The organism is Paraburkholderia sediminicola, assembly GCF_902859805.1.
In the GTDB taxonomy this organism is placed as follows: Bacteria; Pseudomonadota; Gammaproteobacteria; order Burkholderiales; family Burkholderiaceae; genus Paraburkholderia; species Paraburkholderia sediminicola.
Window position 1 is genome coordinate 111352 of record NZ_CADIKC010000013.1, and the last position, 54798, is coordinate 166149.

Below are 54798 nucleotides of genomic sequence, written 5' to 3' on the forward strand. Positions count from 1 at the left end.
CGCTGCTCTGGAACGGCGACTTTCAGAACGCCCGCCAATTGCTGCAAGCCGTCACGCGCCGGCTGGAGCGCAAGCCGCGCAAGCACGGCGAAACGCCGATCGACGCGTTCAACCTGCATCGCCAGGCACAGTCGCAACGCGCCCGCACGCTCGGCATGATCCTGATTCCGCTCGACGCCGCATACGCAATTCCGCTGCGTCGCGCGCCTGAAGTGCAACAGGCCTGTATCGAAACCTACGGGCCGTCTACCGACGAGCCCTCAGTTGTGTCGCTGCGCGAATTGCTCGGTCTGATCGGCGCGCACGAGTGGCGCAAGAAGGGCGTGGAAATTCCCGCGCTGGGTGAGCGCATCCATCCGCACTACGGCGTGTTTTCGCCGGTGCGCGGCGAATATGTGGATCTGGTCGCGCACACGCCGTTGCCGTCGTTGAACAAGGCGTTCGATATCGGCACCGGTACGGGCGTACTGGCTGCGCTGCTCGCCAAACGCGGCGTGAAAAAAATCGTCGCGACCGATCAGGATCCGCGAGCGCTGGCCTGTGCGCGCGAAAACCTCACGCGTCTTGGTTACGATCAGCAAGTCGACGTCGTGCGAGCCGATCTGTTTCCGGAGGGTCGTGCGCCGCTGGTGATCTGCAATCCGCCGTGGGTGCCGGCGCGGCCCGCCTCACCGATTGAATATGCGATCTACGATTCGGAAAGCCGCATGCTGCTCGGGTTTCTGGACGGACTGGCGGAACACTTGTCTCCAGGCGGGGAAGGCTGGCTGATCATGTCGGACTTCGCCGAGCATCTCGGATTACGTACGCGCGAGTGGTTGCTTGCCGCCATTGAAAAGGCGGGGCTGACGGTGGTGGGTCGCGAGGATATTCGTCCGCGGCACCCGAAGTCGACCGATGAAAACGACGCGCTGCATACGGCGCGCAAGGCTGAAATGACGTCGCTCTGGCGTCTGAAGGCGCGCTAAACGGTAGTGCTCGAGGGCGCGCGATGATGCGTCATGAGATGCAGCCAAAGAACGGCGTGTCAGACTGGCACGCCGCGCGCCTTGAGATACGCTAGTGCGCCACGTCCGGCTGCCAGCCCGCTGGCGAAGCAGGCGGTGAGCAGATAACCGCCGGTCGGCGCTTCCCAGTCGAGCATTTCACCCGCGCAGAACGCGCCGGGCAGATGTTCGATCATCAAATGTTGATCAAGCGCTTCGAAGGGGATGCCGCCTGCGGTGCTGATCGCCTCGGCGATAGGCCGCGCGCGCGTAAGCCGCACCGGCAGTGCTTTGATCGCATGCGCCAGGACATTCGCGTCGGCGAAGGCTTCCTTCGACAGAATCTCGTGCAACAAAGCCAGTTTTACGCCTCCAATGCCGACTCTGCCATGCAGGTGAGTCGACATGGAGCGTGAACCACGCGGTCGCGTGACTTCGGCCACGACACGCTCCAACGTCAAGCCTGGCGCCAGGTCCAGCGCGATCGTGACGTCGCCGTCGGCGAGAATCCGCTCCCGGATGGCTGCCGACAGCGCGTAAATCAGACTCCCTTCGAGGCCGGTTTCGGTCAGAAGTATTTCACCTTGTCGATTGTGGACTTTATTGTCTACGTCGGTGAGCGTGATGGCCACGGATTTCACCGGCTGACCGGCGAAGCGCTCGCGCAGATAAGGGCTCCAGTCCGCATCGAAGCCGCAGTTCGCGGGCCGCAACGGCGTCACCGGCACCTCGCGTGCGCTCAGGAGCGGCACCCAGGCGGCGTCCGATCCAAGCCTTGGCCAGCTTGCGCCGCCGAGTGCGAACACCACGGCATCGCAGCTCACGCGTTGCTCGCCGTCGGGTGTTTCGAAGCGCAACGTGTGAGCCTCGGTGGCGCCGTCTTCGTTGTTCCAGCCGGTCCATTTGTGGCGCATGTGAAAGCGCACACCCGCTTCTCTCAACCGATGCAACCACGCACGCAGCATCGGCGCCGCTTTCATATCGGTCGGAAAAACCCGCCCCGAACTGCCGACGAAGGTTTCGACGCCAAGCCCATGCAGCCAGGCCCGCAAGGCGTCGGGACCGAACAGGTCGAGTAGGGGCGCGATCTGTTTGCGGCGCGCGCCATAGCGGCCAAGAAACGGCTCGAGCGGTTCCGAATGCGTGATGTTCATGCCGCCTTTGCCCGCCATCAGGAATTTGCGGCCAACGGATGGCATCGCGTCGTAGACGTCGACTTGCACGCCGTGCTGGGCAAGCGCCTCGGCGGCCATCAAGCCGGCCGGGCCGCCGCCGATCACGGCGACGCGGGCGGAATCGAAGGAGGATGACATGCGGTCCTGCAGATGAGCGGAGGGCGGCGCGTTGGCCTGATCTGACAATCGGCAGCGCGAAGGGCGCTATTTTCACACCGCCGGCAACGCAGGGCAAACGGCGCGCGGCGAACGGCCAACGAGTCAACCGACCAGCCCGAGCTAGCGGCCGAAAAGAGCTGGGTTCGGGCGTGTCGCAAACCCCTGCGCCCACGTTCGTCCCTTTGCTATTCACTCGCGCGACCTATACTTTTCAAACACCTTCCACCGGACGCAGTCCGCTTATTCCCCGCGTCACACTATCCCATCGCTCTCATTTCACCCGACGCGGCCAATGCAGCCGCGTCGCGGCCGGCGACGTGGCCTGCGCGCCCGCTGTTTGTCTGGATGTTTCGACGTTTAATCAGGAGATTGCCATGACTCGCAAATACATCGACTGCCGCGAGTTTCCGAGCGAAATGAATTGCACGGTTGCCCTATCCGCCGACAGCGAGAGCGAATTGCTCGACGCCGCCGTGCAGCATGCCGTCACGGTGCACAAACATACGGACTCGCCGGAACTGCGCTCGCAGCTCAAGACGCTCTTTCATGACGGCACGCCGCCGGTCGAGGGGCCGCGCGCGTAATTCGTTGTTCTTCTTTGAGCATGAAGGCCGGTTGACCCGCACGAACGGCGGCGCGCCGTTCGCGCTGGTCGCGGCGTTGTGTGGGCGTGCTAGCCGGGATATGCCTCATCCACCTTCAGTCCGGCCAGCTTGAAAATGACCCGCAGCGTTTGCGGTTTGATGTCGCGGCGCGAAGCGAGCGTTGTCATCACGAAGTCGAGTACTTTCGCGTACTTCAGCATCGTCAGGCACGTCTCCATGTCGACGCTGCCATCGCGCATGACCTCGGCCAGCCGCAGCATTTCGGTGGAGATGTCGCGTGCCATTTCCAGTTCGAGCTGCTGCTTTTCCGACCACGCAGGGGCGGCGGTGAGCTTCGCCAGCATTTCCTGAAACTTCTGTTCGACGTTTCCGTTGGGTACCGTGTCCATCGCTGCCTCTTCTATTTTCCAGGCGCGCGTCCGTTTGAGATCGCGGCGCGCTGCTGGTTACGTAACGTTCGGCCCGTGTTCCGGGACCGTCCTCCCCACATGCATTCGGTTCGCGTGATCGAAGCCACGGCCGGCAGCTTGTTGTTATGCGCGACACGGCTTACGCCATCGAGTGAGCCGGCCCGCAAGATGCTTTCAAGCCACGTCGGAATACGTCCCGCATAGTGCGTTTTGAGCAGGAAGTGTTCCAGGTTTATGGCATTTCTCGCATGGTCGACGCGGCTCCTTAGGTGAGCGGCCTGCGCTTTGGGTAAACTGGCAGCAACTTTTCCTTTTTTCCGTCATCTGTCGCACGTTCGCGTTGCAATCGATGGCGGTCCCCCACGATGTCCAGCAAAACCCACGAAATCCGTCCGAACCAGTCCGTCGAGTTGTTGAAGGAACTCCATATCCTCACGCGCGACGGCAAGATGAACCAGGACAGCCGTCGCAAGCTGAAGCAGGTCTACCACCTGTTCCAGTTCATCGAGCCGCTGCTGAAAGACCTCAAGGAGCAGCAGGGCGCGGTGACGCTCGTCGACCATGGCGCGGGCAAGTCATACCTAGGTTTTATCCTGTATGACCTTTTCTTCAAGGAGTTTCAGGACGCCGCTGGTGGGGCGTCGCACATTTACGGCATCGAAACGCGCGAGGATCTCGTGACGAAATCCGAGGAGCTGGCCGGGCGGCTGGGCTTCAAGGGGATGTCGTTTCTGAATTTATCGGTGGCGGAGTCGATTACGTCAGACCGATTGCCGGCGCAGATCGATATCGTGACCGCGCTGCATGCGTGCAATACCGCGACTGACGACGCGCTCCGGTTCGCTCTGGAAAAGCGTGCGAAATACATCGTGGTGGTGCCGTGTTGCCAGGCCGAGGTGGCGGGGGTTTTACGGCAGAACAAGGGTAAATCGCTGGGGAATGCGCTGACCGAAATCTGGCGGCATCCGTTACATACCCGGGAATTCGGCAGCCAGATTACCAATGTGCTGCGCTGCCTGCAGCTGGAAGCGCATGGATATCAGGTGAGTGTGACCGAGCTGGTCGGGTGGGAACATTCCATGAAGAATGAACTGATTATTGCCCAGTTCAAGGACCTGCCGAGACGACGGCCAACCGAGCGGCTGAATGAAGTGATGGAGACGCTCGGGATCGAGGAGCTGAAAGAGCGGTTCTTTGTCTCGGCCTGATCCGTCCTGCGGCGGCGGCTTTTTCATAGCCGCCGCGCGAATTACTTTTTCATCAATTCATTCCAGCCTTTAAGACCAATTCGCCGAAGCGTCTCCTGATTCCGCTCATAAATAGCTTCTGCATCGGGAAAAGCCTGAACCGCCCGTTCGATACTGTCTTCGCGAAGCAAATGCAAAATCGGATAGGGTGCGCGATTCGTATAGTTCTCGATATCGTCGGGCTCGCTGTCTTCAAACTGATAATGCGGGTGAAAACTGGCAATCTGAATAATGCCTTCCAGCCGAAGTTGCTTGACCATTCTCTCGGCGAAAAACAGGCAATCGTTATAGTCGAGAAAATCGCTGAGCGCGTTCGGTATAACCAGAAGCGTGGTATCCACCGCCTCAGGATTCGCTGCGACGAGTGCCTGAATCTCGGTTTCGAGATCGGCTAACACCCCTTCCATATCCACGGCGTCGCTCACGGCGTACCGAATCTGCCCTTTCACATGCACGGCTTTGGCAAAGGGGCACAAATTGAGCCCGATCACGGCTTCCGTCTGCCAATGACGGGTGGCGGCGATAACGGCATCATGAGATTCGGCGGGCGACGACATGGCAAGCAGCGAAAGAGGAAAGTGCCATTCTAACGGCGCGCAACGGTACCGATCCGCACCCTGCCGCAACAGGACGACTCAAACCTCAGCCCTCAACCCGCTTGGGTCCCGCTGCACGCCGCAGCGATCAACTGCGCCGCTACCTTCGGTGCGGCAAGAATTGGTCCGCAGCCCGGGCCGTAGGTTTGGCTGGCCGCGTACACGCCTTCGATCATCAAGCCCAGTCCGTTGGCCAAGGCCACCGGATCGTCGGCGCCTGCCGCAGTTGTCAGTTCCAGAAGCCGCGCCATCAATCGTTCCTTGTTGCGAAACACGAATTGCCGCGCCGGGTGCGTGGTGTCGGAAAACTCCACCGACACATTCACGAAAGGACAGCCGCGGTAATCGTCGACCGATGCGCGCACCGCCAGGTCGTCGAAATATTGTTGAAGCTGCCTGGCCGGCTCACCTGGATGCTTCGCAAAGCTCTTCTCCACGTAGCCGAAAAACTGCTCGTCCTTGCGCTCCAGATACGCCATTACCAATTCATCTTTCGACGAGAACTGCCGGTATAAGCTCATCTTGTTCACACCCGCGCGCTCGACCACCGCGTCGACACCGACTGTTCGCACACCCTCGCGGTAGAACAGTTCGTCCGCGGCGCGCAGTAGATGCTGTTGCGCCTCCGGACCGGCCGTCTGCGTGCTGCGTGCTCGCCGTGCGCCGGTTGGCTTGAGGGTTTCGCTATCGGACATGGATGCCACCTGAATTGAATTGATGCCTTGACATGTTACCGACCAGTAACTAACATCGCAACACCATTGTGACAGATCTGTCACAAGTCCTTTACCGAAGTCGTAACAATGCGAGCGGCGCGGCCTGCGGGGCAGGCGTCGATTGGAGAACCGATGAACTGGGCAGCGAGACTGATTGGCGGACGTTTCCACTACGGCTGGTTGACCGTGGCGGTGGTGTTTCTGGTGCTGCTGGCGGCGGCGGGCACACGCGCCACGCCGAGCGTGATGATGGTGCCGCTGGAGCATCAATTCGGCTGGAGCCGTGCGACGATTTCGCTCGCCATCTCCGTGAACATTGCGCTCTACGGACTGATGGGGCCGTTTGCGGCCGCGGCGATGCAGCGCTTCGGTGTGCGTCCTACTCTGCTGATCGCGCTCGGCACGATGGCGGCGGGGGTGGCGTTGTCTTCGCTGATGACGCATCCGTGGCAGATGGTTCTGATCTGGGGCGTGATGGTCGGCGGCTCGACCGGCGTGGCGGCGCTGTCTTTGTCCGCGACGGTGGTGACGCGCTGGTTCACCACTCATCGCGGTCTCGTGATGGGGATTCTCACGGCCAGTTCGGCGACCGGCCAACTGGTGTTCCTGCCGATGCTTGCGGCCATCGCCGAGCATTACGGTTGGCGTCAGGTGGTGTGGGTCGTCGCGGGCGCGGCGGCGGTTGTCTTGCCGCTCGTCGCGTTCCTGTTGCCGGAGCGGCCCGCGGATATGAAGTTGCGCCCGTTCGGCGAACCGGCCGACTCGCCGATTTCCAATTCCGTGACGAAGCAGAATCCGCTGGCCATCGCTTTCGGCACGCTCGCCATGGCGAGCAAGACGCGTGATTTCTGGCTGCTGTTCTTCAGCTTCTTTATTTGTGGCGCGAGCACCAACGGTTACGTCGGCACGCACCTGATCGCAATGTGTGGCGATTACGGCATGACCGAAGTGCAGGGCGCTTCCCTGCTTGCTGCAATGGGCATCTTCGATCTGTTCGGCACGACGCTGTCGGGCTGGCTGTCGGACCGCTTCAATAGCCGCGTGCTGCTGTTCTGGTATTACGGTCTGCGCGGTTTGTCGCTGATGTATCTGCCGCACGCCTTCGGCATCGATTTCTTCGGGCTGCCGTTGTTCGCGGTGTTCTACGGACTCGACTGGATCGCCACCGTGCCGCCCACCGTGCGTCTCGTAACCGATGTGTACGGAAAGGAAGCGGCGCCGGTCGTGTTCGGCTGGGTGGTCGCCGGCCACCAGCTCGGTGCGGCCTTCGCGGCGCTCGGTGCGGGCATGCTGCGCGCGAGCCTCGGCACGTACACGGTGGCGTCGATGATTTCCGGCGGACTGTGTCTGATTGCCGCCGTGATCGTGCTGCGGATCAACCGGCCGGCCAAGGTGCCGGAGCCGCAAACGGCGTAAAGCGGCGACCCTGCGCGCGACGAACAAGGCGCACCTGAGCAAACGGCCTCATACGAGGCCGTTTGCCATTGCAGTTGAGGTGAAAACTAAGTGTGTACTTGTTGGAGCGCGAGTGGCCCAGCCCGGTTATGCTATGAAGCCCCGGGCAGCCGCCCGTCGTTCATGAATTTCGACCGAGAGAAGCGCATGACCAACAAACCCGCCCCTACCGCAGTTGCCATTCACGAGCTGATTGCAGGTCGCTGGAGCCCGCGCGCGTATTCGAGCGAGCCGGTGAGCCGCGAGGATCTGCATTCGGTGCTCGAAGCGGCACGCTGGGCGCCGTCTTCGTATAACGCGCAGCCGTGGCGTTTCCTCGTATTCGACCGTAGCGTCGATGAAGTCTCGTTCAAGCAGGCTTTCGCCACGCTGGTGCCGTTCAACCAGGGCTGGAATGCGCCGGCGCCGGTGCTGATCGCGGTGACCACGCACACGCTCACCAACAAGGGCGAAGTGAACCGTTGCGCGCCGTACGACGCGGGCGCCGCGGCGATGGCGCTGGTGCTGCAGGCGCATGCGCTCGGTCTCGCCGCGCATCAGATGAGCGGCTTCGATCCGAACGCGTTCCGCACGGCGTTCAAACTGCCGCACGACGTCGACGTGATCGCCATCATTTCGCTGGGCCACTACGGCGATGTCGACAAACTCGATCCGGTGCTGCGTGAGCGCGAGAAGTCGGTGCGTCAGCGTTTGCCGCTTGCTGAAATCGCTTATGGCGGCGGCTGGAAGAAGGCGTTCTGAGTTCCTTCGCAACCTTGGTGGTGATAAAAACGCGCGGCGCTGACCGCGCGTTTTTTTGTTCTGCAATGGTCGCGATGCTTTAAGGGGTGTGGTTCATTCCTCGCCGTCCGCGACGCTCGAAAGCGGCGTGGCGACGTTCTCAAGCGACTTGCGCTCCGCATCCACGCCCCAGATCGCGGCGATCACCGCGGCGGCGAGCATCAGCCCCGAGCCGACCAGATAGCCCACAAACACTTCACTACGCTGATGCGTATCGATCAGCCGGCCGAAGAACGCCGGCCCGATGATGCCACCCAGCGCCGTGCCGAACGCGTAGAACACCGCGATCGCCAACGCGCGGATTTCGAGCGGAAACGATTCGCTGACGGTCAGATACGCCGAACTCGCCGCCGCCGAAGCGAAGAAGAAGACCACCATCCACGCGATCGTCTGCGTCACGACGGTGAGCATGTGCTGCTCGAACAGATAGCCGCTCAGCGTCAGCAGGAGGCCGGACAGCGCGTAGGTCGTGGCGATCATCTTGCGTCGCCCGATGACGTCGAAGAGCCGGCCGAGCACCAGCGGTCCAAGGAAGTTGCCGAGCGCGAACGGCAACAGATACCAGCCAATATGGTCGCCGGGCACCTGATAGAACTCGGTCAGCACCAGCGCATAGGTGAAAAAGATCGCGTTGTAGAAGAACGCCTGCGCTGTCATCAACGATAAGCCGACCAGCGCGCGCCGTCGGTGCAGGTTGAATAGCGTGTGAAACACCTCGCGCAGCGGCGTATGTCCGCGCGCCCGCAGTCTTAGCCGGGTGAGGTCGTCGTCGGCTAGTGCATGGCCTTCACTGCGAAAGCGCGTTTCTATGCCGTCGACGATCGAGCGTGCATCGTGTTCGCCGCCATGCGTCAGTAGCCAGCGCGGACTTTCGGGTACCCAGATGCGCATCGGCAGAATCCCCAGCGCCAATACCGCGCCGATGAAGAAACAGGCGCGCCAGCCCCAGTCGCCCGGCAGCAGATTCGGGTCGAGCAGGATCAGGGAACCCGCCGCGCCAAGCCCCGCGCCGACCCAGAAGGTGCCGTTGATGCCGAGGTCGGTCCAGCCGCGCACTCGCGCGGGCGTGAATTCCTGGATCGTCGAATTGATCGCCGTATATTCGCCGCCAATGCCTGCGCCGGTGAGAAACCGGAACAGCAGAAAACTGGCGAGATTCCAGGAAAAAGCGGTCGCCGCCGTAGCGGCCAGATACAGCGCAAGCGTGATGAAAAACAGCTTGCGACGGCCGAGCCGGTCGGTCAGCCAGCCGAAGCCGAGCGCACCGAGCACGGCGCCGGCAATGTAGGCGCTGCCGGCGAGGCCTACGTCGGCGTTGGTAAATTGCAACGATGGGCTAGACTTCAACGCACTCGCGACAGCGCCTGCGAGCGTCACCTCGAGACCGTCGAGCAGCCACGTCACGCCCAGCGCCACGACGATCAGCGAGTGAAAGCGTCCCCACGGCAAGCGGTCGAGCCGCGAGGGCAGGTCGGTTTCAATGACGGCGGCGTTTTTCTCGTGGACAGCGGCGGTAGGCGGCGCGCTCATTGCTACAAGTCTCCTGATTATCGAAATTTGGCGGCGTATCCTGTCGAATTCAGCAATTTTTGTTCCGTCGAGCGGACCTTGGTCAGCATTGCGGGCGTCCCGGAAAGCGTCAGTTGATGCTGATTGGGCTTTCGTGATACAAAGCCGCTCCCCTTTCTGTCCGCGCCAGCCGTGAGCGGCGATTCCTGCCATGAACTATTGCGCGATTGACTTCGGTACTTCCAATTCGGCCGTGGCCGTCCCAGACGGCGCTGCGCTTAGACTTGCGCCGGTCGAGGGCGCCTATACGACGCTGCCGACCTCCGTCTTTTTCAACACCGACGAGAACACCCGCGAATTCGGGCGTGCGGCGTTGGCAGCGTATATCGACGGATTCGACGGCCGTCTGATGCGTTCGATGAAAAGTATTCTCGGCTCGCCGCTCGCCGAGAATTCGACCGATCTCGGCGACGGTTCGGCGATCAAGTACACGGACATCATCGCGATTTTCGTCGACCATCTGAAGCGCTCGGCCGAGAAGAGCACGGGCGGCCCGATCAGCCGCGCGGTACTGGGCCGCCCGGTGTTCTTCGTCGACGACGATCCTCGCGCGGACCAGATGGCGCAGCAGCAGCTCGAAGCGGCGGCGCGTTCAGTCGGTTTGCGGGAGATTCACTTTCAGTATGAGCCGATCGCGGCCGCGTTCGACTACGAATCGCATCTGACTGAAGAAGGGCTCGTGCTGGTGGCCGACATCGGCGGCGGTACGTCGGACTTTTCGCTGGTGCGGGTGGGGCCGGAGCGGGTGAAGCGCGTGGAGCGCAAAGACGACGTGCTGGCCCACCACGGTGTGCACGTTGCGGGCACGGACTTCGACCGCCGTGTCGAACTGGTGACGATCCTGCGCGAACTCGGCTATCAGACGCTCGACCCCGAAGGCCGTGAGATTCCGAACCGCATCTATTTCGATCTGGCCACCTGGCACCTGATCAATACCGTCTATGCCCCGAAGCGCGTCAGCGAGCTCGCGCTCATGCGGCATCTGTTCCTCCAGACCAAACATCACGACCGCCTGATGCGCGTTGTGGACCGCCGGCTTGGGCATGCGCTGGCTGCTCACGCGGAAGAAGCGAAGATCGGCGTGGCGGCGGGTGGGGAGACGGTGATCGACCTCGACGAGGTGGAAGACGACCTGCGCCTCGCATTCGACGAAGCGCAGCTCATCAAGGCCGGTCAGGACGAGACGCAGCGCATCGTGCAGGCGGCTCGCGATACGGTGCAGGCAGCCGGTGTGGCCCCGCGCGACGTCAACGCGATTTACTTCACGGGCGGCTCGACCGGATTGGCGTTTCTATCGGGCGCATTGGCCGCGGCATTTCCGGATGCCAAAGCGGTATTCGGCGACCGTCTCGCCAGCGTCGCGACAGGTCTCGGTATTCACGCACGGCGTTTGTTCGGATAACCGAATTGCTCAAATTCATACTGCAAAGATAATCATCGAATGCAGTTACGACGAATATAAAAAAACCCCGCCGAGGCGGGGTTTTTTTGCGTCCAGAAGGAAGCGTGCTTGCTTACACCGGCTTGATGTTAGCAGCTTGCTTGCCCTTCGGGCCCGTCTTCACTTCAAACGTAACCTTTTGGTTTTCTTGCAGCGTCTTGAAGCCTTCCGTGCGGATTTCCGAGAAATGCGCGAACAGATCTTCGCCGCCGCCGTCCGGCGTGATGAAGCCAAAGCCCTTTGCGTCATTGAACCACTTGACGGTACCGGTTTCCATATTACTTGTTCCTAAAGATGGTAAATAAGGCCGAAGCCCAATGGGTGCGCATGAAAATCAAGGAAGGGGGTAATGGGACCAACCGGAGTACCGTTGATGGGCGAACTACGAAAGACCAATTCACTCGCCGCTTGAAATCCTGCCCGAACGTTATACGGCGATTTCGGGCGAAGGTCAACACTCTTGTCCCAACTTTACAAGATTTCGGCGGATTGGCGTAGAAATTGCTTACAAAGCTTGCTATTCGTCGGAGAATTTTGCTAGGGAGAACCCTTAGTTTCGCTGCAACGGCCGGGTGCAACCGTTAAACTACGCGCCGCGCGTCGGTTGCACCTGATTCTGGTCCGTCGCGCACGCATGCGCGTCACCCGTCCGCAACGCCACAAGCGATGTGACGCGGTGCCGACATGGTTCTGATGCAATCTGCACGGGACCGGAGCCAGTGCTTTGCATGGAGCCTGAGTAAGCGTTAAAGCGCCAACTCCGGCCGATCGCCAAAGCGCTAACTCTGGTCGACACAGGAGAAGATGTGAAAAGTTCTATACAACGGAACATCGGACCGGTCGCGTTACTGCTGACCGGCTTGGGTTCGATCATCGGATCGGGCTGGCTGTTCGGCGCGTGGAAGGCTGCAAAAATTGCCGGGCCGGCTGCCATTTGTGCATGGGTCATTGGCGCGGTGGTGATTCTCGCGATTGCCTTGACCTACGCAGAACTCGGCGCAATGTTCCCGGAGTCCGGCGGCATGGTGCGTTACGCGCGCTATTCGCACGGCGCGCTGGTTGGGTTCATCAGTGCATGGGCCAACTGGATCGCCATTGTCTCGGTGATTCCAATCGAGGCTGAAGCATCCATTCAATATATGAGTACCTGGCCGTATCCATGGGCGCATGCGCTATTCGTGGATGGGTCATTAACGACTAATGGGCTATTGCTGTCCGCGGCCCTCGTGATCATTTACTTCCTGCTGAATTACTGGGGCGTCAAGCTGTTCGCTCGCGCCAATTCGGCGATCACGGTCTTCAAGTTCCTGATTCCGGGCGCGACGATCGCCGGTCTGATGCTGACGGGCTTCCACAAGGAAAACTTCGGCGAAGTGAGCACCTTTGCGCCGTACGGCTGGTCGGCTGTGCTGACCGCAGTGTCGACGAGCGGCATCGTGTTCGCCTTCAACGGCTTCCAGAGCCCGATCAACCTCGCCGGTGAGGCGCGCAATCCGGCGAAGAGCGTGCCGTTCGCGGTGATCGGCTCGATCCTGCTGGCGCTGGTGATCTACGTGCTGCTGCAGATCGCGTACATCGGCGCGGTGAACCCGGCCGACGTCATGAAGGGCTGGAGCCACTTCAACTTCGCTTCGCCGTTTGCGGAACTGGCGATCGCGCTGAACCTGAACTGGCTGGCTATCCTGCTGTACGTCGACGCGTTCGTCAGCCCGAGCGGTACCGGCACGACTTACATGGCGACCACCACCCGCATGATCTACGCGATGGAGCGCAACAACACGATGCCGAAGATGTTCGGCAACGTGCACCCGTTCTACGGCGTGCCGCGTCAGGCGATGTGGTTCAACCTGCTGGTGTCGTTTATTTTCCTGTTCTTCTTCCGCGGCTGGAGTTCGTTGGCAGCGGTGATCTCGGTCGCGACCGTGATCTCGTACCTGACTGGCCCGATCAGCCTGATGGCGCTGCGCCGCGCGGCAACGGATCTCGAGCGCCCGCTGCACATTCCGGGCATGAAGTTCATTGCGCCGTTCGCTTTCGTATGCGCGTCGCTGATCCTGTATTGGGCGAAGTGGCCGCTGACCGGCGAAATCATTCTCTTGATGGTCGTCGCGCTGCCGGTCTACTTCTACTTCCAGGCGAAGTCGGGTTTTGGCGGCTGGGGGCGTGACCTGAAGGCTGCATGGTGGCTCGTGGCCTACCTGCCGGTGATGGCGATTCTGTCGCTGATCGGCAGCAAGGAGTTTGGCGGCCACGGCGTCCTGCCGTACGGCTGGGACATGCTGGTGGTGGCCGTCTTCTCGCTGGTGTTCTACTACTGGGGCGTGCATAGCGGCTACCGTTCGGAATACCTCGAAGAACGTCAGACGCACGACGAAGTGCTTGAGGGCATGGGCGCACACTAAGTTGCTGCGCTGAGCCTTCCGCCGGATCGTCATGATTCGGCACAGTACAAAAAAGCCCGCCTGAGTTGCTCAGGCGGGCTTTTTTCTTGGCGGCGCTTTGGCCTTGGTTCGGCGTTTCGCTAGCGTCGAGTCAGGCGGTGCCGAATACGTAATTCGTCATGGCGAGCGAGCGCTGATAAGTGCCGAGCGACTGAATCGCCAGCGAATAATCGTCGTCCGCCGCACCTAGGGCCGCGAACACGGGTAACAAGTGCTCGTCGGTCGGATGCATCAGCACCGCGTGCGGCGCCTGGCGGCGGTAGTCGAGCAACGCATCGATGTCGTGCGCGGCAAGCTTGGCCTCGAACCAGTCGGTGAACTCGGCCACACGCGGATCGGCATCGCCCGGACGTGCGGAAAAATCCGCTGCGCGCAGGTTGTGTGTGATCTGGCCCGAGCCGATCACCATCACGCCGTCTTCTTTCAGCGAGCGTAGCGCGCGGCCCACCCGGAAATGATGGGCGGCATCCATATGCGGCTGGATCGACAGTTGCGCGACTGGGATGTCGGCTTCCGGGAACATCAACAGCATCGGCACCCACGCGCCGTGGTCGAGCCCGTGCGGCTGGGCGTCGGTGAGGATGCCGTGTTCGCCGAGCAGCACCGCGGCACGGCGCGCCACATCGGGCGCGCCGGGAGCCGGGTACTGAATCTCATACAACTGACGCGGGAAGCCGTAGAAATCGTGAATGGTCTCAGGCGCCGTGGACGTGCTCACCACCGGTTGCGCCGTGCCCCAATGGGCTGACAGCATCAGCACGCTCTCAGGGCGGGGCAATTGCGCCGACAGTGCGCCGAATTCGGCGGACGGCAAGGAAGGGTCGATCGGCAGCGTAGGTGCGCCGTGGGAGAGGTAGAGCGACGGTAAGCGATTCATGGTAGCAACGCCGCCGCGGGAACGCGGCGCGGAAGTAGGGTTGCTATCAATATAGGTCCGTACCTGCGTTTGATAAACGGGTGAAAACGGAATTGATTGTGTCGCCGGTATTGTTAATGACGCTGGAGCGGTTGTGGCGCGCCGCTCGTTAGGTCGTGGCAATGCATGGGGCCTGCCTGCGTGCGCGTTAAGCGCGGCGGCGGTAGGTGGTCCTGCGAACTATTCCTGCGCGTCGCGCAAACCTTGCCACGCCGGCGACAAGGCCGGTCCCAACGCGAATAGATCCAGCACGCGTGCCACCGTGTGATCGACCATTTCGTCGATCGTCGTCGGTTGGTTATAGAAAGCGGGCAAGGGCGGAAAGATCACGCCGCCCATTTCGGTGACGGCCGTCATATTGCGCAGATGCGCGAGGTTTAACGGCGTTTCACGCACGAGCAGCACGAGCCGGCGGCGCTCTTTGAGCGTGACATCGGCGGCGCGGGTGATCAGGTTGTCGGAAAGACCGTGTGCGACGCTTGCCAGCGTCTTCATCGAGCACGGCGCGACCACCATGCCATCGGTTGCAAACGAGCCGGACGCGATACTTGCGCCGACGTCGCGCACCGAATGGACGACATCCGCGAGCGGATGCACGTCTTCTTTGCTTAGCTGGAGTTCGTGCTGGATATTGAGCCAGCCGGCGCTCGAAATCAGCAGATGGCTCTCGACGCCGCCCACCCGGCGCAACGTCTCGAGCAACCGGATGCCGTAAATGGCGCCGGTCGCGCCGGTAATCGCGACGATCAGCCGGCGCGGCGTCGCAGCACGTGTTTCCATGGCTCGCGGCGCCTTATCGGAGGACAACAAAGGTTCGGACAGCGGCTCTTTAAGCCGCGGCGAACAGTTGCTGCAGTTCGCCCGATTCGTACATTTCCATCATGATGTCCGAGCCGCCGACGAATTCGCCCTTCACGTACAGCTGCGGAATGGTCGGCCAGTTCGAGAACTGCTTGATGCCCTGGCGGACTTCGTCGTCTTCGAGCACGTTGACGGTTTTGATTTCGCCGACGCCGCATGCCTTCAGGATCTGGATGGCGCGGCCGGAAAAGCCGCACATCGGGAACTGGGCGGTGCCCTTCATGAAGAGCACGACGTTGTTTTCGTCGACGATTTGCTTGATGCGTTGTTGCGTATCCATGACTGACCTTGCGGTTCCGTTATGTGTAGGGAATAGGCTGAAATGATAGCGGATTTCGGTAACACCGGCCGAGGGCCGCTTTGCCACTTCGGCGATTAGGGCCATTCATCGAGGTAAGCCGGGCCAGCGTCCGCCGCTGATTCGCTCGATGCCGGCGAGATCCTGCTCCGAGCGGACTTGCGTAAAACCCTCTGCCGTCAGCAGGTCGCGCACGGCTTCCGCCTGATCGTACCCGTGTTCGATCCACAATACGCCATTGGCGGCCAGGCGTGTGGGCGCGCCCGCGACGATCTTGCGGATCGCGCTGAGTCCATCGGCTTCGTCGGTGAGCGCGCCGCGCGGCTCGAAGCGCAGATCGCCTTCCAACAGATGCGGATCGCCGCTCGCGATGTACGGCGGGTTGCTGACGATCACGTCAAAGCGCAATGCTGCGTCTAGCGAGCCGTACCAGTCGCTTTGCTGCAGGTCCACGAGTCCGCCGGGGCGTTTGGCATCCAGCAGACGCGCGGCGTTGCGCGTGGCTACCGCCAGTGCTTCAGCGGAACGATCCAGCGCCCAGACCTGCGCATCGGGCCGCATCGACGCGATGGCCACGGCGATTGCTCCGGTGCCGGTGCCCAGATCGAGTACGCGCGGGCGCGAGATGTTTTCCATCGCGGCCAGCGCCGTTTCGACCAGCAGTTCGGTTTCGGGACGCGGAATCAGCACGTCCGGTGTCACTTCGAAATCAAGCCCGAAAAATTCGCGCGCGCCGACCAGTTGCGCCACCGGCTCGCCGGCGACACGCCGCCCTTCCAGGGCCCGGTATCGTTCGACTATTGAGCCGTCGAGCGTCTCATCGCTGCGCGTAATCAATTGCGTATGCCGCCAGCCCAGCACGTGCGTGAGCAGAATCCGCGCTTCGAGCGACGGCAGTGGCGAGGCGCGCAATAGCGCTGCTGGCGTGACCGGAGCCATCCGCGCTTAGTCCGCGTCGCCCAGCGATGCCAGCAACTCGGCCTGATGCTCGCTGACGAGCGCCGCGATCAGTTCGTCGAGATCGCCATCCATGATCGCGTCGAGGCGATATAGCGTCAGATTGATCCGATGGTCCGTCAGACGCCCTTGCGGGAAGTTGTAGGTGCGAATCCGCTCCGAGCGGTCGCCAGAACCGATCAGGCTCTTGCGGGTTGCGGCTTCCTTCGCCTGCTGCTCGTGCGACTGCTTGTCCTTGATGCGTGCCGCCAACACCTTCAGCGCACGATCCTTGTTCTTGTGCTGCGACCGGTCGTCCTGACATTCGACGACGATGCCCGTTGGCAAGTGCGTCACCCGCACGGCCGAATCGGTCTTGTTGATGTGCTGCCCGCCCGCGCCGGACGCGCGGAACGTGTCGATGCGCAGATCGGCCGGATTGATTTCGACTTCGCCGATTTCGTCCGCTTCCGGCATCACCGCGACCGTGCACGCCGACGTGTGAATGCGGCCCTGCGTTTCGGTGGCCGGCACGCGTTGCACGCGATGGCCGCCCGACTCGAACTTGAGCTTGGAATAGGCCGCTTCGCCAGCGATTCGTACGATCACTTCCTTGTAGCCGCCAAGGTCCGATTCGCTCGCCGACATCATTTCCACTTGCCAGCGATTACGCTCGGCAAAGCGCAGGTACATGCGCAGCAAATCGCCCGCGAACAGCGCGGATTCGTCGCCGCCGGTACCGGCGCGGATTTCGAGGAAGATGTTGCGATCGTCGTTCGGGTCTTTCGGCAACAGCATTTTTTGCAATTCCGCGCCGAGTTTTTCCATCCGCTCGCGCGCCGCGCGAATTTCCTCTTCCGCGAAGTCGCGCATCGACGTGTCCGCCAGCAGTTCCTGCGCGGTCGCCGCGTCGTTCATCGCCAGGCGCCACAGCGCGTAATGCTCCACAACCGGCCCGAGCTCGGCGTGTTCACGCGTGAGCTTGCGGTATTGGTCGAGATTCGAGGTGATGTCCTCGCGGCTCAACAGGTCGTTCAGTTCGGCCAGCCGGGTAGTGAGCTGGTCGAGCTTGCGTTGCATGCTCGTTTTCATCGGACGGGTATCGGAGCGGACTCCGGCAAAGACGACGACTAGGGGAGTGGGCAGATGCCCTGGTCAGAAGCATGTCGCGGGCCACTCAGTGTGGCGCGGACGGTGCGGCGGTGGCTGCGCCGCTAACGCTCCGTAGAACCGGAGTGTTTGTAGAAACCGCTCATCAATTCGATAAGCGTGTCACGGTTCTCGCTGCTCGCGCGATTGAGCGCGTGCGTGGGGCCGTGGATCAATTTGTTGGTGAGCGATTGCGACAACGCTTCGAGCACCGCTGCCGGGTCCTCGCCGCGTGCGAGCATTTTCTGCGCGCGTTCGACTTCGGCGCGACGCAGCACGTCGGCCTGTGTATGCATGTGACGGATCACCGGCACGATGCTGCGTGCGTCGAGCCATTGCATGAAGTTCTGCACACGCGTTTCGATGATCGCCTCGGCCTGCGCGACCGCGGCTTGCCGCGACGCATTGCCTTCGCGCACGATCGCGCCGAGATCGTCGACGGTGTACAGGAAAACGTCTTCGAGCTTGCCGACTTCGGGTTCGATATCGCGCGGCACGGCCAGATCGACCATGAAAATCGGCCGGTGACGGCGCGCTTTCACAGCCCGCTCGACGGCGCCCAGCCCGATGATCGGCAAGGTGGACGCGGTGCACGACACGATGATGTCGAACTCATGCATGCGGGTGGGCAGTTCCGAGAGCGGAATGGCCCGGCCGTTGAAGCGTTCGGCGAGGCGGGTGCCGCGCTCGGCCGTGCGATTGGCCACGACGAGTTCGCGTGGCTGCTGCGCTGCGAAGTGCGTAGCGCACAACTCGATCATTTCGCCCGCGCCGATGAACAGCAAGCGCTGGTTTGAAATCTTGTCGAAAATCCGCTGGGCGAGCCGCACGGCGGCTGCCGCCATGGAAACCGACTGCGCGCCGATTTCCGTTGTACTGCGCACTTCCTTCGCCACGGCGAAGGTGCGCTGGAACAACTGGTTCAGATAGGTGCCGAGCGCGCCGGCCTCAGATGCGGTGCGCACCGCGTCCTTCATTTGTCCGACGATTTGCGTTTCGCCCAGCACCATCGAGTCGAGCCCCGAGGCGACGCGGAACGCGTGGCGCACGGCTTCCGACTGCGGCAGCGCGTAGACATGCGGCGCGAGTTCGTCGACGGGCAGGTTGTGGTACTTCGAGAACCACTGGATCGCGGCTTCACGCGCGGCCTGGTCGTCGGTCGCGCAGTAGAGTTCGGTACGGTTACAGGTGGACAGAATTGCCGCTTCCGGCGCCGTGCGGGCGGTGCGGCCGAGCCAGACGCTCTTGAAGGTGTCCAGTGCAGGCTTGATCTGTTCGAGCGGAAACGCCACGCGTTCGCGCAAGGCGACAGGCGCAGTGTGGTGATTGATTCCGATCGTTAGAAGCTGCATATGGGGAGCTATGGTTTAGCCCAATATTATAGCGTTTCCACGATTCTTTCATTCTGCGCGCGTCATCCGGCCTCCACAATGGCTTCCGGCGGGATCGCGTCGAGTTGATAGCCGTAGCCGTAGAGCGGTGTCAGGCAATACCCGAGTTCCGGGCGCAACTGCAATTTGGTCCGAACCCGCGACGCGTGGGTGTCGACGGTGCGCGACTTTACGTCGCGACGGCGAGTCCAGACGGTTTCGAGAATATGCGCGCGCGACACCGGCCGAGACAGATTGGAAAACAGCAGCAGCGCAAAGCGGAATTCCTTTGGCGTCAGGGCGACCGTCTGATTACGAAAGGTAACGACGAATTGCGCTGCGTCGAACGCATAGCCGCCGATCGTATCGCGCCGCCGGTTGGGCGGCCGCCGCAAGGTCGCGCGCCGCAGCAGCGCGTCCACCCGGGCCAGCATTTCCGGGCCGCGGACCGGTTTGGTCAGGCAGTCGTCGGCGCCGGCATGGAGCGCGGCGACAATCTGGCTTTCGCGTGGCTCCGACAGCAGCACGATCACCGGCAAATTCGGCAGGATCGAGCGGGCGCGCGGAATCAGGTCTTCGGCGCAATGGTCGCCGGCCCAGTTTTCGGTGATGAGAAGATCGAAGAATTCGTCGGCGGCGCGATGCAGGAACGGTGTGCTCGCTGTGAAGTGCTGGCACGCATGGCCGCCGGCAAAAATTAGCCGGCCGACCAGGGTGGCGTGCCGTAAATCCGGCTCGATAAGGGCGATTCGCATGGCGCGCTTTCAGCTTGGCAATTACCCGGGCTAGGTTTCTCCGTAAGGCTTGCAGCTTGCCTAACATCACCCCGACCCCTAAACTCAACCGCTATGCGGAAAGCGCCGTGCTGAACCTCTATAGTTAATGAGACAAAAATGCTATCTGTGTTGGCTCCTTGCGCCCATGAGACGAATCTGAAACTGCGCGAGACCTGCCGCTAATGGGGTGGCCCGGAATCCTGGTGCTGGGCGCCGTGATCGGCCTGGCGGGCTGGTGGTTGCATCCGCTGCGCCGTTCGAGCCGTGCCCCGTGGTGGGTGGCGCTCCTGACGGGCGTGCTGGGCGCGGGTGTCGCCCGCATGGCCGGCAACGTGGTGGGTCTTTTTCATGATGGCGATACGCTCGAATGGCCGGTATGTACCGCCATCGCGCTGGTCGCCGTTGCCGTGACGGTCGGCTTGCTTTCCCGTCGATGAATATTTGCAGGTGACTCCGATGAATGCCCGACTTCCTGAAACTTCCTCCATTCCCGAACGGCTCGCGACATTGCGCAACGCGATGGCGCGCGAAGGTGTAGCCGCCTATCTGGTGCCGTCCGCAGATCCGCATCTTTCCGAATATCTGCCTGGGCGCTGGCAAGGCCGGCAGTGGTTGTCGGGCTTTACCGGCTCGGCCGGCACGCTCGTCGTGACCGCTGATTTCGCCGGCGTGTGGACCGACAGCCGCTATTGGGAACAGGCCAACGCGCAACTGGCCGGCACTGGCGTTCAGTTGATGAAGATGACTGGCGGCCAGCAGACCGCGCCGCATTTTGAATGGCTTGCGCAGAACGTCGCGACCGGCAGCACGGTCGGTGTCGACGGCGCCGTGCTCGGCGTGTCGGCAGCACGTGCGTTGAGCCAGGCGCTGACTGCGCACGGCGTGAAGCTGCGCACCGACGTCGATCTGTTCGACGCGATCTGGCCGCAGCGCCCATCGCTGCCCGCCGCCGCTGTGTTCGAGCATGCCGCGCCGCACGCGAGCGTCGCCCGTTCCGAGAAGCTCGCACAGATTCGCCGGGCGATGGCGGAGAAGGGCGCGCAGTGGCACTTCATTTCCACGCTCGACGACCTCGCATGGCTTCTGAATCTGCGCGGTGCGGACGTCAGCTATAACCCGGTGTTCGTGGCGCACGCGCTGATCGGTCCGGAAAGCGCGTCGCTCTTCGTCGCCGACGGCAAGGTGCCGCAAGCGCTGGCCGACGCGCTCGCACGCGACAACATCAGCGTCGAGCCCTACGCGAAGGCCGCAGATGCGCTGGCCGCGCTGCCGGCCGGCTGCACGCTGCTGATCGACCCGCGCCGCATTACCTATGGCTCGCTGCAATCGGTGCCGTCCACGGTGAACGTCGTCGAGGCGGTCAATCCGTCCACGTTCTTCAAGTCGCGCAAGACCGAGGCGGAAGCGGAGCACGTGCGCGAGACGATGGAACAGGACGGCGCGGCGCTCGCCGAATTCTTCGCGTGGTTCGAAGGCGCGCTAGGCCGCGAAACGATCACCGAACTGACGATCGACGAGCGGCTGACGGCAGCCCGCGCACGCCGTCCGGGTTTCGTGTCGCTGAGCTTTGCAACGATCGCCGGCTTCAACGCGAACGGCGCGATGCCTCACTACCGCGCAACCGATGAAGCGCATTCGGTGATCGAGGGCAACGGCCTGTTGCTGATCGATTCGGGCGCGCAATATCTGAGCGGCACGACCGACATCACCCGCGTCGTACCGGTCGGCACCATCAGCGAGGCGCAGCGGCGCGATTTCACGATCGTGCTGAAGGGCACCATGGCGCTGTCGCGCGCGAAATTCCCGCGCGGCATCCGTTCGCCGATGCTCGACGCGATCGCTCGCGCACCGATCTGGGAAGCCGGCGCCGATTACGGTCATGGCACCGGTCACGGCGTGGGCTATTTTCTGAATGTGCACGAAGGCCCGCAGGTGATCTCGCACTACGCGCCGGCCGAACCGTGGACGGCGATGGAAGAAGGCATGATCACCTCGGTCGAGCCGGGTATCTACCGGCCGGGCCAGTGGGGTGTGCGGATCGAGAACCTGGTGCTGAACGTGCCGGCGGAGAAAACCGAGTTCGGCGATTTCCTCAAGTTCGAGACGCTGACGCTGTGCCCGATCGATACGCGCTGCCTCGACCTGTCGCTGCTGCGTGACGACGAGCGCGCGTGGCTCAATGGGTATCACGAGATGGTGCGCACGCGCCTGTCGCCGCATGTGTCGGGCGAGGCCAAGGCGTGGCTCGAGTTGCGTACACAGGCTATTTGATTGATCTCGTCGCCACGAGCTTACTGACGGAGCGTGCATGGCCATCAAGGCAGTCGTGTTCGATTTCGGCGGCGTGCTGATCGACTGGAGCCCCGAGTATCTGTATCGCCAGTTGATCCCTGACGAAACGGAGCGCCGCTGGTTTCTGACGCACGTCTGTTCGATGGAATGGGTGATCCGTCAGGACGGTGGTCAGCCGATCGCCGAAGGGACAAACGAGCTGATCGCGAAGTTTCCCGATCACGCGCCACTGATCCGCGCGTTTTACGAGCGCTGGCACGAGATGGTGCCTGGCGTGCTGGAAGAGGGCGTGGCGCTCATGGAAAAACTCGAAGCGGCCAATGTGCCGCTTTTTGGGCTCACGAACTGGTCGGCGGAGACGTTTCCTTATGCTTGGGAGCATTTCCCGGTGCTGCGGCGGTTTCGCGACATCGTCGTATCGGGCCGGGTGAAGCTGGTGAAGCCCGATCCGGCGATCTTCGCGGAAATGCGTCAGCGGATCGAGGCGCAATTGCCGGGCATTCAGCCGGGCGAACTCGTCTTCATCGACGACAATCTGAAAAACGCCGAGGCCGCGACGGCACTCGGCTGGCATGGTGTGCATCACACGAGCGCCGCAAAAACGGAAGCAGGACTGCGCGGGTTGGGTTTGCCGGTCTAAGGCGAGATGCCGCGTTCTGGGGATCGCGGTTAATGGTGGTTAAAGCAAAGCGGCGACGTGGCACGTCTCCGCTTCAATTGCGCCGCCCGCGTCGGCCCAAGTCCGCTTACTGACCGAGCAGATTTTTCAACGCGTTACCTAGTCCTTTCACGGTCTCCCCGGCGCCTTTCGCCACCCCTTCGACGCTCACGCCCATCGCCTTCGCAAAACCGGCGCCAAGACGCGTCATCAGACTTTCCTGCACCGAAAACTTCGGGTCGCGCAAATTCCCGTCCAGTACGAAATGTAGCGTGATGTCGCCGTTGTGCGTCTTGAGGGCGGCGATGGCGGCCTTGGTCGGAATCGACATGAAGGTGTCGAGCGGGTTTTCGTTGTCGGCGAGTTGCAGATGGTGGATCGTCACCGTGCCGGGTGCATGCAACTGATAGTTACGCACCGTCGAGTCGACCGTCAGGTCGACCGTGCCGCCCGTCACTTGCGCCTTCGCGCCGGTTTTTTTCAGCAGGTACGGATCGAGCATCACGACATCGACGCCGCGCAGTGTGCTGTTGGTCTGCGAATCCTTGCTGGCAATCTTGATCCACCCGCCGAACGAAACGGTGCCCGTATGCGTCGGTCCCTTGATCGAGCCGGTGACGTTGACGTTGGTCGGTTCGGAGAGCGCGGGCAGATGCAGGTGATCGACCGTCGCGTTGGCGTTGCTGACGGTGACTTTGAATGCCGGCGGGCCGACCGTCATATCGTAGAAATGGAAGTTGCCTTGCTCGAAGCTGACGTGATCGATCAGCTTTTCGCGGGAGCCGGACGCGGCCGCGCCGCTGGCTTCATCATCGTTCGAGCCGCTAATCGGGCCATTGACCGATTGCCGCAGATTCGGCATCAGACGGATCGCACCGTCCCTGGATCGCAACACGGCGATGTCGAAGCCGCGCACCACCACGCTACGAATATGCATGCGCCGCGCGAGCAGATCGCGGATATCGGGCGTGATGGTAATTTCGTCGGCGCGTAGCGGATCGCCGGCGGGCCAGTTCGGCGGCGCCTTGAGCAGAACGTTGGTGAGATGGACGGAAGTGAGGCCGACATGAATGCTTTCGGCACTGCCCAATGGCCCGAGCGCCGCGATGACGCGTTCCTTGACTTCGCGCTGCGCGAACTGCAGTGCACCGACCGCGACGACGATCAGCACCAGCAGCACGCCACCTGCGGCAATGGCCCAGCGCCTGGCTTTCGACATCGCCATGCTTGCCTCCTCGTCGCCGCGCCTGGCGCGGTGTGGGTGTGATCGGCCGGTGTGCGCGCCCGTTGGACGCACAGCTATTTGATACGGCGGAGTTCCTGCATCCCGCCGGGACGACGTGTATCACGCTGTGGCACGCAAAGCGTGTGCCCTACCGGATAGCCGGCAAATGCACGGCAAGCGCACGGCAATTGTGGCGTGCGACGGACGGTGAGCAAAATGACCAGACACCCGGCCGGCAAAACGCGCCGACCAGGCGCTCAGCAAAGCATCAGCAATAAAAAGACCAGCAAAACAGCCCGCTCATCAACCAACGAGCGTGCCGCCAAACCAGCGATTTATCGCGCAATCGGCTTGTAACGCAGACGCTTCGGACGTGCAGCTTCTTCACCGAGGCGGGCGCGCTTGTCCGCTTCGTATTCCTGGTAGTTGCCGTCGAAGAACGTGATTTGCGAATCGCCTTCGAACGCCAGGATGTGTGTCGCGATCCGGTCGAGGAACCAGCGATCGTGCGAAATCACCATCACGGAGCCGGCGAATTCGAGCAGAGCGTCTTCGAGCGCGCGCAGCGTTTCGACGTCCAGGTCGTTCGACGGTTCGTCCAGCAGCAGCACGTTGCCGCCCGCGATCAGCGTTTTCGCCAGATGCAGCCGGCCGCGCTCACCGCCCGACAGATTGCCGACGGTCTTCTGCTGGTCGCCGCCCTTGAAGTTGAAGCGGCCGATATACGCACGCGAAGGCGTCTCGTACTTGCCGACCGTCAGCACGTCCGCACCGCCGGAGATTTCTTCGAACACGGTCTTCGAGCCGTCGAGCGCGTCGCGGCTTTGATCCACGTAGGCGAGCTTGACCGTCGGGCCTTGCACGATCTCGCCCGAATCCGGCTGTTCGCGGCCGGTCAGCATGCGGAACAGCGTCGACTTACCGGCGCCGTTCGGCCCGATGATGCCGACGATCGCGCCCGCCGGAATCTTGAAGCTCACGTCGTCAAGCAGCAAACGGTCGCCATACGACTTGCTGACGTTCTTGAACTCGATCACTTCGTTACCCAAGCGGTCGCCGACCGGGATGAAGATTTCCGAGGTCTCGTTGCGCTTCTGATAGTCCTGGCTGTTCAGTTCCTCGAAGCGGGCAATACGCGCCTTCGACTTCGCCTGACGGCCCTTCGGGTTCTGGCGCACCCACTCCAGTTCCTTCTTGATCGCCTTCTGACGCGCCGATTCCGACGACTCTTCCTGCTTCAGGCGCTCTTCCTTCTGGTCGAGCCAGCTGCTGTAGTTGCCCTTCCACGGAATGCCGTGGCCGCGGTCGAGTTCGAGAATCCACTCGGCTGCGTTATCGAGGAAGTAGCGATCGTGGGTCACGGCGACGACCGTGCCCGGGAAGCGCGTGAGGAACTGTTCGAGCCAGTCGACCGATTCCGCATCCAGGTGGTTGGTCGGTTCGTCGAGCAGCAGCATGTCCGGCTTTTCGAGCAGCAGCTTGCAGAGCGCCACGCGGCGCTTTTCGCCACCCGACAGATGTTCGATTTTGGCGTCCCACGCCGGCAGACGCAGCGCGTCGGCGGCGATTTCGATCTGCTGTTCGGCGCTGCCGTCAGTGGTGGCCAGGATCGCTTCGTACTTTGCCTGCTCGGCGGCGAGCGCGTCGAAGTCGGCGTCCGGTTCTGCGTAGGCGGCGTAGATTTCGTCGAGTTTCTTCTGTGCGCCGAAGACGTCGCCGAGACCTTCCTCGACCGCTTCACGCACCGTCTTGTTCGGATCGAGTTGCGGTTCCTGCGGCAGATAGCCGATGTTCAGGTTCGGCATCGGCGTGGCTTCGCCTTCGATATCTTTGTCCACACCGGCCATGATGCGGATCAGCGTCGACTTGCCCGAGCCGTTCAGGCCGAGCAGGCCGATCTTCGCGCCGGGGAAGAACGACAGCGAGATGTCTTTCAGGATTTGACGCTTGGGCGGCACGATTTTGCCGACCCGGTTCATGGTGAAGACGTATTGGGCCATTTGCTTGCAATAGACGTTGACGACGCCGGCCGCGTGGGGGCGGGCGGTCGTGGGTGGATGGGTAATCGGTGTGTTGGTCAGGCAGTGCGCCCGACGCCGGCCGGCGCGGCGTCGAGCGCGGTGTCGAACCCCGCGACGCCCCGCGCGCGGGCGGGTTGTGCAGATGGCATTGTACTTCGGGGCGAGGGTGGGGCGGCAACGCGAATGGAAACGGAGCGGCCCGCCGCCCGCTCCGTTACAACCAATCTGCTACGCCGCCGTGCCGTGAACAGGTGCCGCTGCGATGCCGGCTGAAACTGTAGGTGCCGTCGCGGCAGCGTGCGGTCGCACCTTCGGGCGCCTTGCCTGAAAGGGAGCGCGCAGGCGCGTGCACCGTGTTGCCGTCGCGATTGGTATAGGTGTTGTGATTGCTGAGGTTCGCTTCGTCGGGCGACGTTCCGGGCGCGACGTACGCGAACGCCGAGGTCGCGGTGAACAGCAGCGCAGCGGTGAGCGCTGCTGTCCGGCGCAAGCAGTGGAAGGCAATGCCTTGCATGGTCCTGAAGTCTTTATTGTTTTGGGTACGTCGGGTCTGGCTTAAGCGGGACGTCAGTTCGCGCGCCGTCCGCTCGCCGGATCGAAGAAATGCAGATGCTGCACGGGCAGCGAGACCTGCAGCGCTTCGCCAGCCGGGGGGCGATGCGTGTGCGGCAGCCGCACGGTCACGTCGTGCTTGCCCCAGTGGCCGTGCACGAGATTGTCCGCGCCGAGCAGTTCGCAGGAATCGACGGTCAACGTGGCGTGCGCAGTGTCCGGTTGACCCGGCGTCATGTGCTCGGGGCGAATGCCGAGCGTCCATTCGCGGCCCTTGGCAACTTCCCGGCCAATCGACGGCACGCCCTCCAGCGGCAGTTTCGGCCCGTTACCGGCCACGTCAAACGTCAAGCCGTCATCCGACACCCGGCCTTCCAGCAGATTCATGCCCGGCGAGCCGATGAAGCTCGCGACGAACACCGTCGCCGGCCACTCGTAGACCTCGGTCGGCGCGCCGATCTGCTCGGCGTGACCTTTGTTCATCACGATCACGCGTTGCGCCAGCGTCATCGCTTCGATCTGATCGTGCGTGACGTACAGGCTGGTGGTGGCGAGCCGCGCGTGGAGGCGCTGAATTTCGAGGCGCATCTGCACGCGCAGTCGGGCATCCAGATTGGACAACGGTTCGTCGAACAGAAACACGGCCGGCTCGCGCACGATCGCGCGACCCATCGCGACGCGTTGCCGTTGACCGCCCGACAACTCGCGCGGCTTGCGTGCGAGCAGTGGTCCAAGTTCGAGAATCTGCGCCGCGGCGTCCACACGCTTCGCAATCTGCGCGCGGTCGACGCCCGCGATCTTCAGCGCGTAGCCCATATTGTCGGCGACGCTCATGTGCGGATACAGCGCGTAGTTCTGGAACACCATCGCGATGTTGCGATCCTTCGGCTCCAGCCGATTGACCACTTTGCCGGAGATCGAGACAGTGCCGTCGGAGATGCCTTCGAGCCCGGCCACCATCCGCAGCAAGGTCGACTTGCCGCAACCCGACGGACCGACCATCACGACGAACTCGCCGTCCGAGACGTCCACATCGATGCCGTGCAACACGAACTGTTTGCCGTCGTAGGTCTTTTTAACGCCTTGCAGAGTCAGTGCAGCCATGCTGTTTTAGCCTTATCGTTGCTTGCCGCGCGTGCCACGTTTTGCGCGGTGTTCTTTTTCCATGTCCAACGCCGAAACTCGCCCACGCTGCGCGAGTTACTTCTCCGAATCCACTAATCCGCGCACGAACCAGCGCTGCATCGTCAACACGACGACGAGCGGCGGCAGCATTGCAAGCAGCGTCGCGGTCATCACGAGATGCCATTCGGTTGCGGTATCGCCGGACGCGATCATGCTTTTGATGCCGACCACGGCCGTGGTCAGCGATTGCTGGCTCGTAATCAGGATCGGCCACAGATACTGATTCCAGCCGTAAATGAACGTGATGACAAAGAGCGCCGCCATATTCGTCTTCGACAGCGGCAGCACCACGTCCCAGAAGAACCGCATCGCGCCCGCACCGTCGATGCGCGCCGCTTCCATCAACTCGTCAGGCAGCGTCATGAAGAACTGGCGGAACAGGAACGTGGCGGTGGCCGACGCGATCAGCGGCAAGGTCAAACCGCTATACGTATTGCTCAAATGCATCGACGACACAACCTGCACGGTCGGAAAGATCCGTACTTCGACCGGCAGCATCAGCGTGATGAAGATCAGCCAGAACGACAGATTGCGAAACGGAAAGCGGAAAAACACGATCGCATACGCGGAGATCATCGAAATCGCGATCTTGCCGATCGAAATCACCAGTGCCATGACGAGGCTGTTGAATATCATGCGGCCGAACGGCGCGGCCGCATTGCCGCTGCCCTGCGTCCAGACGGTGGCGATGTTTTCGAACAGATGTGTACTCGGCACCAAAGACAGCGGCACGCTGAACACCTCATGCTCGCTCATCGTGGCCGCGCAAAACGCGACGTACACGGGAAACACCACCAGCACGACGCCGAGAATCAGCACCGCATGGCAGAAGAGGTCGAAACCGCGTCGGTTCTCGATCATGAGTATTGAACCCTGCGTTCGATGAAGCGGAATTGCGCGACCGTCAACGCGACGACGATGACCATCAGGATGACGGACTGCGCGCCCGAACTGCCGATGTCCAGCCCCTGAAAGCCTTCGGCGAAAATCTTGTAGATCAGCGTGCGGGTGGACTGCGCCGGACCGCCGCCGGTGGCGGCATCGATCACCGGGAAGGTGTCGAAGAACGCGTAGGTGATATTGATCACCAGCAGGAAGAAGCTGGTTGGCGAGAGCAGCGGCAGGGCAATGCCGAAGAAGCGCCGTACCGGACCGGCTCCGTCGATGGCCGCCGCTTCGATCAGCGAACGCGGAATCGCCTGCAAGCCGGCATAGAAGAACAGAAAGTTATAGCTGACCTGTTTCCACACCGAAGCCAGCACTACCAGAAACATCGCCTGTCCCGCGTTCAACGCGTGATTCCACACGATGCCGTACTTCGCGAGCGCATAAGTGATGACGCCGATACTCGGATTGAACAGGAACGACCACAACACGGCGGCGATCGCGGGCGCGACCGCATACGGCCAGATCAGCAGCGTCTGATAAGCCTTGGCGCCGCGTGTCACGCGATCCGCGCAGACCGCCAGCAGAAGCGAAATCACCAATCCGAACACGGTGACGAGCGCACAGAAAATCAGCGTCGTATTGAACGACGACAGGTAAAGCGGATCGGCGAACAACTGCTTGAAATTGGCGAGCCCGACAAACTCGCTCGACGTGCCGAACGCGTCCTGACTCTGCGTGGATTGCCACAGCGCTTCACCTGCCGGCCACAGAAAGAACAGCACCGTGATCAGGAGTTGCGGCGCGACGAGCAGGTAGGGCAGCACGCTGGTGCCGAAGCTGGAGCGCTTTTCCATTGAGAATTCCCGAGGTTCTTCTACAACTACAGGTTTCGGTGCGGACGCACCGAAACCTGTCGGCTGGTGCCCGGTTAGTTACCGGCTTTCTCGAAGCGGCGCAGCAACTCGTCGCCACGCGACACCGACGAATCGAGTGCCTGTTGCGGCGTCTTCTTGTCCGCCCAGACCTGTTCGAGTTCTTCGTCGATCACCGTGCGGATCTGCGGCATGTTGCCCAGACGCAAGCCCTTCGTGTACGGCAGGGGCGGCTTATTAAGCATCTGCTTGATCGCGGTATCGCTGCCCGGATTCTTCTCGTAGAAGCCTTGCTGCTGGGTCAACTGATACGCGGCGGTCGTGACCGGCAGATAGCCGGTGTCCTGGTGCCACTTCGCGGCAACCGGCGCCGACGACAAATAGGACATGAATTTCGCCACGCCCTTGTATACAGCCGGATCTTTACCCGACAGTACCCACAGGCTTGCCCCGCCGATGATCGCATTCTGCGGCGCGCCCTTCACGCTGGCGTCGTACGGCATCATGCCGGTACCAAAATTAAACTTCGCGTACTTCTTGATCGTGGCAAGCGAGCCCGACGAGTTCGTGATGATCCCGCAGTCACCGCTATAGAACTTCGACACCGGTTCGTCTTTGCGGCCGACGTACGTGAAGGTGCCTTCCTTCTGCATGTTCTGCAGGAACTGGATGTGCGCGACCTGCAGCGGCTTGTTGAATTCGAGCTGCGCGTCGGCGCCGTCGAACCCGTTGTTCTTCGATGCGAACGGCGCGCCATGCCAGGCGCTATAGTTTTCGAGCTGAATCCAGCTCTGCCAGCCCGACGAATAACCGCATGTCATGCCCGACGCCTTCAGCTTCTGTGCGTCCACCTGCAATTCGGCCCAGGTTTTCGGCGGCTGATTCGGATCGAGCCCGGCCTTCTTGAAGGCGTCCTTGTTGTAGTACAACACCGGCGTCGAGCTATTGAACGGCATCGAGATCAGTTCGCCGGTTTTGGCGTCGCTGTAGTAGCTGGCGATGGTCGGCACAAAGGCCTTTTCGTCGAGCGGTACGCCGGCTTGCTTGAACACTTCCGAGACCGGGATCACGGCTTTCTTCGCCTGCATCATTGTCGCGGTGCCGACTTCGTAGACCTGCAGAATGGCCGGCGCGTTGCCGCTGCGGTAGGCCGCGATGCCGGCGGCGAGGGTCTGGTCGTAGCTGCCCTTGAACACCGGTACGATCTTGTAGTCGCTTTGCGACGCGTTGAACGCGTTGGCAATGTCGTTCAGACGCTCGCCGAGAGCGGCTTCCATGGCGTGCCAGAACTGGATTTCAGTGGCGGCATGGGCTGCCTGGCTAATGCCGAGGCTCAACACAGCGGCAACGGAAAGTGAACGGAATAACGGCTTGCAACGCATCGATTTGATCTCCTGATTGGAACGTGCGCAGATGGGAATCGCGCGATTCTATTTGTGTTCGATGACAGTCCGGCGTCAGTTGCCTGGCGGATGCCCGCTTTTGACAGGCGCCGACAGCCGCAATTTAACATCGGCTGTCACGGAACAGAAACAATAGGCGTCTGGAAAGGCGTCTACGTGTGGCGTCACGACGCAACGCAGGCTGTCCGTCCACGGGCATGATGGCCAGGAGCCAGGAGCCAGGAGCCAGGAGCCAGGAGCCAGGAGCCAGGAGCCAGGAGCCAGGAGCTTTGCGAAATCATGCAGGTTTGATCAGTGTTTATTAATCAGGATTCCGGATGCTGAGTTCAGTACGATTAACGGTTTGCGGTTCGATAGCGAGTCTCATCATGCTCGCGGGGTGTGCGCTGACGCCCACCGCGACGAACAATGGGCCAGCAACGGTGACATCGTTGCCGAAGATCATCGCCCATCGCGGCGGCACAGGCGACGCGCCCGAAAACACGCTCGAAGCGATTCGCCTGTCGATCGCGCATCATGCCGACGCAATGTGGCTCACGGTTCAGCTGAGCAAGGACGGCGTGCCGGTCCTGTACCGTCCGGCCGATCTGTCGGCGTTGACCGACGCGAAGGGGTCAGTGTCCGCATTCACGGCGGCAGAACTTGCGCGTGTGAACGCCGGCTGGAGCTTTCGCCGAGGCGACACGTATCCCTATCGCGACCACCCGGCCGGCATTCCCACCTTGCGCGAAGCGTTGCGCACAATCCCGCCGGCCATGCCGGTCATCCTCGATATGAAAGCGTTGCCCGCCGCGCCACAGGCGCAGGCGGTGGCGCGCATTCTGGACGAAGAAAGCGCGTGGCCGCGCGTGTCGATCTATTCGACCGAAGCGGACTATCAGCAGAGTTTCGCCGGTTATCCGCAGGCGAAGTTGTTCGAATCGCGCGATGCGACCCGTGGGCGGCTCGTGCGCGTATTGCTGAATCAGGGCTGTGTGGATGCGCCTGCCGAACACGCAATGACAGCGTTCGAGCTGCATCGGGCGATGACGGTGTCGGAGAAGTTCACCTTGGGCGAAGGCCGCTCGGATGTGAAGGCAACGCTATGGACGCCTTCAACCGTTGCCTGCTTCCGGCAGAAGCCCGATGTCCGGATCGTGGCGATTGCGGTGAACGATGCGGCGGATTATCGGACGGCCGCGTGTCTGGGGATCGATGCCGTGCTCGCGGATTCGCCGTCGCATATGGCGGCCGTCAGGGACGGTATCCCGATGCCGCTCAAGTGCGTCGCAGGTAATGGAGCGGTCGCGCAGTAAAACAAAAAGCCCGCTTTTGAGCGGGCTTTTCGAGGAGATGCAGCGTGTGGCGATGCTTAACGTTCGTCCGGCATTCTGCCAATCGCCGCGCCTTACGCTAAGGCCGAGGCCAAGCCTCAGACGTTGAACAGGAAGTTCATCACGTCGCCGTCGTGGACGACGTATTCCTTACCTTCCGCACGCATCTTGCCGGCTTCCTTCGCACCTTGTTCACCCTTGTAGGTGATGAAGTCGTTGAAGGCGATGGTCTGCGCGCGAATGAAGCCGCGCTCGAAGTCGGTGTGAATCGCGCCCGCTGCTTGCGGTGCTGTGTCGCCGATATGGATCGTCCATGCGCGCACTTCTTTCACGCCGGCCGTGAAGTAGGTTTGCAGGCCCAGCAGCTTGAAACCGGCGCGAATCACGCGGTTCAGGCCTGGTTCTTCCATGCCCATGTCCTGGAGAAACACTTCCATGTCCGCTTCTTCGAGGTCGGCGATTTCCGCTTCGATCGCCGCGCACACGGCGACGACCGGTGCGCCTTCGGCGGCCGCGAACTTCGTGACTGCGTCGAGGTGCGGGTTGTTCTCGAAACCGTCGTCCTTCACGTTGGCGACGTACATGGTCGGCTTGGCAGTGATCAGGCAGAACGGCTTGAGCGTGGCCTTTTCTTCATCCGACAGGTCGAGCGCGCGGACCGGCTTGGCCTGGTCGAGCTGCGCGCGCACTTTTTCCAGAACCGCGGCGTTCTTGATGGCTTCCTTGTCGTTACCCGACTTGGCGGCCTTCGAATAGCGCGACAGCGCCTTTTCGACGGTCGCGAGGTCGGCCAGCGCCAACTCGGTATTGATCACTTCGATATCCGACAGCGGATCGACCTTGTTCGCGACGTGAATCACGTTTTCGTCTTCGAAGCAGCGCACCACGTGCGTGATCGCGTCGGTTTCGCGGATGTTCGCGAGGAACTGGTTGCCGAGACCTTCGCCCTTGCTCGCACCGGCCACGAGACCGGCGATGTCGACGAATTCCACCACGGCCGGCAGGATGCGCTCCGGCTTGACGATTTCGGCGAGCGCCTTCAGACGCGCGTCCGGCACTTCGACGATGCCAACGTTCGGCTCGATCGTGCAGAACGGATAGTTTTCGGCGGCAATGCCCGCCTTGGTCAGCGCGTTGAACAGGGTGGACTTGCCGACGTTAGGCAGGCCGACGATGCCGCATTTGAGGCTCATGGAAATCCTTCAGTGAATCAGTAAGTTGCGTGATGCGCTCGACGCTGTGTGCAGGATTCGGAAAGCCTTCGCGTTTGGCGGGGCGAAGCGAGTGCAGCGGAGCGGGACAAGACACCAGATCGGGGCGTTGCCTCGACGATTCTGGGCGAGTTTTGTCACGGAAAGCGCAATTGTAACCCGTTCGGATGGGGTTCTTGATCTGCCTGCGGTAAAGCGGGGCGCTCGATCCGTCCCCTGCAACCCCCACGGCTATAATGCGCGGATGAACGCACACCACCAGACCTTTGATGCCGCCGTGATCGGTGGCGGGCTCGTCGGCAAGACCGCGGCGCTGGCGCTGACGCAAGGCGGACTGCGCGTGGCGCTGCTCGCGCAACCCTGCGCGGCGCTGGCCGCCGGCGCCACCTTCGACTCGCGGGTCTACGCGCTGTCGTCAAGTTCACAGGCGCTGCTGGAGCGGTTGCGAGTCTGGCAGGCGCTCGATCTGTCAAAGCTTGGGCCCGTTTATGACATGCGCGTCTATGGTGACGCGCATGCCGAACTTCATTTCTCCGCGTTTCAGGCGTCCGTGCCGCAACTGGCTTGGATCGTCGAGTCGTCGGTGATCGAGCGCGCGCTGGATGCCGCGCTGCGTTTCCAGCCGAATCTCACCTGGATCGACACGCGCGCACAGGCGCTGGACTTTACCGCGGATGGCGCGAGCGTCGGTCTTGCCAATGGCAACGTGCTCGAGGCCGATCTGGTGGTCGGCGCGGACGGCGCGCATTCGTGGGTGCGCGCACAGATCGGCTCGAAGATGGACCGGCGCGACTATAAGCAAACCGGCGTGGTCGCGAATTTCAAGGCGGAAAAGCCGCATAGCGAAACTGCCTATCAATGGTTCAGGGACGGCGAAATCATCGCGCTGCTGCCGATGCCGGACGGTCACGTGTCGCTCGTCTGGTCGGCGCGCACCGAGCACGCCGAACAATTGCTCGCGCTCGATCCGGCGCAACTCGCGGCTGAAGTCGAACGCGTGACAGGCGAGCAGTTCGGCGCGCTGGAATGCGTGACGCCCGCGCAAGGCTTCCCGCTCGCGCTGCAAACCGTCGATAAGCTCGTGGCGCCGCATGTCGCGCTGGTTGGCGATGCCGCGCATCTGATTCACCCGTTGGCGGGCCAGGGCATGAACCTCGGTTTGCGCGATGTCGCGGCGCTCGCCGAAACGGTCGCCGGCAAGGAAGCGTTCCGCGATCTCGGCGACATGGTGCTGCTGCGCCGCTACGAGCGCGCGCGCCGTGAGGACATCCGCGCGCTGATGATCGCTACCGATGGCCTGCAAAAACTCTTCTCGGCGCCCGGTCCGTTTGCCAAGGTGCTGCGCAATACCGGCATGGCGTTTGTCGGCGCGCAGCCGTTCATCAAACGCTGGCTGGTGTCGGCCGCGCTCGGGTAATGCGTCCGAGCCGGCATACACGGCCGGCGAGACGGGTATCATGAACGGATGGACATCATTCTGGTCAGACCAGAAACGTCCCAAAAAACGCGCCTCACGGCGCGATTGAACTCCAGGAATTCAGCATGAAAAAATCCTTCCGCATCGCGGCCGCCGTGCTTGCGATCGCTGCCGTGGCAATCGGCTGCTCCGCACAGGCCGACCAGGCCACCGACAAGCTCAAAGCCACCCTGCAAACGCGTCTGACGGACGTGACGATCAAGAGCGTCACGAAGTCGCCGATCGCCGGCATCTACGAAGTGAATCTCGGCACGCAGATCATCTATAGCGATGCGAATGGCGATTACCTCATGCTCGGCGACCTGGTCGACGCGAAGACCCGCAAGAATCTGACGGAAGCGCGTCTGGCGGAAACCAACCGCATCGACTTCGCGAGCCTGCCGTTCGCGAATGCGGTGAAGGTCGTAAAGGGCAACGGCGCGCGCAAGATCGCCGTGTTCTCCGATCCGAACTGCCCGTATTGCAAGCAGCTCGAGACCTCGCTCAAGTCGATCGATAACGTCACGGTCTATACCTTCCTGTACCCCGTGCTGTCGCCGGATTCGACTGCCAAGTCGAAGTCGATCTGGTGCTCGGCCGACCGCGCGAAGGCGTGGGAATCGTGGATGCAGGATCATCAGGCGCCTACCGCCGCCGGCACCTGCGACACCGCCGCGATCGACAAGAACCTGGCGCTCGGCCACGCGATGAATGTCGACGGCACGCCGACCGTGTTCCTCGCCGACGGCCGCCGCTTGCCCGGCGCCGTGCCGGCTGACCGGCTGGACAAGGAAATGTCTGCCGTGCACTGAGCACGCGGCACCCGTCGAAGAAAGGAGGCGCGCAGTGCGCCTCCTTTCACATCAAGCCCGAACCTCCCCGCCAGAACACTTCTAGTCGCCGCCGATGAAGCCGATCCGCTACACCATCGTTCCGAAGCAACCCGCCGCCCACCTGTTCGAAGTCACCGTCACCGTCGCCGATCCCGATCCGGCCGGCCAGCGTTTCATGCTGCCGGTGTGGATTCCGGGCAGCTATATGGTGCGCGAGTTCGCGCGCAACATCGTCACGTTGCGCGCCACCAACGAAGCGGGGCGCAAGGTACGCATCGAAAAGACCGACAAGCACACGTGGCAGGCGGCGCCGGTCAAAGGCGCGTTGACGCTGCGCTACGAGGTGTATGCATGGGATCTGTCGGTGCGCGCCGCGCATCTTGACGACACGACGGGTTTTTTCAACGGCACGAGCGTATTTCTGTCGCCGCTCGGTCACGAGGAGGCGCAGTGCCTGGTCGATATCCAGAAACCGGACGGCGCGGCGTATCGTGATTGGCGCGTCGCGACTGCGTTGCCGGAAGCGCGCGGCACCAAGCGCTATGGCTTCGGCGAATATCGCGCGCAGAACTACGACGAGTTGATCGATCATCCGGTGACGTTGGGTGAATTCGCGCTTGCAAGCTTCAAGGCACACGGCGTGCCGCACGACATCGTGATCGCGGGTCGCGTGATCGGGCTCGATATGGCCCGTCTGTCCGCCGATCTGAAGCGTATCTGCGAAACGCAGATCGAGCTGTTCGAGCCGAAGTCGAAGAAAGCGCCGATGGATCGCTACGTGTTCATGACGCAGGCCGTCGCCGATGGCTATGGCGGACTTGAGCATCGCGCCTCGACGGCGTTGATCTGCAACCGCGGCGATCTGCCGGTGGAAGGCCGCGACGCGCCCACCGAGGGCTACCGAACCTACCTCGGCCTGTGCAGCCACGAATACTTCCACACCTGGAACGTGAAGCGCATCAAGCCGGCCGTGTTCGCGCCGTACGACCTGAGCGTCGAAAACTACACGTCGCTGCTGTGGCTGTTCGAAGGCTTCACCTCTTACTACGACGATCTGATCCTCGTGCGCAGCGGCCTGATTTCGCAAGACGACTATTTTGGCCTGCTCGGCAAGGTAGTCGGTGGCGTGCAGCGTGGCAGCGGTCGTCTGAAGCAGACGGTGGCTGAAAGTTCGTTCGACGCGTGGGTCAAATACTATCGGCAGGATGAAAACGCGCCGAACGCGATCGTCAGCTATTACACCAAGGGCTCGCTCGTCGCACTTGCATTCGATCTGACGATTCGTGCGCAGACTGACAACCGCAAATCGCTCGACGACGTGATGCGCCTGCTGTGGCAGCGCTTCGGGCGCGACTTTTATCGCGGCAAGCCCGTTGGCGTCGAAGAAAGCGAGATCGAAGCGATTTTTGCCGAAGCGACCGGCGTGCAGCTGGGCGAGTTGTTCGCCGAGGCCGTCCACGGCACGCGTGATCTGCCTCTCGACTCGTTGCTCGCACCTTTTGGCGTCACGCTTGCGCCCGAGCTCGAGAAGAACGGCAAACCGTCGCTCGGCGCGCGCGTGCGCGGCGGCGCGGATTGCACGCTGGCAGCCGTTCACGACGGCAGCGCGGCGCAAAAAGCCGGCCTCTCGGCGGGCGATGTACTGATCGCGCTCGACGGTCTGCGTGTAACCGGCTCGAATCTTGATTCGCTGCTGTCGCGCTATCTGCCGGGCGCGAAGGTCGAAGTCCACGCCTTCCGCCGTGACGAGCTGCGCACGGCGCAAGTCAAGCTGGACGGGCCTGACGTGGCACGCTACAAGCTAGCCGTCAGCGACAAACGGCCCGCCGCGCGCAAGGCGCGGGAGCGTTGGCTGGCAAGCTGATCGTAATCCGGGTTGCCCTTAATCGACGGCTCAGGGTGGGGGATTGTTCTACCAGTGCAACAATCCTTCGCTGCCGCACGGCTTTTTCCCGGGCCGGTAAAAAAACACAATGACTCCACTCGCGCAACATTGCGCGCCCCTACTGGAGTCAACCATGACCACGATCCTGCAAATTAACTCGGCAGCACGCTCGCAAGGCGCGAATTCAACCCTGCTCCTCAACGAGCTGACCGCAAAGCTGCAACAATCGAACCCGGGCGCGCAAGTCGTCGTCCGTAATCTGCAAGCTGAACCGCTGCCGCATCTGGACGACGCCGTGCTCGGCGCGTTCTTCACGCCGGCTGAGCAACGCACACCGGAACAAGTCGCGATCGCTGCACGCAGCGAAGCGCTGATCGCCGAACTGCAAGCCGCCGACATCGTCGTGATCGGCGCACCGATGTACAACTTCGGCATCTCGTCGCAACTGAAGACGTACTTCGACTTCATCGCACGCGCCGGCATCACGTTCCAGTACACGGCGAACGGTCCGGAAGGTCTCGTGAAGGGCAAGAAAGTCCACGTGGTTTCGGCACGCGGCGGCAAGTATGTCGGCACCCCGAACGACAGCCAGACCCCGTACCTGAAGGCCTTCCTCGGCTTCCTCGGCATGACCGATGTGAACTTCATCTACGCCGAAGGCCTGAATATGGGCCCGGACGCTGCGAGCGCAGCGTTGGCTGGCGCGCGTGAAGCGATCGCTGCTGCGTAAGGTTTGAGGTTTGTCCCGCGCGGCGTGATCGCGGCGCGGTGGAATGAAAAAACGCCATGGAGTGTGAATTCCGTGGCGTTTTTGTTTTTGCGGCGATGATCGTTGGTTGCCGGTGTCGGAGCGCTTCGCGTGGCGGGCGCTACGCCAGCATCTGTGCTTCGTCGGGCAAGCGCCAGTCGATGGGTTCGCGGCCGTGCTTCACGAGATAGTCGTTGGCCGACGCAAAGTGCCCGCAGCCGAGAAAGCCGCGATGCGCCGACAGCGGCGATGGATGCGGCGCCTCCAGCACGTAATGCGACTTGCCGCCGAGCAGCGCGCGTTTGGCTTGCGCATGCGCGCCCCACAGCATGAACACGAGACCGTCATGGCGCATGGCCAGTTCGTGGATCAGCGTATCGGTGCACTTTTCCCAGCCGCGCTTCGCGTGACTCGCGGCCGAATCGCGCTCGACAGTCAGCACCGTGTTCAGCAGCAGCACGCCCTGTTTGGCCCATGTGTCGAGGCAGCCATGACGCGGCGGTTCGTGGCCGAGGCTGGCAGCGATTTCCTTGAAGATATTGCGCAGCGACGGCGGCGTGCGTACGTTCGGCGCGACTGAAAACGCGAGTCCGTGCGCTTGCGGCGTGCCCCGGTCTTCGCCGTGGTATGGGTCCTGGCCGAGGATCACGACCTTGACTTCGTCTGGACTGGTGAGGCGCAGGGCCCGGAAGACGTCGGCGGGATACACGGTTTTGCCGGCCGCGCGTTCACCGTCGACGAACCGGCACAAGGGCGCGTAGGCGTCGCTTTCGATGAACGGTTTGAGGTGTGCGCGCCAGGCCGGGGGCAGGGCGGCGAATTGGGCTTCGAGCGTGGGCGGCGGCTGGTCGGCGGCGGGCGGCGTTTGCGGCTGTGCGCCGGTGTCGGCCGGCGTGGCGGAGGCGTCGCCGAACAACGAGGCTTGCGACGAATTCGAGCGGGTGCGGGAAGCTGAGGTCATGGCGGGGAAGTGTCGCAGCAAACGTGCTGTTGCTCAAGATGCCCGCAGCTGATACCCGCGTTGTGCCTTGCTAATGTTGTCCGGCGCAAGGCCGGCGACCTGTTTGCCGAGTTCGCTCGCGAGCGTGTTGAGTGCGGCTTCGTCGCCGGATTTCAGTTCTAGTTCGACTTCGGAGATCGGCGCGCGGCGGGTTTCACCGTTCACTTCCGCGAGCACGTCGCCCTGGTCGATGGCGGCTTCGACTTCCGAGTCGGCCAGCGAGACATTCCACAGCGTGCGGGTGAAATTCGTGCGGAACAGTTCGATCAACTCGGGCGCCGCCTGGCGCAAGGCCTCGGCGGCAGCGGGTTCGTCGCATGCGTGCAGCAAGGCGTCGATTTCGAGTTTCTCGCCCGCCACCGGCATTTCCCATTCGTGCCGGCTATGCAGCCCGTCCTTCGCGTTGCCCACGGTCTTGAACGTTTGCAGCCAGCCGTCTGGCGTATGCCGCAGACGCAGCGCGCTTTTCGACGTAGCCAGCGCAAGCTTGGGCGTGTCGAAGTAGATATTCGCCAGCTCGATCGGGCGACCCTCTACGCCGGTGCGCGCGACGAACCACTGCGTCGCCGCTTCCACCTGGCTCACCGGCAGTGCCAGCTTGATCTCACGTTCCATGCCCATCGTGTGCTCCGCTACGTCCGCTGAATGTTGAAACCGCGCTTAGAAAAACATACGCGCAAGTTCCACACCCGGCTCTTCCGCACGCATGAACGCCTCGCCGACGAGGAACGTATGCACGTCCATCGCCCGCAGACGCTCGACGTCCTGACGCGACAGAATGCCCGACTCCGTGACCACGATACGGTCGTCCGGAATCGATTCGAGCATGCCGATGGTCGTCTCGATCGATGTTTCGAAGGTGCGTAGATTGCGGTTGTTGATGCCGATCAGCGGCGTCTTCAACTTCAGCGATTCCATCAGCTCGTTGTGGTCATGCACTTCGACCAGCACCGCGAGGCCCAGCGAATGCGCGAGCGCTTCGAGGTCCTGCATCTGCGAGGTTTCGAGCGCGGCTGCGATCAACAGGATCGCGTCCGCACCCATCGCGCGGGCTTCGACGATCTGGTACGGATCCACGATGAAGTCCTTGCGCAGCACCGGCAGACTGCAGGCGGCGCGCGCCTCTTCGAGATACGCCACGCTGCCCTGGAAAAATTGCACGTCGGTGAGCACGGACAAACAGGCCGCGCCGTGCTTTTCGTACGAACGCGCGATCTCGGCAGGGACGAAGTTTTCGCGCAGCACACCTTTCGACGGGCTCGCTTTCTTCACTTCGGAAATCACCGCAGCCAAACCGGCCGCGTGTTTCGCGCGCAATGCACCGACGAAATCGCGAATATCGCGCGACGATGCTTCGAGTCGCAGCGCTTCGAGCGGCGCGCTCTGTTCAGCCGCGCGGACTTCTTCGCGTTTGACCGCGATGATGCGGTCGAGGATGTCGCTCATGAGTGTCTCGCTACGTAATTACTGCTTGAATTGCTGGGTGAAGCGGATCAGCTCGTCGACTTTCGCCCGTGCCTTGCCGCTCGCGATTGCTTCGCGCGCCAACTGGATGCCATCTGCGATCGATGCCGCCACGTTCGCCGAATAGAGCGCCGTGCCCGCGTTCAGCGTGACGATTTCACGCGCGACGCCCGGCTTGTTGTCGAGCGCTTCGAGCAGCATCAGTTTGGACTCGGCGGCGTCGGTCACTTTCAGTGTACGGTTCGACACCATCTGCATGCCGAAGTCTTCCGGATGGATTTCGTACTCGTGCACCTCGCCGTCGCGCAACTCGCCGACTTGCGTGGCCGCGCCGAGCGAGACTTCGTCCATGCCGTCCATACCGTACACCACCAGCACGTGTTTCGCGCCGAGGCGCTGCATCACGCGCACCTGAATGCCGACGAGGTCGGCGTGGAATACGCCCATCAGCTGATTAGGCGCGCCGGCCGGATTGGTCAGCGGGCCGAGAATGTTGAAGATGGTGCGCACGCCGAGTTCGCGGCGCACCGGCGCGATGTTCTTCATTGCCGGATGATGGTTCGGCGCGAACATGAAGCCCATGCCGGTTTCGGCAATCGATGCCGCCACCTGTTCCGGCTGCAGATCGATATTCACGCCGAGCGCTTCGAGCACGTCCGCGCTGCCCGACTTGCTCGACACGCCGCGACCGCCGTGCTTCGCGACCTTCGCACCTGCAGCCGCCGACACGAACATGGTTGCCGTGGAAATGTTGAACGTCTGCGAACCGTCGCCGCCGGTGCCGACGATATCGACGAAGTTCGAGTTGTCCTGCACCTCGACGTGCCGGGCAAATTCACGCATCACCGTGGCGGCAGCGGTGATTTCGCCGATGGTCTCTTTTTTGACGCGCAGGCCGGTGATGATCGCCGCCGACATCACGGGCGACAGTTCGCCGCGCATGATGAGCCGCATCAGGTGCAGCATTTCGTCGTGGAAAATCTCGCGGTGCTCGATCGTGCGTTGCAGCGCTTCCTGGGGCGTAATCGACATGATTTCGTCTCTCTTTATCAAGCGGTGCGGTGAGCGGTCTTCGACTGCTTCACGAAGTTTTCGAGCAGCGCGTGACCGTGTTCGGACAGGATCGATTCCGGATGAAACTGCACGCCTTCAACGGCCAGTTCCTTGTGACGCACGCCCATGATTTCGCCGTCTTCGGTCCACGCGGACACTTCGAGGCAATCCGGCAGCGATTCGCGTTCGATCGCGAGCGAGTGGTAGCGGGTCACGACGAAATGCTTCGGCAGGTCGGCGAATACGCCTTTGCAGTCGGTTTCGATCGTGCTCACCTTGCCGTGCATGATGGTTTGCGCGCGTACCACACGGCCGCCGAACGCTTCGCCGATCGCCTGATGGCCGAGGCATACGCCGAGAATCGGCGTCTTGCCGGCGAATTCGCGCAGCACGTCGAGCGTGATGCCGGCGTGTTGCGGATTGCTCGGGCCGGGCGAGAGGCAAATGCGCTCCGGGTTGAGCTTCGCAATCTCGTCCAGCGTGATTTCGTCGTTCCGATAGGTGCGCACGTCTTCGCCGAGTTCGCCGAAGTACTGCACCAGGTTGTAGGTGAACGAGTCGTAGTTGTCGATCATTAGCAGCATGGTGTGTCTCCGGTCAGAAGTCGCTATCGAGGCCGTCTTGAACCTGCTCGGCAGCGCGCAGCACGGCGCGCGCCTTGTTCTCGGTCTCTTGCCATTCGGATTCCGGCACCGAATCCGCGACTACACCCGCTGCCGCCTGCACATACAGATTGCCGTTTGCGATCACGCCGGTACGGATCGTGATCGCCAGATCCATTTCGCCGGTGAACGACAGATAGCCGACGGCGCCGCCGTAGAGGCCACGCTTGACCGGTTCCAGTTCGTCGATCAATTCCATCGCGCGGACCTTCGGCGCGCCGGACAGTGTGCCGGCCGGGAAGGTGGCGCGCAGCACGTCGAAATTGGTGGTGCCGGGTTTGAGCTTGCCTTCGACCGAACTCACGATGTGCTGCACGTGCGAGTACTTTTCGATCACCATCTGATCGGTAACGACCACCGAACCGATCTGCGAAATACGGCCCACGTCGTTACGCGCGAGGTCGATCAGCATCACGTGTTCGGCGATTTCCTTCGGATCGTTCAGCAGTTCGGTGGCGAGTTCGGCATCGCGTTCCGGCGTGTTGCCGCGCGGACGCGTGCCGGCAAGCGGCCGGATCGTCACGATGCGATCTTCGCCGCGCTTTTCCTGACGCACCAGAATTTCCGGCGACGCGCCGACCACGTGGAAGTCGCCGAAGTTGTAGAAATACATATACGGCGACGGATTCAGCGAGCGCAGCGCGCGATACAGCGACAGCGGATTGTCGCGGTACGGCTTGATCAGACGCTGGCCGACCTGCACTTGCATCAACTCGCCCGCGGCGATGTATTCCTTCGCCTGGCGCACGGCGGCGAGGTAATCGTCTTTGGCGAACTCGCGGTAAGTTTCGGTGCGCACGCTGGCCGACGTGACCGGCGGCTGCACGGTCGTGCGCAAACGCTGACGCAATTCACGCAGACGCTGCTTGGCTTTCGTGTACGCCTCGGGCTGCGTCGGATCCGAGTACACCACCAGATAAAGCTTGCCCGCGAGGTTGTCGATCACCGCGACTTCTTCGGTGAGCAGCAACTGAATGTCCGGCAGGTTCAGATCGTCTTTCGGCGCGGTGTGCGCGAGCTTTTTCTCGATGTAGCGCACGGCGTCGTAGCCGAAATAGCCGGCCAGGCCGCCCGCGAATCGCGGCAGACCGGGGCGTTGCGCCACTTTGAAGCGGCCCTGGAATTGCTGGATGAACTCAAGCGGATCGCCCTCGTGCGTTTCGACGACTTTGCCGTCCCGCACCACTTCCGACACGCCATTGCGGGTGCGCAGCAGCGTGCGCGCCGGCAAGCCAATGAACGAATAGCGGCCAAAACGCTCACCGCCCACCACCGATTCCAGCAGGAACGAGTTGGCGCCGTTGCGTTCGCTCTGCGCAAGCTTCAGGTACAGCGAGAGCGGCGTTTCGAGATCGGCGAGCGCTTCGGCGATCAGCGGAATGCGGTTGAAACCCTCGTTGGCGAGGGACTGGAATTCGAGTTCGGTCATGTTCCGATCCTGTACGTACGTCAGACGGCACTATGCGTCGGACAAAGCGGGGCGTTACGCAGTCGGTCAGGCGTTCGTTCGACGTTTCGACACGATGATACCGACCGGCGCGAGTTTCCCATCGACGCATGCAAGGGATTTCAGCGCACAGATGTACTTTGCGGGTACACGAACGCCAAATCAACCGATGCAGCGAAACAAGATGATGGAAAAAACGCGTGAGCGCAGCGAAGTAAAAAACGGTTGCCGAAGACGAGCTTCAGCGTACCTCAGGCGAGGTTAGCGCGACCAGCGACGCCAGGGCCAGGCTCCCCGGTCGATGCTAATCAGACTCCGTTTTTTATTCAGAAACATGAGGATGAGGGACTTTTCAGGTCGTGGAATGGTGCGCTGCGATAGCCTTGGCGGCATCTAGCAGCGAGGCAACTATACCATCGGATTTTATTTCTTGTATAGATCGGCCGTGGTTGTAGCCGTATGGCAGCGTGAGCGTTGCCATGCCCGCCGCGCGGCCTGCCAGCGCATCGTTTTCCGAGTCGCCGATGGCTACCGTGGCTTGCGGCGCGACGCCTAGCTGTTCGGCGGCGGTGAGCATGGGAAGCGGATCCGGCTTCTTTTTCGGCAAGCTGTCGCCGCCGAGCACGACGCTGAAGTACTGGCTGAGCCCGTATTGCTCCAGCAATTCGACCGCGAAACGGTGCGGCTTATTGGTGACGCAGGCGAGTTTGAGGCCGGCGTCGCGCATCGCGCTGAGACCGGCTTCGACTTCGGGGTACAGCCGCGTGTGCACGCCGTTGATCTTGGCGTACTCCTCCTGATAGATCGCGAGCGCTTCGTCGAAACGGTCCTGTGCGTGGTCCGTTTCGAAGCGCTCGGCCAGCACGCGGCGAATCAGATTCTCCGAGCCCTTGCCGATGTAGCCGACCACTTCTTCGCGCGAGGTTTCCGTCGCGTCGAGTTGCGCAAGCATGCCGTTCAGGCCCGCGGTGAAATCGTCTGCGGTATCGATCATCGTGCCGTCGAGGTCGATGATCGCGGCTTGCAGGCGCGGGCCGGTGAAGGTCGGTGCAGGGAACGGAGTCGTCATATTGCGTGCCGGGTGGGTGCGGGCTTCAGTGCTCGATGTTGGCGAGTGCGGCGCGCATCTTGTCGATCACTGCCTTGTGATCCGGCGCACCGAAGATCGCCGAGCCTGCCACGAATGTGTCCGCGCCAGCCGCCGCGATTTCGGCGATGTTGTCGACTTTCACGCCACCGTCCACTTCGAGATGAATCTCGCGGCCAGTCTTTTCCTTGTAAGCGTCGATCCGCTTGCGCGCTTCGCGCAGTTTAACGAGCGCCTCAGGAATGAACGATTGGCCGCCGAAGCCCGGATTCACCGACATGATCAGCACCAGGTCAACCTTGTCCATCACGTAGTCCAGATGGTTCAGCGAGGTGGCCGGGTTGAACACGAGGCCGGCCTTGCAGCCGTGGTCGCGAATCAGCGACAGCGTGCGGTCGATATGATCCGAGCCTTCCGGGTGGAAGCTGATCAGGTTCGCGCCGGCCTTGGCGAAGTCCGGCACAATGCGGTCGACCGGGCGCACCATCAGGTGCACGTCGATCGGCACGTCCACGTGCGGGCGGATCGCCTCGCAGACGAGCGGGCCGATTGTCAGGTTCGGCACGTAATGGTTGTCCATCACGTCGAAGTGAATCCAATCGGCGCCGGCGGCGACAACGTTGCGGACTTCTTCGCCGAGACGGGCGAAATCGGCGGACAGAATGCTGGGGGCGATGCGGAATTGCGTCATGGCGGGGGCGGATGCAAGCGGGAAAACGCCATTTTACCGTTTTGTGCGCTGCTGAACTGGTTCGCGAGCGGCTTGATTCTGGCCGCGGAAACGCACGGCAAAGGTGACAAAACGCCTTAGCGGCCCTTGGCCAGAGGGATTTGTCCGGTTGCGGGCGTGCCGCGCATCAAGCAGAATGCCAAACCATAAGCGCTGCTTCGCCAATGCGCCCGCAAACCATTGGCGTTCGGGGCTTCCCGCGATTTTTTACACCTCGTTTCACCAGACCGGAATCAGGATGAGCCAGTACGAATTCAGCGTCTCGGCGCAGGTGCAGTATCTGCCCGAAGAGTCGGACCCGGAGCGCCGCCAGTATGCGTTTGCGTACACGCTGACTATCCGTAACAGCGGCCAGGTGCCGGCACAGTTGATAGCGCGTCACTGGGTGATCACCGACAGCGAAAATAATGTGCAGGAAGTGAAAGGGCTGGGTGTGGTTGGGCATCAGCCGCTGCTCAAACCGGGCGAGCACTTCGAATATACGAGTTGGGCCGTGATAGCCACACCTGTCGGCACCATGCGCGGCGACTATTTCTGCGTGGCGGAGGACGGTGAGCGCTTTGACGCACCCGTGCCCGAGTTCATTCTGCGTATGCCGCGTACTTTGCATTGAACCGGAGGCGCGGCTCGCGGTCTTTAAAAAGCTTTATAGCGCAGCTTTACTGGGATTTCTGCTGCTTTTGCTGCTCACTGGTGGCGGCGCGTGCGGCCTTTTTCTTGCCGGACGACGTCCATACAACGATAAAGACGAGCAGGAAGAGCGCGAGGAGCGATTCCAGCGCGAAGATGAGCATCGGGTATTCGTCGAACAGATCAGACATGGCGGTTTCCATCAAGAACGAACATTGTATGCGTTTTGTCCGCACGGCCGGAGCATGGCTCGGCGCGCTTTCGGTGGCGGTAATGCTGGCTTCCTGCGGTGGCGGCGGTGCAGTCCGGCCTTCGGTTTCCCCGCCCACGGGAGCAGCGATCATACCCGGGCAGATCGCCGCGACGCGACTCACGGCGGTAGCGTGGCAGCAGGTGCCAGGCTGGCAGGACGATTCGCTGATCGGCGCAACGGCTGCGTTGCGGCAAAACTGCGTGAGACTTGCGCGTCAACCGAATTGGGCTCGCGCATGCGCGGCGGCCTCGCAGATCGACGATCTGGACGTCACCAGTGCGCGGGCGTTTTTCGAGGCGTATTTCACGCCGTTCCAGTTGGCCAACAATGACGGCACGCTCGATGGTCTCGTCACCGGTTACTACGAGCCGTTGCTGCGCGGTTCGCGCACGCGGCATGGCGTATATCAGACGGCGCTGTACCGCTGGCCATCCGGTTATCGCGCGGGTGCACCGCTGCCGGCGCGCGCGCAACTCGAGCGTGCGGGCGTGCTCAACGGCAATGAACTCGTGTGGGTCGACGATCCGATCGAAGCGTTCTTCCTGCAGGTGCAAGGCTCCGGGCGTGTCGTGATGGAAGACGGCAGCGTGATGAGGGTCGGATTTGGCGGCACGAACAATCAACCGTACAAGTCGATTGGCCGGTGGCTGCTCGACCGCGGTGAACTGACGCCGGCGCAGGCGACCATGCAAGGCATCAAGGCATGGGCGCGCGCGAACCCGACGCGGGTCGACGCGCTGCTCGATACCAATCCACGCTTCGTGTTCTTCCGCGAGATGCCGTCCGGCGAGAGTGCGCCGAGCGGCGGTGCGGATGGCCCGATCGGTGCATTGGGCGTGCCGTTGACGCCGGAACGATCGATCGCGGTGGATCCGACTTCGATTCCGCTAGGCACACCGGTGTTCTTGCAGACGACGCGACCGTTGACGAACTCACCGATGAATCGCCTCGTCTTTGCGCAGGACACGGGGTCAGCGATCAAAGGCGGCGTGCGCGCGGACTACTTCTGGGGTCTCGGCGACGATGCCGGCGACCTGGCCGGCAAGATGAAACAGGGCGGACGGATGTGGTTGTTGCTGCCGAACTCGTGAGGGGTTTGGCGGTAAGCGGCGACGGGGTCTTCCTGATCGCTGGTTTCTGGCTTCTGGTTTGATAACGGCGCTGACACCGATCAGCTCCGTTATCAAGCATCAACCTTTGGTGCTTTCGCTTAAAGCCCCGACTTCCGTTTGTCCACCACGCGCCGTGCCTTGCCCACCGAACGCTCGATGCCGTTCACACCCAGCACGTTCACGATCGCGCTGACGCCGATCAGCGCCTTGATGTCGTAGGTCAACGCCTGTTTTGCCGTGGTCAACGCGGTAGTATCCGGCGCTGATTCCGGGCAGGGCTCGACGTTCAACGTCAATACGTCGAGCGGCCCTTCCTTCGTCAGCACGATTTGATAGTGCGGCGCGAGAGCGTGTTGCTTGAGTAGCAATTCTTCGATTTGCGTCGGGAACACGTTGACGCCGCGCACGATCATCATGTCGTCCGAGCGGCCCGTGATCTTTTCCATCCGGCGCATGGTACGTGCGCTGCCCGGCAAGAGGCGGGTCAGATCGCGCGTTCGGTATCGGATGATCGGCAGCGCTTCCTTGGTCAACGACGTGAATACCAGTTCGCCGAGCTCGCCGTCGGGCAGCACTTCGCCGGTTTCAGGATCGATGATCTCGGGGTAGAAATGGTCTTCCCAAATGGTCGGGCCGTCTTTGGTCTCGACGCATTCCGACGCGACGCCAGGGCCCATCACTTCAGACAAACCGTAGATATCCACAGCATCGATGCCCATGCGCTTTTCGATCGCCTGGCGCATGTCGTTGGTCCACGGTTCCGCGCCGAAGATGCCGAGACGTAGCGAACAATTCGCCGGATCGATGCCTTGCCGTTCGAGCTCGTCGGCGATCGACAACATATAGCTCGGCGTCACCATGATGATGTCAGGCCGGAAGTCCTGAATCAGTTGCACCTGCTTTTCAGTCTGGCCGCCGCCGAACGGAATCACCGTCAGCCCCGCGCGTTCGGCGCCATAGTGTGCGCCCAGGCCGCCTGTGAACAGGCCGTAGCCGTAGCTCACGTGAACCTTGTCGCCGCGCTTCGCACCCGCGGCGCGGATCGAACGTGCGACGAGATTCGCCCATGTATCGATATCGCGGGCCGTGTAGCCAACGACTGTCGGCTTGCCCGTCGTTCCTGACGACGCGTGGATCCGCGAGATCTGTTCCTGCGGCACCGCGAACATGCCGAACGGGTAGCTGTCGCGCAGATCCTTCTTGGTGGTGAAGGGGAAGCGCGCCAGGTCCGAAAGAGTTTTTACTTCGCTCGGGTGAACGCCGGCTTCGTCGAATTTTTGCCGGTACACCGGCGAATTTTCATAAGCGTGGTTCAGCGACCATTTGAGCCGCTCGAGTTGGAGCGCGGCAAGTTCGTCGCGGCTGGCTGTCTCGATGGGATCGAGCGGGAGGGCGGTGGTCATCGAATGTCTCCTTGCTGCCTCAATGCTTGGGTCTGGGGTGCGGTGCGCTTGCGCGCAAAAACCGGGGACTCACTTCTATCTGCTATCTATATAGGTGCCGGCAATAGGTCGCGAACGTGTCGCGGCCCTGCCGTTCAATCTGCTCTTCAATCGCCGGCAGGAATCAGGTTGCCTTTGATCTGTGCCGATTTGCCGCGAAACATCGCCACGGTCTCCTCTGCGCGATTTGTGACGCGAATATCGTAAATGCCGGTGCGGCCGCTCAGCGTTTGCTCGACTGCTTCGGCAGTCAACACGTCGCCACCTTTTACCGGCCGCAGGAACTCGATCGAGCAGCCCGCTGCGACGGTGTTGATGTTGTACGTGTTGCACGCGAAAGCGAACGTCGAATCAGCGAGCGTGAAAATCAGACCGCCGTGGCAAATCTGATGGCCGTTGAGGAAGTCGTCGCGCACGGCCATGCGCAGGCGCGCGTATCCTGGGCGCACTTCTACGATTTCGAGACCGAGCGCACGGCTGCACGCATCGTTTTCGTACATGGCGGCCGCGGTTGCGCGAGCGAGTTCGTCAGGCGTCATTTGGGCGGGGTGGTTCGGTTGTGCGGACATATCAGCGACCCTCGAAGCGCGGCGCGCGTTTTTCCACAAACGCCTGCACACCTTCCGCGTAATCGTGCGAAGCACCGAGTTGGCGTTGCAGATCGCGCTCGAGATCGAGCTGCTGATCCAGCGTTTGCGTCGCGCCGGCGCGCATTGCCTGCTTGATCGCAGCGATAGCACGCGTGGGCTGCTGCGCCAGTTGGGCTGCGAGCTTGCTTGCTGTTGCGGCTAACTCGGTGTCGTCAACCGCTTGCCAGATCAGCCCCCAGTTTTCGGCTTTCTCCGCGCTCAGTTTGTCGCCTGTGATGGCGAGACCCAAGGCGCGGGCCATGCCGACGCGTTGCGGCAGGAACCACGTGCCGCCCGAGTCCGGCACGAGACCGATCTTCACGAACGCCTGAATAAAGTTTGCCGAACGAGCGGCAAGCACGAGATCGCAAGCCAGTGCGAGATTGGCGCCGGCACCGGCGGCCGTGCCGTTGACCGCGGCGATCACGGGCAATGGCAGTGCTTGCAGGCGGCGAATCAACGGATTGAAATGCGCGTCGATCAGTTCGCCGAGATCGGTCATTGCGCCTGGTGTGAAGTCGAGATCAGCGAGATCCTGTCCTGCGCAGAAGCCTCGGCCCGCGCCGGTCAGAACGAGCGCGCGCGCGCCGGACGCTTCGACCTGGCCGAGAGCGTCGTTCAATTCCTGGTGCATCGCGCGGGTAAAGCTGTTGAGCTTATCCGGGCGGTTCAGCGTGATAGTCGCTACGCGGCTCGATGTATCGATGTCGAGGCGAATCGCTTCATATGACATTGGGTGTCTCCTCAAAGTCTCTTTGATCGGCAGTGCAATGGGCGAAGCGGCGTTTAGTGTCAGAGCCGCTCGATTACCAATGCAATGCCTTGGCCTACGCCGATACACATCGTGCAGAGCGCGAAACGGCCATTGATTCGTTCCAACTGATAAAGCGCAGTAGTGATCAAACGCGCGCCGGAAGCGCCGAGCGGGTGGCCGAGCGCAATCGCTCCGCCGTTCGGATTGACACGCGGGTCGTCGTCGCGCAGGCCGAGCGTACGCAAGACAGCCAGGCCCTGTGACGCGAAGGCTTCGTTCAACTCGATCACGTCGAATTGCTCGAGTGTCATGTTCAGTTGCTTCAACAGTTTTTGCGTGGCCGGCGCCGGGCCGATACCCATGATGCGCGGCTCCACGCCTGCCGTTGCCATGCCCACCACGCGTGCGCGGCGACGCAATCCGTATTGATCGGCAGCTTCCTGATTCGCGAGCAACAGCGCACACGCGCCGTCGTTCACACCCGATGCATTGCCTGCGGTTACGCTGCCGTCGGGACGGACCACGCCCTTGAGCTTGCCCAGGCTTTCGAGCGACGTTTCGCGCGGATGCTCGTCGAGCGTCACGCGTACGGGGTCGCCTTTCTTCTGCGCGATTTCAACGCCGACGATTTCCTGAGCGAGCGTGCCGTCGCGCTGCGCGCGAGCCGCTTTTTGCTGGCTCGCCAGAGCAAAGGCGTCCTGATCCGCACGGCTTACGCCGAACTCGACGGCCACGTTTTCCGCGGTCTCCGGCATCGAATCGACGCCGTATTGACGCTTCATCAACGGATTGATGAAACGCCAGCCGATGGTCGTGTCGTAAATATCGGCCTGCCGTGAAAATGCACTGGTGGCCTTGCCCATCACGAACGGCGCACGTGTCATGCTTTCGACGCCGCCTGCAATCATCAATCGCGCCTCGCCGGCCTTGATGGCGCGCGCTGCGGTGCCGACCGCGTCCATACCCGAGCCGCACAGACGATTGATGGTTGTGCCCGACGCAGCCGTGGGCAAGCCGGCCAACAAAGCCGCCATGCGAGCCACGTTACGGTTGTCGTCACCGGCCTGATTCGCACAGCCATAGATCACGTCGTCGAGTGCCTGCCAGTCGACACTGGAATTGCGCTCGATCAACGCCCTGATCGGCACCGCGCCGAGGTCGTCGGCTCGGACATCCTTCAGGGCGCCGCCGTAGCGGCCGATTGGAGTGCGAATTGCGTCGCAGATGAAGGCGTCGTTCATGTGGGTTCCTACTGGGACGGATCGGCGGGACTTGCCAATCCGATGTCTCATGTTAGTTGGGGTGCACGGCTCGGTCCATTCGGCCAAACGGCATAGGGCGAAAGCCGTGCTTTTGTCTTATGCCATTCAGCCAGCTACCGCCGGTGCCGCTTTGGGTTCAACATGAACGCGACTTTGAACGACGCGGAAGCGGTTCGCGACAAAGGCTGCGTCGGCCAGCGCGGCATTTGCCGCCGGGTTTGCGCCTGTGCCGTGGAAGTCGGAGAAGGCCGCCGATTGATTGACGAATACGCCGCCCGTCAAATTGATCGAGAGTGCTACGCCGCCGCGGATCGATGCTTCGTGCGCTTCGTCGAGCACGGCTTCGTCTGTGCTGTAGACCGACAGCGTCAGTGCCCCATGCTCGGCAGCGATTGCGCCAGCAAGGTCGAGCGACTGCGCGGTCGACTCCGTCGCGATCACGAAGGAGATCGGGCCGAACCATTCTTTGGTGAACTGTGCGTGGTCGGTGGCAGCGTCCAGTTGGAGCACGAGCGGTGTGCGCACGCGGGCACCGGTAAAAGCTGGATGTTCCAGCGATTGGCTTTCTACTAGAACGCGGCCGAGCTTGCTGGCCTCCTCGATGCGCTGGGTGACGCCTTCGTTCTGGATCGCGCCAAGCAATTCAACGGCTCGAGCCGGGTCGGCGACCAGTTTTTGCACAGCGCCGGCGATAGCCTGAGCGACTTCGTCGAAGCCGAGCGTGCCCTCAGCGGTGCGGATGCCGTTGCGCGGCACATAGATGTTTTGCGGCGCGGTGCACATTTGTCCTGAGTACAGCGCGAGCGAGAAAGCGATATTGCGCGCGGCGGCCTTGATGTCGTCGACCGAGTCGATCACGATCTGGTTGACGCCGGCTTTTTCGGTGTAGACCTGAGCCTGGTGTGCATTGCGCTCGAGCCAGGTGCCGTTTTGAGTGCTGCCCGTGAAATCGATCAATTTGATTTCGGGGCGCAGAGCGAGGTCCTGAACCAGCGCGCCATCGTTCGGTTCGGTGGCCAGCAGCGTAACAACGTTCGGGTCGAATCCGGCTTCGCGCAAGACATCGCGCGCGATGCGCACGGTCAGCGCGAGCGGCAGAATCGCGCCAGGGTGCGGTTTGACGATGACCGTGTTGCCGGTGGCCAGATCAGCGAAGAGGCCCGGATAACCGTTCCATGTCGGGAAGGTGCAGCAGCCGAGCACGAGGCCGGTGCCGCGCGGCACGACGGTGTAGCGCTTGTGCATCGCAAGCGGCGGATTTTTGCCTTGTGGCTTTTCCCAGTGAGCGTCGGCGGGAATACGGCGCAGTTGGTCCCACGCGTACACGACCGCTTCGAGCGCACGGTCTTGCGCATGCGGGCCGCCAGCCTGGAAGGCCATCATGAATGCCTGGCCGGTCGTGTGCATCACGCTGTAGCCGATTTCGAAGCTGGCGCGATTCACTCGTGCGAGGATTTCGAGGCACACACCGATCCATGCCTGCGGGCCGGCCGCGCGCCAATCGCGCTGTGCCGCGGCGGCTGCGGAGATCAACGCATCAGGATCGGCCTTCGGGTAGCGCACGCCGAGCGGGAAGCCGAACGGCGAGACTTCAGCGCCGACGGTTTCTCCAGTCGACGGCTGGTCCAGTTCGAACGTTTTGTTCAGAAGCGCTTTGAATGCGGCTTCGCCGTCTGCGCTAGCTGTTTCCCCGTACACTTTCGGACTGGGCATCTCGACGAACGGACTCCAGTAGCCGCGCGTTTCGACCGCGGTGAGTGCCTTTTGCAGCGTGTCTTCGTGCTTGGTGAATAGCGGATGTGTCATGGCAGAGGGGCTTGGCTGTACGTTGGGAAAAGCCTGTCGAATAATTGACCGACCGGTTGGTTGGCTAATGGTAGCATTACTGAGACGGCTGCGCGAAGCGTTTTTTGCGCGCCATTAACCATAAGGAGGCGGCATGGCTTACGAGAACATTCTGGTTGAGACGCGTGGACGGGTGGGTTTGATCACGTTAAATCGCCCGAAGGCGTTGAACGCACTGAACGACGCGTTGATGGACGAATTGGGCGCGGCGCTACGGGAGTTCGATGCCGACGACGCGATTGGTGCGATCGTGGTAACGGGCAGCGAGAAAGCGTTTGCCGCCGGAGCCGACATCGGGATGATGGCGACCTATACCTATATGGACGTCTACAAAGGCGACTACATCACCCGCAACTGGGAAACCGTTCGCTCCATCCGCAAGCCGATTATTGCCGCAGTGGCGGGCTTCGCGCTTGGCGGCGGTTGCGAACTGGCGATGATGTGCGACATCATTCTCGCCGCCGATACTGCGAAGTTCGGCCAGCCGGAAATCAAGCTGGGCATCATGCCGGGTGCTGGCGGCACACAACGGCTCCCGCGCGCAGTCTCCAAGGCGAAAGCGATGGATCTCTGTCTGACCGCCCGTTTCATGGACGCGGCCGAGGCCGAGCGTGCCGGATTGGTCTCGCGGGTGATTCCCGCGGCCTCGCTGCTTGACGAGGCGGTGGCTGCGGCCGCGACCATCGCTGAATTCCCGTTGCCGGCGGTGATGATGATCAAGGAATCGGTCAACCGCGCATACGAAACGACGCTCGCAGAGGGCGTGCATTTCGAGCGCCGCCTCTTCCATTCGCTCTTCGCCACGGAAGATCAGAAGGAAGGGATGGCCGCGTTCGTTGAGAAGCGCAAACCGGTTTTCAAGCATCGTTAATACGCTTGTCAAAATAACGCTTGCAAGGGGCGGTCGGGCTCGCTAGAATCTCGCTCTTTCGTGCTCCGGACACCGGGGCGCGGGAGGCGGGAGAGCCAGCAGTGGCAAGGCTTTGCGCGATGTGGGCGG

General features: G+C 62.0%; 53 protein-coding genes (1 of these 53 only partly in view). 18 read left to right on the forward strand and 35 right to left on the reverse strand.

Annotated features, from left to right (window positions below; translation table 11 throughout):
• Nucleotides 1-968: the 3' portion of a methyltransferase gene (locus R8871_RS32895; protein ID WP_175054131.1), read on the forward strand. The gene continues 157 nt to the left of window position 1, outside the view; 968 of the gene's 1125 nt are visible here — the last part of the coding sequence; its start codon lies beyond the left edge, outside the window; its stop codon occupies nucleotides 966-968.
• 59 nt (nucleotides 969-1027) lie between these two features.
• Here R8871_RS32895 and R8871_RS32900 read toward each other — a convergent pair whose 3' ends face one another.
• Nucleotides 1028-2299: a TIGR03862 family flavoprotein gene (locus tag R8871_RS32900; RefSeq protein WP_175054132.1), complete on the reverse strand. Its 1272-nt coding sequence runs from the start codon at nucleotides 2297-2299 to the stop codon at nucleotides 1028-1030.
• A 395-nt stretch (nucleotides 2300-2694) separates the two neighbouring features.
• Here R8871_RS32900 and R8871_RS32905 point away from each other — a divergent pair, with 395 nt between their 5' ends.
• Nucleotides 2695-2904, forward strand: a complete 210-nt coding sequence (locus R8871_RS32905) for a DUF1059 domain-containing protein (RefSeq protein WP_175054133.1) — start codon at nucleotides 2695-2697, stop codon at nucleotides 2902-2904.
• 89 nt (nucleotides 2905-2993) lie between these two features.
• Here R8871_RS32905 and R8871_RS32910 read toward each other — a convergent pair whose 3' ends face one another.
• Nucleotides 2994-3314 carry a type II toxin-antitoxin system HicA family toxin gene (locus tag R8871_RS32910; RefSeq protein ID WP_074282059.1) on the reverse strand — a complete coding sequence of 107 codons (321 nt, stop codon included), beginning with the start codon at nucleotides 3312-3314 and terminating at the stop codon, nucleotides 2994-2996.
• Nucleotides 3315-3700: 386 nt separating this feature from the next.
• On the opposite strand from R8871_RS32910, the gene R8871_RS32915 reads away from it, so the two are divergent.
• The gene (locus tag R8871_RS32915; RefSeq protein WP_097390525.1) at nucleotides 3701-4543 is read left to right on the forward strand and encodes a class I SAM-dependent methyltransferase; all 843 of its coding nucleotides are present in this window, start codon (nucleotides 3701-3703) and stop codon (nucleotides 4541-4543) included.
• A 41-nt stretch (nucleotides 4544-4584) separates the two neighbouring features.
• On the opposite strand, the gene R8871_RS32920 is transcribed toward R8871_RS32915, so the two are convergent.
• Nucleotides 4585-5139 (reverse strand): DUF1415 domain-containing protein, encoded by a 555-nt coding sequence (locus tag R8871_RS32920; protein ID WP_175054134.1) that lies wholly within the window; start codon nucleotides 5137-5139, stop codon nucleotides 4585-4587.
• A 92-nt stretch (nucleotides 5140-5231) separates the two neighbouring features.
• Nucleotides 5232-5873 carry a TetR/AcrR family transcriptional regulator gene (locus R8871_RS32925; protein WP_175054135.1) on the reverse strand — a complete coding sequence of 214 codons (642 nt, stop codon included), beginning with the start codon at nucleotides 5871-5873 and terminating at the stop codon, nucleotides 5232-5234.
• Nucleotides 5874-6026: 153 nt separating this feature from the next.
• Between R8871_RS32925 and R8871_RS32930 the strand changes: the two genes are divergently transcribed.
• Both R8871_RS32930 and R8871_RS32935 read left to right on the forward strand, forming a co-directional pair.
• Nucleotides 6027-7310, forward strand: a complete 1284-nt coding sequence (locus R8871_RS32930; protein ID WP_175054136.1) for an MFS transporter — start codon at nucleotides 6027-6029, stop codon at nucleotides 7308-7310.
• A gap of 186 nt (nucleotides 7311-7496) precedes the next feature.
• Nucleotides 7497-8090 (forward strand): nitroreductase family protein, encoded by a 594-nt coding sequence (locus tag R8871_RS32935; RefSeq protein WP_175054137.1) that lies wholly within the window; start codon nucleotides 7497-7499, stop codon nucleotides 8088-8090.
• A gap of 93 nt (nucleotides 8091-8183) precedes the next feature.
• Here R8871_RS32935 and R8871_RS32940 read toward each other — a convergent pair whose 3' ends face one another.
• On the reverse strand, nucleotides 8184-9659 hold the full coding sequence (locus R8871_RS32940) for an MFS transporter (protein WP_175054138.1): 1476 nt from the start codon (nucleotides 9657-9659) through the stop codon (nucleotides 8184-8186).
• Nucleotides 9660-9849: 190 nt separating this feature from the next.
• On the opposite strand from R8871_RS32940, the gene R8871_RS32945 reads away from it, so the two are divergent.
• Nucleotides 9850-11100 carry an Hsp70 family protein gene (locus tag R8871_RS32945; RefSeq protein ID WP_175054139.1) on the forward strand — a complete coding sequence of 417 codons (1251 nt, stop codon included), beginning with the start codon at nucleotides 9850-9852 and terminating at the stop codon, nucleotides 11098-11100.
• Nucleotides 11101-11212: 112 nt separating this feature from the next.
• Here the strand turns inward: R8871_RS32945 and R8871_RS32950 are convergent, their stop codons facing one another.
• Entirely contained in the window at nucleotides 11213-11416 is a 204-nt protein-coding gene (locus tag R8871_RS32950) for a cold-shock protein (RefSeq protein WP_007180251.1), read from the reverse strand.
• Between the two features lie 529 nt (nucleotides 11417-11945).
• On the opposite strand from R8871_RS32950, the gene R8871_RS32955 reads away from it, so the two are divergent.
• The gene (locus tag R8871_RS32955) at nucleotides 11946-13541 is read left to right on the forward strand and encodes an APC family permease (protein ID WP_175054140.1); all 1596 of its coding nucleotides are present in this window, start codon (nucleotides 11946-11948) and stop codon (nucleotides 13539-13541) included.
• Between the two features lie 130 nt (nucleotides 13542-13671).
• Here R8871_RS32955 and R8871_RS32960 read toward each other — a convergent pair whose 3' ends face one another.
• From R8871_RS32960 to R8871_RS32990, 7 genes are all read right to left on the reverse strand, one after another.
• On the reverse strand, nucleotides 13672-14457 hold the full coding sequence (locus tag R8871_RS32960) for a DODA-type extradiol aromatic ring-opening family dioxygenase (protein WP_175054141.1): 786 nt from the start codon (nucleotides 14455-14457) through the stop codon (nucleotides 13672-13674).
• 219 nt (nucleotides 14458-14676) lie between these two features.
• The gene (locus tag R8871_RS32965) at nucleotides 14677-15276 is read right to left on the reverse strand and encodes a UbiX family flavin prenyltransferase (RefSeq protein ID WP_175054142.1); all 600 of its coding nucleotides are present in this window, start codon (nucleotides 15274-15276) and stop codon (nucleotides 14677-14679) included.
• Nucleotides 15277-15325: 49 nt separating this feature from the next.
• The gene (gene grxD, locus R8871_RS32970) at nucleotides 15326-15637 is read right to left on the reverse strand and encodes a Grx4 family monothiol glutaredoxin (protein WP_012434475.1); all 312 of its coding nucleotides are present in this window, start codon (nucleotides 15635-15637) and stop codon (nucleotides 15326-15328) included.
• Nucleotides 15638-15742: 105 nt separating this feature from the next.
• On the reverse strand, nucleotides 15743-16594 hold the full coding sequence (gene prmC, locus R8871_RS32975) for a peptide chain release factor N(5)-glutamine methyltransferase (RefSeq protein WP_175054143.1): 852 nt from the start codon (nucleotides 16592-16594) through the stop codon (nucleotides 15743-15745).
• Between the two features lie 6 nt (nucleotides 16595-16600).
• Nucleotides 16601-17683 carry a peptide chain release factor 1 gene (gene prfA / locus R8871_RS32980; RefSeq protein WP_175054144.1) on the reverse strand — a complete coding sequence of 361 codons (1083 nt, stop codon included), beginning with the start codon at nucleotides 17681-17683 and terminating at the stop codon, nucleotides 16601-16603.
• Nucleotides 17684-17805: 122 nt separating this feature from the next.
• Entirely contained in the window at nucleotides 17806-19092 is a 1287-nt protein-coding gene (gene hemA / locus R8871_RS32985) for a glutamyl-tRNA reductase (protein ID WP_175054145.1), read from the reverse strand.
• Between the two features lie 62 nt (nucleotides 19093-19154).
• Nucleotides 19155-19865, reverse strand: coding sequence for a response regulator transcription factor (locus R8871_RS32990; protein WP_175054146.1), 711 nt, complete (start codon nucleotides 19863-19865; stop codon nucleotides 19155-19157).
• A 203-nt stretch (nucleotides 19866-20068) separates the two neighbouring features.
• On the opposite strand from R8871_RS32990, the gene R8871_RS32995 reads away from it, so the two are divergent.
• Genes R8871_RS32995 through R8871_RS33005 form a run of 3 tightly spaced genes read left to right on the forward strand, consistent with a single transcriptional unit; the run spans nucleotide 20069 to nucleotide 22818 of the window.
• Nucleotides 20069-20323: a hypothetical protein gene (locus tag R8871_RS32995; RefSeq protein WP_097390512.1), complete on the forward strand. Its 255-nt coding sequence runs from the start codon at nucleotides 20069-20071 to the stop codon at nucleotides 20321-20323.
• Nucleotides 20324-20342: 19 nt separating this feature from the next.
• Nucleotides 20343-22157, forward strand: coding sequence for an aminopeptidase P family protein (locus tag R8871_RS33000; protein WP_175054147.1), 1815 nt, complete (start codon nucleotides 20343-20345; stop codon nucleotides 22155-22157).
• Between the two features lie 37 nt (nucleotides 22158-22194).
• Entirely contained in the window at nucleotides 22195-22818 is a 624-nt protein-coding gene (locus R8871_RS33005) for an HAD family hydrolase (RefSeq protein WP_175054148.1), read from the forward strand.
• Nucleotides 22819-22924: 106 nt separating this feature from the next.
• Here the strand turns inward: R8871_RS33005 and R8871_RS33010 are convergent, their stop codons facing one another.
• The 7 genes from R8871_RS33010 to ugpB form a co-directional block, all read right to left on the reverse strand.
• Nucleotides 22925-24061: a DUF748 domain-containing protein gene (locus R8871_RS33010; protein WP_175054149.1), complete on the reverse strand. Its 1137-nt coding sequence runs from the start codon at nucleotides 24059-24061 to the stop codon at nucleotides 22925-22927.
• Nucleotides 24062-24396: 335 nt separating this feature from the next.
• On the reverse strand, nucleotides 24397-26061 hold the full coding sequence (gene ettA / locus R8871_RS33015) for an energy-dependent translational throttle protein EttA (protein WP_093643520.1): 1665 nt from the start codon (nucleotides 26059-26061) through the stop codon (nucleotides 24397-24399).
• A gap of 235 nt (nucleotides 26062-26296) precedes the next feature.
• Nucleotides 26297-26596: a DUF3761 domain-containing protein gene (locus R8871_RS33020; protein WP_175054150.1), complete on the reverse strand. Its 300-nt coding sequence runs from the start codon at nucleotides 26594-26596 to the stop codon at nucleotides 26297-26299.
• A 53-nt stretch (nucleotides 26597-26649) separates the two neighbouring features.
• Entirely contained in the window at nucleotides 26650-27738 is a 1089-nt protein-coding gene (locus R8871_RS33025) for a sn-glycerol-3-phosphate import ATP-binding protein UgpC (RefSeq protein ID WP_175054151.1), read from the reverse strand.
• Between the two features lie 96 nt (nucleotides 27739-27834).
• Nucleotides 27835-28680, reverse strand: a complete 846-nt coding sequence (gene ugpE, locus R8871_RS33030; RefSeq protein WP_175054152.1) for a sn-glycerol-3-phosphate ABC transporter permease UgpE — start codon at nucleotides 28678-28680, stop codon at nucleotides 27835-27837.
• Entirely contained in the window at nucleotides 28677-29561 is an 885-nt protein-coding gene (gene ugpA / locus R8871_RS33035) for a sn-glycerol-3-phosphate ABC transporter permease UgpA (RefSeq protein WP_175054153.1), read from the reverse strand. The genes ugpE and ugpA overlap by 4 nt, the downstream gene beginning before the upstream one ends.
• 74 nt (nucleotides 29562-29635) lie before the next feature.
• Nucleotides 29636-30961: a sn-glycerol-3-phosphate ABC transporter substrate-binding protein UgpB gene (gene ugpB, locus R8871_RS33040; RefSeq protein WP_172312228.1), complete on the reverse strand. Its 1326-nt coding sequence runs from the start codon at nucleotides 30959-30961 to the stop codon at nucleotides 29636-29638.
• 338 nt (nucleotides 30962-31299) lie between these two features.
• Between ugpB and R8871_RS33045 the strand changes: the two genes are divergently transcribed.
• Nucleotides 31300-32277, forward strand: coding sequence for a glycerophosphodiester phosphodiesterase family protein (locus R8871_RS33045; protein ID WP_175054154.1), 978 nt, complete (start codon nucleotides 31300-31302; stop codon nucleotides 32275-32277).
• A gap of 116 nt (nucleotides 32278-32393) precedes the next feature.
• On the opposite strand, the gene ychF is transcribed toward R8871_RS33045, so the two are convergent.
• Nucleotides 32394-33488, reverse strand: coding sequence for a redox-regulated ATPase YchF (gene ychF / locus R8871_RS33050; protein ID WP_175054155.1), 1095 nt, complete (start codon nucleotides 33486-33488; stop codon nucleotides 32394-32396).
• Nucleotides 33489-33750: 262 nt separating this feature from the next.
• Here ychF and R8871_RS33055 point away from each other — a divergent pair, with 262 nt between their 5' ends.
• The 4 genes from R8871_RS33055 to R8871_RS33070 all read left to right on the forward strand — a co-directional run bounded on the left by R8871_RS33055 (nucleotide 33751) and on the right by R8871_RS33070 (nucleotide 38410).
• On the forward strand, nucleotides 33751-34923 hold the full coding sequence (locus R8871_RS33055) for a UbiH/UbiF family hydroxylase (RefSeq protein WP_175054156.1): 1173 nt from the start codon (nucleotides 33751-33753) through the stop codon (nucleotides 34921-34923).
• A 125-nt stretch (nucleotides 34924-35048) separates the two neighbouring features.
• Nucleotides 35049-35774, forward strand: coding sequence for a DsbC family protein (locus R8871_RS33060; RefSeq protein WP_175054157.1), 726 nt, complete (start codon nucleotides 35049-35051; stop codon nucleotides 35772-35774).
• A 94-nt stretch (nucleotides 35775-35868) separates the two neighbouring features.
• Entirely contained in the window at nucleotides 35869-37659 is a 1791-nt protein-coding gene (locus R8871_RS33065; protein ID WP_175054158.1) for a M61 family metallopeptidase, read from the forward strand.
• Between the two features lie 154 nt (nucleotides 37660-37813).
• Complete coding sequence (locus R8871_RS33070; RefSeq protein ID WP_175054159.1) at nucleotides 37814-38410, forward strand: FMN-dependent NADH-azoreductase; 597 nt, start codon at nucleotides 37814-37816, stop codon at nucleotides 38408-38410.
• 139 nt (nucleotides 38411-38549) lie between these two features.
• Here the strand turns inward: R8871_RS33070 and R8871_RS33075 are convergent, their stop codons facing one another.
• The 8 genes from R8871_RS33075 to rpe form a co-directional block, all read right to left on the reverse strand.
• Nucleotides 38550-39389: a uracil-DNA glycosylase gene (locus R8871_RS33075; RefSeq protein WP_175054160.1), complete on the reverse strand. Its 840-nt coding sequence runs from the start codon at nucleotides 39387-39389 to the stop codon at nucleotides 38550-38552.
• A gap of 33 nt (nucleotides 39390-39422) precedes the next feature.
• A complete protein-coding gene (locus R8871_RS33080; RefSeq protein ID WP_175054161.1) occupies nucleotides 39423-40049 on the reverse strand; it encodes a CYTH domain-containing protein in 627 nt (208 codons plus the stop codon).
• 39 nt (nucleotides 40050-40088) lie between these two features.
• The gene (gene trpC / locus R8871_RS33085) at nucleotides 40089-40874 is read right to left on the reverse strand and encodes an indole-3-glycerol phosphate synthase TrpC (RefSeq protein ID WP_154566630.1); all 786 of its coding nucleotides are present in this window, start codon (nucleotides 40872-40874) and stop codon (nucleotides 40089-40091) included.
• An 18-nt stretch (nucleotides 40875-40892) separates the two neighbouring features.
• Entirely contained in the window at nucleotides 40893-41924 is a 1032-nt protein-coding gene (gene trpD, locus R8871_RS33090; protein WP_175054162.1) for an anthranilate phosphoribosyltransferase, read from the reverse strand.
• 17 nt (nucleotides 41925-41941) lie between these two features.
• Nucleotides 41942-42529 (reverse strand): aminodeoxychorismate/anthranilate synthase component II, encoded by a 588-nt coding sequence (locus R8871_RS33095; RefSeq protein WP_054036698.1) that lies wholly within the window; start codon nucleotides 42527-42529, stop codon nucleotides 41942-41944.
• A gap of 13 nt (nucleotides 42530-42542) precedes the next feature.
• A complete protein-coding gene (trpE, locus tag R8871_RS33100; protein WP_054036746.1) occupies nucleotides 42543-44036 on the reverse strand; it encodes an anthranilate synthase component I in 1494 nt (497 codons plus the stop codon).
• A 370-nt stretch (nucleotides 44037-44406) separates the two neighbouring features.
• A complete protein-coding gene (locus tag R8871_RS33105; RefSeq protein ID WP_175054163.1) occupies nucleotides 44407-45123 on the reverse strand; it encodes a phosphoglycolate phosphatase in 717 nt (238 codons plus the stop codon).
• A gap of 25 nt (nucleotides 45124-45148) precedes the next feature.
• Nucleotides 45149-45832: a ribulose-phosphate 3-epimerase gene (gene rpe / locus R8871_RS33110; RefSeq protein ID WP_028199698.1), complete on the reverse strand. Its 684-nt coding sequence runs from the start codon at nucleotides 45830-45832 to the stop codon at nucleotides 45149-45151.
• 277 nt (nucleotides 45833-46109) lie between these two features.
• On the opposite strand from rpe, the gene apaG reads away from it, so the two are divergent.
• Nucleotides 46110-46484 (forward strand): Co2+/Mg2+ efflux protein ApaG, encoded by a 375-nt coding sequence (gene apaG, locus R8871_RS33115; RefSeq protein ID WP_175054164.1) that lies wholly within the window; start codon nucleotides 46110-46112, stop codon nucleotides 46482-46484.
• Nucleotides 46485-46530: 46 nt separating this feature from the next.
• Here apaG and R8871_RS33120 read toward each other — a convergent pair whose 3' ends face one another.
• Nucleotides 46531-46692 (reverse strand): hypothetical protein, encoded by a 162-nt coding sequence (locus R8871_RS33120; protein ID WP_175054165.1) that lies wholly within the window; start codon nucleotides 46690-46692, stop codon nucleotides 46531-46533.
• Nucleotides 46693-46720: 28 nt separating this feature from the next.
• On the opposite strand from R8871_RS33120, the gene mltA reads away from it, so the two are divergent.
• Nucleotides 46721-47845 carry a murein transglycosylase A gene (mltA, locus tag R8871_RS33125; protein WP_246287919.1) on the forward strand — a complete coding sequence of 375 codons (1125 nt, stop codon included), beginning with the start codon at nucleotides 46721-46723 and terminating at the stop codon, nucleotides 47843-47845.
• A gap of 119 nt (nucleotides 47846-47964) precedes the next feature.
• Here the strand turns inward: mltA and paaK are convergent, their stop codons facing one another.
• The 5 genes from paaK to paaN form a co-directional block, all read right to left on the reverse strand.
• Nucleotides 47965-49269 (reverse strand): phenylacetate--CoA ligase PaaK, encoded by a 1305-nt coding sequence (gene paaK, locus R8871_RS33130; RefSeq protein ID WP_175054166.1) that lies wholly within the window; start codon nucleotides 49267-49269, stop codon nucleotides 47965-47967.
• 146 nt (nucleotides 49270-49415) lie between these two features.
• Nucleotides 49416-49877, reverse strand: coding sequence for a hydroxyphenylacetyl-CoA thioesterase PaaI (paaI, locus tag R8871_RS33135; protein WP_120289355.1), 462 nt, complete (start codon nucleotides 49875-49877; stop codon nucleotides 49416-49418).
• A gap of 1 nt (nucleotide 49878) precedes the next feature.
• Entirely contained in the window at nucleotides 49879-50670 is a 792-nt protein-coding gene (gene paaG / locus R8871_RS33140; protein WP_175054167.1) for a 2-(1,2-epoxy-1,2-dihydrophenyl)acetyl-CoA isomerase PaaG, read from the reverse strand.
• Between the two features lie 59 nt (nucleotides 50671-50729).
• Nucleotides 50730-51932, reverse strand: a complete 1203-nt coding sequence (pcaF, locus tag R8871_RS33145; protein WP_175054168.1) for a 3-oxoadipyl-CoA thiolase — start codon at nucleotides 51930-51932, stop codon at nucleotides 50730-50732.
• A gap of 126 nt (nucleotides 51933-52058) precedes the next feature.
• Nucleotides 52059-53759: a phenylacetic acid degradation protein PaaN gene (gene paaN / locus R8871_RS33150; RefSeq protein ID WP_175054169.1), complete on the reverse strand. Its 1701-nt coding sequence runs from the start codon at nucleotides 53757-53759 to the stop codon at nucleotides 52059-52061.
• Between the two features lie 133 nt (nucleotides 53760-53892).
• Between paaN and R8871_RS33155 the strand changes: the two genes are divergently transcribed.
• A complete protein-coding gene (locus R8871_RS33155; RefSeq protein ID WP_175054170.1) occupies nucleotides 53893-54669 on the forward strand; it encodes an enoyl-CoA hydratase in 777 nt (258 codons plus the stop codon).
• Nucleotides 54670-54798: the final 129 nt, after the last annotated feature.

Coding starts and splice junctions, on each gene's coding strand:
- R8871_RS32900 (WP_175054132.1), bottom strand. CDS start 2,299: ATGTCATCCTCCTTCGATTCCGCCCGCGTCGCCGTGATCGGCGGCGGC.
- R8871_RS32905 (WP_175054133.1), top strand. CDS start 2,695: ATGACTCGCAAATACATCGACTGCCGCGAGTTTCCGAGCGAAATGAAT.
- R8871_RS32910 (WP_074282059.1), bottom strand. CDS start 3,314: ATGGACACGGTACCCAACGGAAACGTCGAACAGAAGTTTCAGGAAATG.
- R8871_RS32915 (WP_097390525.1), top strand. CDS start 3,701: ATGTCCAGCAAAACCCACGAAATCCGTCCGAACCAGTCCGTCGAGTTG.
- R8871_RS32920 (WP_175054134.1), bottom strand. CDS start 5,139: ATGTCGTCGCCCGCCGAATCTCATGATGCCGTTATCGCCGCCACCCGT.
- R8871_RS32925 (WP_175054135.1), bottom strand. CDS start 5,873: ATGTCCGATAGCGAAACCCTCAAGCCAACCGGCGCACGGCGAGCACGC.
- R8871_RS32930 (WP_175054136.1), top strand. CDS start 6,027: ATGAACTGGGCAGCGAGACTGATTGGCGGACGTTTCCACTACGGCTGG.
- R8871_RS32935 (WP_175054137.1), top strand. CDS start 7,497: ATGACCAACAAACCCGCCCCTACCGCAGTTGCCATTCACGAGCTGATT.
- R8871_RS32940 (WP_175054138.1), bottom strand. CDS start 9,659: ATGAGCGCGCCGCCTACCGCCGCTGTCCACGAGAAAAACGCCGCCGTC.
- R8871_RS32945 (WP_175054139.1), top strand. CDS start 9,850: ATGAACTATTGCGCGATTGACTTCGGTACTTCCAATTCGGCCGTGGCC.
- R8871_RS32950 (WP_007180251.1), bottom strand. CDS start 11,416: ATGGAAACCGGTACCGTCAAGTGGTTCAATGACGCAAAGGGCTTTGGC.
- R8871_RS32960 (WP_175054141.1), bottom strand. CDS start 14,457: ATGAATCGCTTACCGTCGCTCTACCTCTCCCACGGCGCACCTACGCTG.
- R8871_RS32965 (WP_175054142.1), bottom strand. CDS start 15,276: ATGGAAACACGTGCTGCGACGCCGCGCCGGCTGATCGTCGCGATTACC.
- grxD (WP_012434475.1), bottom strand. CDS start 15,637: ATGGATACGCAACAACGCATCAAGCAAATCGTCGACGAAAACAACGTC.
- prmC (WP_175054143.1), bottom strand. CDS start 16,594: ATGGCTCCGGTCACGCCAGCAGCGCTATTGCGCGCCTCGCCACTGCCG.
- prfA (WP_175054144.1), bottom strand. CDS start 17,683: ATGAAAACGAGCATGCAACGCAAGCTCGACCAGCTCACTACCCGGCTG.
- hemA (WP_175054145.1), bottom strand. CDS start 19,092: ATGCAGCTTCTAACGATCGGAATCAATCACCACACTGCGCCTGTCGCC.
- R8871_RS32990 (WP_175054146.1), bottom strand. CDS start 19,865: ATGCGAATCGCCCTTATCGAGCCGGATTTACGGCACGCCACCCTGGTC.
- R8871_RS32995 (WP_097390512.1), top strand. CDS start 20,069: ATGGGGTGGCCCGGAATCCTGGTGCTGGGCGCCGTGATCGGCCTGGCG.
- R8871_RS33000 (WP_175054147.1), top strand. CDS start 20,343: ATGAATGCCCGACTTCCTGAAACTTCCTCCATTCCCGAACGGCTCGCG.
- R8871_RS33005 (WP_175054148.1), top strand. CDS start 22,195: ATGGCCATCAAGGCAGTCGTGTTCGATTTCGGCGGCGTGCTGATCGAC.
- R8871_RS33010 (WP_175054149.1), bottom strand. CDS start 24,061: ATGGCGATGTCGAAAGCCAGGCGCTGGGCCATTGCCGCAGGTGGCGTG.
- ettA (WP_093643520.1), bottom strand. CDS start 26,061: ATGGCCCAATACGTCTTCACCATGAACCGGGTCGGCAAAATCGTGCCG.
- R8871_RS33020 (WP_175054150.1), bottom strand. CDS start 26,596: ATGCAAGGCATTGCCTTCCACTGCTTGCGCCGGACAGCAGCGCTCACC.
- R8871_RS33025 (WP_175054151.1), bottom strand. CDS start 27,738: ATGGCTGCACTGACTCTGCAAGGCGTTAAAAAGACCTACGACGGCAAA.
- ugpE (WP_175054152.1), bottom strand. CDS start 28,680: ATGATCGAGAACCGACGCGGTTTCGACCTCTTCTGCCATGCGGTGCTG.
- ugpA (WP_175054153.1), bottom strand. CDS start 29,561: ATGGAAAAGCGCTCCAGCTTCGGCACCAGCGTGCTGCCCTACCTGCTC.
- ugpB (WP_172312228.1), bottom strand. CDS start 30,961: ATGCGTTGCAAGCCGTTATTCCGTTCACTTTCCGTTGCCGCTGTGTTG.
- R8871_RS33045 (WP_175054154.1), top strand. CDS start 31,300: ATGCTGAGTTCAGTACGATTAACGGTTTGCGGTTCGATAGCGAGTCTC.
- ychF (WP_175054155.1), bottom strand. CDS start 33,488: ATGAGCCTCAAATGCGGCATCGTCGGCCTGCCTAACGTCGGCAAGTCC.
- R8871_RS33055 (WP_175054156.1), top strand. CDS start 33,751: ATGAACGCACACCACCAGACCTTTGATGCCGCCGTGATCGGTGGCGGG.
- R8871_RS33060 (WP_175054157.1), top strand. CDS start 35,049: ATGAAAAAATCCTTCCGCATCGCGGCCGCCGTGCTTGCGATCGCTGCC.
- R8871_RS33065 (WP_175054158.1), top strand. CDS start 35,869: ATGAAGCCGATCCGCTACACCATCGTTCCGAAGCAACCCGCCGCCCAC.
- R8871_RS33070 (WP_175054159.1), top strand. CDS start 37,814: ATGACCACGATCCTGCAAATTAACTCGGCAGCACGCTCGCAAGGCGCG.
- R8871_RS33075 (WP_175054160.1), bottom strand. CDS start 39,389: ATGACCTCAGCTTCCCGCACCCGCTCGAATTCGTCGCAAGCCTCGTTG.
- R8871_RS33080 (WP_175054161.1), bottom strand. CDS start 40,049: ATGGGCATGGAACGTGAGATCAAGCTGGCACTGCCGGTGAGCCAGGTG.
- trpC (WP_154566630.1), bottom strand. CDS start 40,874: ATGAGCGACATCCTCGACCGCATCATCGCGGTCAAACGCGAAGAAGTC.
- trpD (WP_175054162.1), bottom strand. CDS start 41,924: ATGTCGATTACGCCCCAGGAAGCGCTGCAACGCACGATCGAGCACCGC.
- R8871_RS33095 (WP_054036698.1), bottom strand. CDS start 42,529: ATGCTGCTAATGATCGACAACTACGACTCGTTCACCTACAACCTGGTG.
- trpE (WP_054036746.1), bottom strand. CDS start 44,036: ATGACCGAACTCGAATTCCAGTCCCTCGCCAACGAGGGTTTCAACCGC.
- R8871_RS33105 (WP_175054163.1), bottom strand. CDS start 45,123: ATGACGACTCCGTTCCCTGCACCGACCTTCACCGGCCCGCGCCTGCAA.
- rpe (WP_028199698.1), bottom strand. CDS start 45,832: ATGACGCAATTCCGCATCGCCCCCAGCATTCTGTCCGCCGATTTCGCC.
- apaG (WP_175054164.1), top strand. CDS start 46,110: ATGAGCCAGTACGAATTCAGCGTCTCGGCGCAGGTGCAGTATCTGCCC.
- R8871_RS33120 (WP_175054165.1), bottom strand. CDS start 46,692: ATGTCTGATCTGTTCGACGAATACCCGATGCTCATCTTCGCGCTGGAA.
- mltA (WP_246287919.1), top strand. CDS start 46,721: ATGCGTTTTGTCCGCACGGCCGGAGCATGGCTCGGCGCGCTTTCGGTG.
- paaK (WP_175054166.1), bottom strand. CDS start 49,269: ATGACCACCGCCCTCCCGCTCGATCCCATCGAGACAGCCAGCCGCGAC.
- paaI (WP_120289355.1), bottom strand. CDS start 49,877: ATGTCCGCACAACCGAACCACCCCGCCCAAATGACGCCTGACGAACTC.
- paaG (WP_175054167.1), bottom strand. CDS start 50,670: ATGTCATATGAAGCGATTCGCCTCGACATCGATACATCGAGCCGCGTA.
- pcaF (WP_175054168.1), bottom strand. CDS start 51,932: ATGAACGACGCCTTCATCTGCGACGCAATTCGCACTCCAATCGGCCGC.
- paaN (WP_175054169.1), bottom strand. CDS start 53,759: ATGACACATCCGCTATTCACCAAGCACGAAGACACGCTGCAAAAGGCA.
- R8871_RS33155 (WP_175054170.1), top strand. CDS start 53,893: ATGGCTTACGAGAACATTCTGGTTGAGACGCGTGGACGGGTGGGTTTG.